Here is a 57,671-nt window from a genome sequence, read left to right as displayed (position 1 = left end):
GAGGTTTTCTTCCAGACGCGAAGTCTTTGGATCGATGATATTGGCCACCCACCCTGCCAACTGCAAACCGTCCTGAGCAATCGCCTCGGCCGTCAGCAGCGCATGATTGATGCAACCCAGGCGCACGCCCACCACCAGGATCACCGGCAGATCCAGCGCCATCGCCAGGTCCGACAAATTGTCCTGATCCGCCAAAGGCACCCGCCAGCCTCCAGCACCTTCGATCAAGGTGAAGTCCGCTTGCATATCGAGAATCTCCCGCATGGGCGTCAACAGTGATTGCACCGTCAATGCCACGCCGGCCTCCCTCGCTGCCAGATGCGGTGCGATCGGCGGTTCGAACGCCATAGGGTTGACCTGTGCATAAGTCAAAGGCACTGAGCACTGCGCCAACAACGCCAATGCATCAGCGTTGCGCAAGCCCTTGGGCGTCACATCGCAACCGGAGGCGACCGGCTTGCCCGCCGCCGTGCTCAAACCGGCCGACCGCGCGGCATGCAGCAAAGCTGCGGCAATGGTGGTCTTGCCGACATCGGTGTCAGTGCCGGTGATGAAATAGGCTGCGCTCATAAGGGTTTCTCCAACACGGCGTAGACCACTTGATAAGTCGCCGGCAATCCTTTGGCCTGACGAAACCGCTCATATGCCTCGATCAAACCGAGGATCCGCGCCCTGCCGGTCAAACCACCCGGCCGACCGGGGTTCAGGTTGTGTGCGCCCAGCGCCTTCAGCTCATGGGTCAGGCTGCGCACATCCGGGTAATGCAACACGTGCGGTCGGGTTTCCAGACTCGCGACGCTCAACCCACTGTCCGCGCAAAGCTGTTGATAAACCCCGAACTCGCGGAAGCTGTTGACGTGCACCATGCCATCCACCTGACGCCAGCTGTCACGCAGCTCGAACAGTGTGCCTACGCACAGACTAGCAAACGCGAAAATTCCGCCTGGTTTCAGCACCCGATTGGCTTCACTGAGTACCGAAGCGAAGTCCGCACACCACTGCACCGCCAGGCTGGAGAAGATCAGATCGCAGGTCGAATCCTGCAACGGCAACTGCTCGGCATCGCCAGCGATGAAATGCGTTGCACCACCCAACGGCCGAGCGTGATTGAGCATGCCTTCGGCGATGTCCAGTGCCAGGCCGTGACTGGCAGGAAATCGCTCGCCCAATGCACGACTGAAATGCCCGGTGCCGCAGCCCAGATCCAGCCACACACCCGGCACGAAGTCCTCAGGCAAACGACTCGACAATTCACTGCCAACGTCGCGCTGAAATTCGGCCACGCTGTCGTAGCTTGCCGCCGCACGGGAAAAAGATGCCGCCACCTGGCGTTTGTCGGGCAAGCCGCCGGGCAGGTTGGGAAGAGATAAATCAGTCATCACCGGACTCATGCAAAAAGGCCTGAATCGCCCCCGCCACACCGTGAGGGTCTTCCAGAAGAAACGCGTGACTGGCCTGCTCGATCAGACCGATTTCAACATCCGGCAGCAATGTCAGCAGGTCGCCCGCCGCTTCGGCTGGAACCAGTCCATCGAGGCCGGCGAACAAGTGCAGTTGCGGGCCGCGAAACGCCTGCAAAGCCTGGCGGGTATCCAGTTGTGCGAGCAACTCCAGGCCGCTCATCAATACCTCTGCCGAAGTATGTGGCGCGCCACCGAGCAACAGCCGAGACAACCCGCGCGGGTCTTCGGCCCCCTGAGCGCAGAGCAGCGAAAAACGCTTCAACGTCATGCGCGGATCAGCCTTGCAACCGGCCAGAAACGCATCGAAGGTTTCGGCAGGCATCGCACTCGGCCATTGCTCATGGGCGACAAAAGAAGGATTGCTCGCCAGGGTCAACAAGCCGCAGCAGCGATCGCCGCGCCGGGCCGCCAACTCTGAAGCGAGCATGCCGCCGAGCGACCAGCCGCCGAGCCAGGCGTCCTGAGGCAACGTCGAGTCCAGCTCATCGAGCCACTCCTCAAAATCGCTTGATTCCAGTTCCGGCAACGGCTCGATCTCGACCCGCAAGTGTTCATCCAGTCCTTGCAACGCTGCCGCCAAGGGCTCCAGCGGAGAAATTCCGAGGCCCCAGCCGGGCAGCAGAATCAGACGATCACGCATGGCTTGGCTCCGGTCCCAGTTGTTGAAAACAATCGGCCAGTCCATTTAACAATAGCTGTACCTGCGCCTCGCTGTGCGCAGCGGTCAGGGTCACCCGCAGTCGGGCGCTGCCAGCGGGCACGGTCGGAGGACGGATCGCAGTGACCATCAGACCGCGCTCACGCAGCATCTGCGACAGTCGAACCGCACGTCCGGCATCACCGATCATGATCGGCTGGATCGGCGTGAAGCTGTCCATCAACTCCAGGCCGATTTGTTCGGCACCGTGGCGGAACTGGGCAATGAGCGTCTTCAGATGCTCACGACGCCAGTGTTCGGTGCGCAGCAACTCGAGGCTTTTCAGCGTCGCGCAGGCCAGCGCCGGCGGCTGGCTGGTGGTGTAAATGTAGGGGCGGGCGAACTGGATCAGGCTCTCGATCAGCTCTTCGCTGCCAGCCACGAAAGCCCCGGCCGTACCGAATGCCTTGCCGAGGGTGCCGACCAAAACCGGCACATCTTCCTGGCTCAGGCCGAAGTGCTCGACGATCCCGCCACCATTAGCGCCCAGCGGACCAAACCCGTGAGCGTCATCGACCATCAACCATGCACCTTTGGCCCTGGCTTCCCGAGCCAGCGTCGGCAGGTCGGCGATGTCGCCGTCCATGCTGAACACGCCGTCGGTGACCACCAGGGTATTGCCGGTCGCCTTCTCAAGACGCTTGGCCAGACTCGCTGCGTCGTTGTGCAGATAGCGATTGAAGCGCGCACCGGACAACAGACCTGCATCCAGCAGGGACGCGTGATTGAGCCGGTCTTCCAGCACCGTATCGCCCTGCCCGACCAGCGCAGTGACTGCGCCGAGGTTGGCCATGTAACCGGTGGTGAACAACAACGCGCGCGGTCGACCGGTGAAATCGGCCAGGGCCTCTTCCAGCGCATGATGCGGGCTGCTGTGGCCGATAACCAAATGCGACGCGCCGCCGCCGACACCCCAACGGGCCGCACCGGCGCGCCAGGCTTCGATCACTTGCGGGTGATTGGCCAGACCCAGGTAGTCGTTGTTACAGAACGCCAGCAACGGCTGACCATCGACCACCACTTCCGGGCCTTGAGGGCTTTCGAGCAATGGACGTTGGCGGTAGAGATTTTCGGCACGACGGGCAGCAAGGCGCGCGCTGAGATCGAAAGACATGCAGGCCTCGGGCAGTCAGATTACATAATCCAAGGTTGGGTACAATCAATGTGGGAGCGGGCTTGCTCGCGAAGACGGACTGACATTCAACGTTGATGTCGACTGTGCCGCCGCTTTCGCGAGCAAGCCCGCTCCCACACTCGATTTGTGTCGAATCAGATTGCGGCGTTATAGAACTGCTCGCTGCTCTTCTGCTCAACCAGCGCTTGTTCGATCGCGGCCTGATGCACTTCGTCAGCGTGCTCTTCGCGCGCTTCCGGCAGGATGCCCAGACGCGAAAACAGTTGCATGTCCTTGTCAGCCTGCGGGTTGGCGGTAGTCAGCAGTTTTTCGCCGTAGAAAATCGAGTTGGCACCGGCGAAGAACGCCAGGGCCTGCATCTGCTCGTTCATCGCTTCGCGGCCGGCGGACAGGCGCACGTGGGATTGCGGCATCAGAATGCGTGCGACAGCGAGCATGCGGATGAAGTCGAACGGGTCGATATCGTCAGCATTTTCCAGCGGCGTACCGGCGACTTTTACCAGCATGTTGATCGGCACCGATTCCGGGTGTTCCGGCAGGTTGGCCAACTGGATCAGCAGATTGGCGCGATCATCAAGCGACTCGCCCATGCCGAGGATGCCGCCGGAGCAGATCTTCATCCCCGATTCACGCACGTAAGCCAGGGTTTGCAGGCGCTCGCTGTAGGTGCGGGTGGTGATGATGCTGCCGTAGAACTCCGGCGAGGTATCGAGGTTGTGGTTGTAGTAGTCGAGGCCGGCGTCGGCCAGTGCAACGGTCTGGTCCTGATCCAGACGACCGAGGGTCATGCAGGTTTCCAGGCCCATGGCTTTCACGCCTTTGACCATTTCCAGCACGTAAGGCATGTCTTTGGCCGACGGATGTTTCCACGCCGCGCCCATGCAGAAACGGGTCGAACCGATGGCCTTGGCGCGCGCGGCCTCTTCGAGGACCTTCTGCACTTCCATCAGCTTTTCTTTTTCCAGGCCGGTGTTGTAGTGACCGGACTGCGGACAATATTTGCAATCTTCCGGGCAGGCACCGGTCTTGATCGACAGCAGCGTCGACACCTGGACCCGATTGGCGTCGAAATGCGCGCGGTGCACCGTCTGCGCCTGAAACAACAGGTCATTGAATGGCTGAACGAAGAGTGCTTTGACTTCGGCCAAAGACCAGTCATGACGCAGGGTTGCAGTGGTGCTGGCGCTCATGGGCGTTTCCTTTGTTTTATGCTTGGCAAGCGACTGGGGAATGGAATACCCACAGACGCGACACGGATGTTCGGCATATTTAAGGAAGACTCATGCGCTGTCAACCACGATACGAAGGACAGGTTTACATCTGGTTAAAAAATGAACAATTCTGTTTGCTCTGTTCAGAACCCGCCGATGAATGCACACCCATCTGCATGGCCTGTGAAACGGAGTTGCCCTGGCTGGGCGATAAATGCCAAACCTGCGCCCTGCCGTTGCCCACCGCTGGTCTGACCTGCGGCCAATGCCTGAAACAACCGCCAGCGTTTGAACGGGTCGCTACGCCCTGGACTTACAGTTTTCCGGTGGACACGCTGATCACACGCTTCAAACACTCTGCGAAGTGGCCGTTTGGTCGCCTGCTCGCCGAACTTCTCGCTCAGTTCCTGCAACATCGCTTCGATGAAGACCTGAATCGACCCGACGCGCTCATCCCGGTTCCGCTGGCCACCAAACGCCTGCGCCAACGGGGTTTCAACCAGGCCGCGATGCTCGCCCGCTGGCTCGGCACCCGCCTCGACATTCCGTGCGATGAAACGCTGTTGCTGAGGATTCAGGACACCAGCGCCCAACAAGACCTGAATGCCGAGGCCCGCAAAAAGAACCTGCGCAACGCCTTCGCCCTGACGCCCGATGCGTGCATCAAGGGTCGTCATTTAGCATTGGTGGACGATGTGTTGACCACCGGCGCCACGGCGCAAGCCTTGGCTCGTCTGTTGATGGACGCCGGCGCCGCACGTGTCGACGTCTATTGCCTGGCCCGCACACCCAAACCCGGCGATGCGCCCTGACTTGACTCCCGGGCCCCAAGCCGCCAACGTCCTTCCCATCGCCACAGCCCAAAGCGTCTTGCCATGTCCTTGCCTACGTTGTTGTCCCAGCACATCGTCCGTCGTCCGCAGCGCATCGCGTTGCTGCAACACATCGCCGAACAGGGCTCGATCACCCGTGCCGCGAAAAGCGCGGGGCTGAGCTACAAAGCGGCCTGGGACGCCATCGACGAGTTGAACAACCTCGCGCAAAAACCGTTGGTGGAGCGCAGTGTCGGCGGCAAGGGCGGCGGCGGCGCCAAACTCTCCAGCGAAGGCGAGCGCGTCTTGCGCCTGTATCAAAAGCTGCAAGCTTTGCAGGCTCAGGTGCTGGAAGCCGCCGAAGATGCCAGCGATCTCGACCTGCTCGGCCGACTGATGCTCAGAACCAGCGCGCGCAATCAACTGCATGGCAAGGTCGTGGCGATTGATAACCAAGGGCACAACGACCGTATTCGTCTTGAATTGGCCGAAGGTTTGAACATCGATGCGCAGATCACTCACGACAGCACCCTGCGTCTGGAACTCGAAACCGGCACCGAAGTGGTCGCACTGATCAAGGCCGGCTGGCTGGAGTTGCTGGGCATCGATCAAGGGGCAACACCCGGCAATAATTGCCTGAAGGGGATCATCGAGGAAATTCTCGACGCCGAGGACGGCCCCAGCGAAGTGCGCATCGGCCTGCCCAATGGCCAGACACTCTGCGCACTGGCCGAACCGCTGCACTTGAGAACCCTCGGCCTCGCCGCCGATAAACCGGTGCGGGTGCAGTTCGCGCCATCCAACGTTTTACTCGGTACACCGCTTTGAAACACAAGTGTCATTAACGCTCATTAAGGTGACTGCAAAAACCCGCAGGGAGCCTGATGTGAGCCTATTAGAAGACAACCAATCCACCGACCTCGAGAAAATGGTCGGCCTCAGCCGCCGAGGTTTCATCAGCGCCGGCGCCCTTTGTGGTGCCGCGATGTTCCTGGGCGGCAACCTGCTGAGCCGCAGCGTGCTGGCCGCGAGCGTCAGCGCCGGCTCCAGCAAACTGTTGGGTTTTGACAGTATTCCCGCCGCCACCAGCGACGCCATCACTCTGCCGCCAGGCTACAAATCTTCGGTATTGATCAGCTGGGGCCAGCCCCTGCAGAAGAACGGCCCGGCGTTCGACCCAAGTGGCAACGGCACAGCCGAACATCAGGAAGCGCAGTTCGGCGACAACAACGACGGCATGAGCCTGTTCGAGTTTCCCGGTGACAAAAACCGGGCGCTGATGGCGATCAACAACGAATACACCAACTATCGCTACCTCTACGCCCACGGCGGCATGCCGCAGTCGGCTGCTGACGTGCGCAAGGCGTTGGCCTGCGAAGGCGTGTCGGTAATCGAAGTGCAGCGCAAGAAAGGCCAGTGGCATTTCGTCCAGGGCTCGCGCTACAACCGGCGCATTCACGGCAACGCGCCAATCAGCCTGAGCGGCCCGGCCGCCGGCCACGAACTGCTGAAAACCAGTGCCGACCCACACGGCAAGAACGTCCTTGGCACCTTCCAGAACTGCGCCAACGGCAAGACGCCGTGGGGCACGTACCTGACCTGCGAAGAAAACTTCACTGACTGCTTCGGCAGCAGCAATGCCGAACAAAAGTTCGACGCCGCGCAGAAACGCTACGGCGCGGTGGCGGCGAGCAAAGAGATCAACTGGCACCCACACGACGAGCGTTTCGACCTGGCGAAAAACCCCAACGAACTCAACCGTCACGGTTGGGTCGTGGAGATCGACCCGTTCGACCCGCAATCGACGCCGGTCAAACGCACCGCGCTGGGCCGCTTCAAACATGAAAACGCCGCCCTGGCCGAAACCAGTGACGGTCACGCCGTGGTGTACATGGGCGACGATGAGCGCGGCGAGTTCATCTACAAATTCGTCAGCCGCGACAAGATCAACCACAAAAAACCCAAGGCCAACCGCGACCTGCTGGACCACGGCACCTTGTACGTGGCGCGTTTCGACGCGGGCGACGGCAATGCCGATCACCCGAAAGGCCAGGGCGAATGGATCGAACTGACCCACGGCAAAAACGGCATCGACGCCAGCAGCGGTTTCGCCGACCAGGCCGAAGTGTTGATTCACGCGCGCCTCGCGGCCAGCGTGGTGAAAGCCACGCGCATGGACCGTCCGGAATGGATCGTCGTCAGCCCCAAGGATGGCCAGGTCTATTGCACGCTGACCAACAACGCCAAGCGAGGAGAGGATGGCCAGCCGGTGGGCGGACCAAACCCTCGCGAGAAGAACGTCTACGGACAGATTCTGCGTTGGCGCACCGACCGTGACGATCACGGTGCCAAAAGCTTTTCCTGGGACCTGTTTGTGGTCGCCGGCAACCCCGGTGTTCACGCCGGCACGCCGAAGGGCGGTTCGTCGAACATCACGCCGCAGAACATGTTCAACAGCCCGGACGGCTTGGGTTTCGACAAGGACGGAAGGTTGTGGATTCTCACCGATGGCGATTCGAGCAATGCCGGCGACTTCGCGGGCATGGGCAACAATCAGATGCTCTGCGCTGATCCGGTCACCGGGGAGATACGTCGCTTCATGGTCGGGCCGGTGGGTTGCGAAGTGACGGGGATCAGCTTCTCGCCGGATCAGAAGACCTTGTTTGTCGGGATTCAGCATCCGGGGGAAAACGGCGGGTCGACGTTCCCTGAGCATCTGCCGAATGGCAAGCCGCGGTCTTCGGTGATGGCGATTTCCCGCGAGGATGGCGGGATCGTCGGCGCCTGATAAGGCCTCTTCGCGAGCAAGCCCGCTCCCACAGTGGATCTTCAGTGTGAATGCAAATTGCGGCACACCTTAGATCTAATGTGGGAGCGGCGGTGCGACGATTCGACTTGCTCGCGAAGGCGTCAGCCCAGACAACACTCATCTCAAGCCCAACCCCCTAAAGAAGCCCCGTCTGCGCTACCATGCTTGGCCGGACGCGGCAGCCTGCTGCGCGCAGGAGTCAGCATGGCCCACCCGTTTGCAACCCTCACCCCAGACCTCGTGCTCGATGCCGTCGAAAGCATCGGCTTTCTCAGCGACGCGCGCATTCTGGCGCTCAACAGCTACGAGAACCGTGTCTATCAGGTCGGTATCGAAGACTCCGAGCCGCTGATCGCCAAGTTCTACCGTCCGCAGCGCTGGACCAATGAAGCGATTCTCGAAGAACACCAATTCACCTTCGAACTCGCCGAGTGCGACGTGCCGGTGGTCGCGCCGATGATTCACAACGGCGCCAGCCTGCACGAACACAACGGTTTCCGATTCACCCTGTTTCCCCGTCGTGGGGGCCGAGCGCCGGAGCCCGGCAATCTCGATCAGCTGTATCGCTTGGGGCAACTGCTCGGTCGTCTGCACGCCGTCGGCACTACAAAACCGTTCGAATACCGCGAAGCGCTGGGCGTGAAGAACTTTGGGCATGACTCGCTGACGACATTGCTCGAAGGCAATTTCGTACCTAAAAGCCTGCTGCCCGCCTACGAGTCCGTGGCCCGAGACCTGCTGAAACGGGTGGAAGAGGTCTACAACGTTACGCCGCACAAGAACATCCGCATGCACGGCGACTGCCACCCCGGCAACATGATGTGCCGCGACGAGATGTTCCACATCGTCGACCTCGACGACTGCCGCATGGGCCCGGCGGTGCAGGACATCTGGATGATGCTGGCGGGGGATCGTCAGGAATGTCTCGGTCAGTTGTCGGAATTGATGGACGGCTACAGTGAGTTCCACGACTTCGATCCGCGGGAACTGGCGTTGATCGAACCGCTGCGCGCCTTGCGCCTGATGCACTACAGCGCCTGGCTCGCCCGCCGCTGGGACGACCCGGCGTTCCCGCACAGTTTTCCGTGGTTTGGTAGTGAACGGTATTGGGGCGACCAAGTGTTGGCCTTGCGCGAACAGTTGGCTGCCCTGAATGAAGAACCCCTAAAGCTCTTCTAACCACCACAGATCCCCTGTGGGAGCGGGCTTGCTCGCGAAGACGGACTGCCATTCACCGATGATGTCGACTTTACTGACGCCTTCGCGAGCAAGTCGAATCGTCGCACCGCCGCCCCCACATTGGTCCGCGACCATTCCTGCAAATCTCCTTACAATCCCCTCTTTGTTAGCTGCCTAAGCAAGGATTCTGCATGCAAGCCGCCAACCCGCGTCGCGGGTACATCCTGGGCCTGAGTGCCTACATCATCTGGGGACTTTTCCCGCTCTACTTCAAAGCCATCGCCAGCGTGCCCGCCGTGGAGATCATCATCCACCGAGTGCTCTGGTCCGCGCTGTTCGGCGCCTTGCTGCTGATGGTGTGGAAACATCCGGGCTGGTGGCGCGAGTTGCGTGATAACCCGAAACGCCTGGCGATCCTGGCCCTGAGCGGCACGTTGATCGCGGCCAACTGGCTGACCTACGTCTGGTCGGTGAACAACGGGCGCATGCTCGAAGCCAGTCTCGGTTACTACATCAACCCGCTGGTGAACGTGCTGTTGGGCATGCTGATCCTTGGCGAACGACTGCGGCGCATGCAATGGCTGGCGGTTGGCCTGGCGGCGGTCGGCGTCGCGCAGCAGGTCTGGCAAGTCGGCAGTCTGCCGTGGGTGTCCCTGGTGCTGGCGCTGACGTTCGGTTTCTACGGACTGATCCGCAAGCAGGCACCGGTCAAGGCGTTGCCGGGTCTGGTGGTGGAAACCTGGATGCTGGTGCCGATTGCCGTCGCGTGGTTGTTGTTCAACCCCACTGCAAGCAGTGCTCAAGCCGAATTCTGGACCACGTCCGAAGCCTGGTGGCTGGTGGCCGCTGGTCCGGTGACGCTGGTGCCGCTGGTGTGTTTCAACGCCGCAGCAAGGCATTTGCCCTACACGACGTTGGGATTTCTCCAGTACCTGGCGCCGACGCTGGTGCTGTTGCAAGCCGTTCTGCTGTTTGGCGAACAGTTGTCGTCGAGCACACTGGTGGCATTCATCTTTATCTGGGCGGGCCTGGCGGTTTACAGCGTCGACGCGTGGATAAGTCTGCGACGCCGCCGCTGATCAAAAAACGTACAAACCTCTGCAGGCCACGGCTACCTTGGCCTGGCGGGCTGTCTCTACAGGTTATCCACAGGCAGGTGCACGTATAACTTGGATAACCTGCTCAGGGTTCACTGCGCAGCACCAATTCGACCATCAAATCATCCGCCAGGGTTTCCAGGCGCGATTGCAGCACGTCCAGAGACAGCGTCAGCGGCACCGCCAGAATCGCTTCAGCGTGAAATAAAGGCTCGCTGCTCATCGGCGCCGGACGTACTTCGGTCACCAGACGCTCCAGGTTCACCCCCTGCTCACTCAGCAGACGCGTGATGTCACGTACGATCCCCGGGCGGTCATTGCCCACCAATTCCATGGCTATCGGTTTCCAGGTGCAGGATTGCTCGATGCCGCTTTCGGCAATCAGCACGCGAATGCCATGGGCCGACAGCGCCTGTAGGGCATCCACCAGTTCGTCGTAGGCCTCGGCCGGCACGCCCACACGAAGAATCCCGGCGAACTGCCCGGCCATGCGCGACATGCGGCTCTCCAGCCAATTGCCGCCGTGCTCGGCGATGCATTGGGCTATGCGCTCGACCTGCCCTGGCTTGTCCGGAGCGAATACAGTGAGTACGAGGTGGTCCATGGCGCAGCCCTCTTGTCATGACTTTTGTTATAGAAGACCAAGTATAGGCAAGGGCCGGGAATCGGCTCGGCGTCTCAGAAAACCAAACCCCCATAGCTGGGCAATGAAGATTATGTGTACAAGTTTTTATATTTAACTGGAACAATCCAATGGTTTTTTGAGAACATCCCGTACCCCGACGTGACCGCAATGCGTCATAGCGTCGCAGAACGACGTAATTAGTCTAATTTTCACAAGCGCAATTCATCATGTAGTATGCCGCAGCGCGCACTACATAACGCCGGATCGATGTCTGCCGCAGATGCAGCCACAACCCTGAAAGCCCCGTCAGCAAGGCCTAAACGCCGTTGATTGGTCATAACCCAGCCGCCCGCAATGGCATGTACTGGTCAAAAGGTTTGTGGTTTAAATGCCAAAGGCTTCATTGTTAAATTGAAGAGCTGAAAAGCGAAATAGCTGAGCAGAGTGAGGCAAGCAATGACTGAACACGTTCAAGTCGGTGGCCTGCAGGTCGCCAAAGTCCTGTTCGACTTCGTGAACAACGAAGCCATTCCCGGTACCGGCCTCACCGCCGATAAGTTCTGGGCCGGTGCCGACAAGGTCATTCATGACCTGGCGCCGAAGAACAAAGCCCTACTCGCCAAACGCGATGATATCCAGGCTCGTATCGATGGCTGGCACCAATCCCATACCGGTCAGGCGCACGACGCCGTGGCTTATAAGGCCTTCTTGCAAGACATCGGTTATCTGCTGCCAGAAGCGGCTGATTTCCAGGCAACGACGCAAAACGTCGATGACGAAATCGCCCGCATGGCCGGTCCACAGCTTGTGGTTCCGGTGATGAACGCCCGTTTCGCGCTCAATGCCTCGAACGCCCGTTGGGGTTCGCTGTATGACGCGCTCTACGGCACCGATGCCATCAGCGAAGCTGACGGCGCGGAAAAAGGCAAAGGCTACAACAAGGTTCGCGGCGACAAGGTCATCGCCTTCGCCCGCGCCTTCCTCGACGAAGCGGCGCCATTGGCTGCCGGCACTCACGTCGATTCCACCGGCTACAAGATCGTTGACGGCAAACTGGTGGTCGCCCTTAAAGGCGGCAGCAATACCGGCCTGCGCAACGATGCACAGCTGATCGGTTTCCACGGCGATGCAGCCGCACCGACCGCGATCCTGCTGAAAAACAACGGCCTGCACTTTGAAATCCAGGTCGATGCCAGCACCCCGGTCGGCCAGACCGATGCTGCCGGCCTCAAAGACATCCTGATGGAAGCCGCGCTGACCACCATCATGGACTGCGAAGACTCGGTCGCCGCCGTCGATGCCGATGACAAAGTGGTGATCTACCGCAACTGGCTCGGCCTGATGAAGGGCGATCTGTCGGAAGAAGTCTCCAAGGGCGGTCAGACCTTTACCCGCACCATGAACGCCGACCGCACCTACACCGCCCTCGATGGCAGCGAGTTGAGCCTGCATGGTCGTTCGCTGCTGTTCGTGCGCAACGTCGGTCACCTGATGACCATCGACGCGATCCTCGATAAGGATGGCAACGAAGTGCCGGAAGGCATCCTCGACGGCCTGGTCACCAGCCTCGCGGCAATCCACAGCCTCAACGGTAACAATTCGCGCAAGAACAGCCGCACCGGCTCGGTCTACATCGTGAAACCGAAGATGCATGGCCCGGAAGAAGCGGCGTTCACCAACGAGCTGTTCGGTCGCATCGAAGAAGTACTCGGTCTGCCGCGCAACACGCTGAAAGTCGGGATCATGGACGAGGAACGCCGTACCACGGTCAACCTCAAGGCCTGCATCAAGGCTGCCAGCGAGCGTGTAGTGTTCATCAACACCGGGTTCCTCGACCGTACCGGTGATGAAATTCACACCTCCATGGAAGCCGGCCCGATGGTGCGCAAGGCGGACATGAAGGCTGAGAAGTGGATCGGCGCCTACGAGAACTGGAACGTCGATATCGGTTTGAGCACCGGCCTGCAAGGTCGCGCCCAGATCGGTAAAGGCATGTGGGCCATGCCGGACCTGATGGCAGCGATGCTCGAACAGAAAATCGCTCACCCGCTGGCCGGTGCCAACACTGCCTGGGTTCCATCGCCGACCGCTGCTGCGCTGCACGCGCTGCACTATCACAAGGTCAATGTGTTCGCCCGTCAGGCTGAACTGGCCAATCGTGCGCGCGCTTCGGTGGATGACATCCTGACCATCCCGTTGGCCGTCAATCCAGACTGGACTGCAGAGCAGATCAAGAACGAACTGGACAACAACGCCCAGGGCATTCTCGGTTACGTGGTGCGCTGGATCGACCAGGGCGTGGGTTGTTCGAAAGTGCCGGACATCAACGACGTCGGCCTGATGGAAGACCGTGCGACGCTACGGATTTCCAGCCAGCACATCGCCAACTGGCTGCGTCACGGCATCGTCACCGAAGATCAGGTCATGGAAAGCCTCAAGCGCATGGCGCCAGTGGTTGACCGTCAGAACGCCAATGATCCGCTGTATCGTCCGCTGGCACCTGACTTCGACAGCAACATCGCCTTCCAGGCGGCGGTCGAACTGGTGGTCGAAGGCACCAAACAGCCGAACGGCTACACCGAGCCGGTTCTGCACCGTCGCCGCCGCGAGTTCAAGGCTGCCAATGGCCTGTAACTAAGCGATGACGCCGGACAAAAAAAGCCCTGATCGAAAGATCAGGGCTTTTTTATTTGAAGCAAAATCAAAAGCGGTTTACACATCCATTCCCAGCTCATGCTTGACCAGCTCCAACAGCTTGCCGGTATCGACAGGCTTGAGCAGGAAGTCGACCACGCTCAAGTGCATCGCAGCGATCGCATCTTTCACGTCGGCGTCACCGGAAACGATGATGAACGGCATTGCCGCCCGAACCGATTCACGGACCTGCCGGATCAGGTCCAGACCACCGACATTTCTCATCCGCAGATCAGTAATCACCAGGCCAATCGATGGCATCGTCTCCAACATCCTGAGTGCAGTTTCGCCACTGGCGGCAGTCATGCAGCGCACTCCGTCCAGCGCCAGAATCTCCGACAGCAACTCGCGCGCGTCTTTATCGTCGTCGACGATCAGCACCCGCTGCGGCGGCAGGTCAGGTTCCAGCATGACGTCACTCAGCGCCTTGCGCTCGGCGTCACTCAAAATATCGTGGTCGGACATGGCTTTCTCTGCTTTTCCAATTCAATTGCCTATCACTTCCGTGTGACATCACCCGGCAGACCTTCAGGGTGCACTTCGTCGGAAAGCTTTCCTATAGCCAATGTAGGAGGTTTTTCCCACAGTTGCGTAAGACATTTCCCAAATACCTACAGGTTCACTGCCTACCTAGACTTACGTCCAATGGGCACCCCGCGCGCAGGGGCCGACCATGGCCAGGTCATCCGACAACAACAATTCAAAATAGACTGCGGTAATGGTTATGAGTAAAGCGGACGCCTTCACACAGGCAGGGAAAACCGCGGTGTTGCAGAACATCCAGGGCACTTTGCAATTCCTTCAGCGCTTCCCGCCCTTCAATCAAATGGAACACGCCCACCTGGCGTACCTGGTCGAGCAGTGTCAGCTGCGTTTTTATGCGCCCGGCGAGAGCATCCTCAAGCCCGCCGACGGCCCGGTTGAGCATTTCTACATCGTCAAGCAAGGCCGGGTCGTGGGTGAACGCCCCCATACGGCCAAGGGCGGCACCGAAACCACCTTCGAGATCACCACCGGCGAGTGTTTCCCCCTCGCCGCGCTGCTGGGTGAGCGCGCGACGCGTACCGAGCATCTGGCCTCCGAAGACACCTTTTGCCTACAGCTGAACAAGCTGGCGTTCATCAAACTGTTCGCACTTTCCAACGCGTTTCGCGACTTTTCCCTACGCGGCGTGAGCAGCCTGCTGGATCAGGTCAACCAACAAGTCCAGCAAAAAGCCGTGGAAACCCTCGGCACCCAGTACTCGCTCAATACCCGCCTGGGCGAATTGGCCATGCGCCACCCGGTGACCTGCAGCCCGACCACGCCACTGCGTGAAGCCGTGACCCTGATGCATGGGCAGCAGGTCGGCAGCATTGTGGTGGTCGACGAACATAAATCGCCGCTGGGCATTTTCACCCTGCGCGACCTGCGCCATGTGGTGGCCGACGGCACTGACGATTTCAACGAAGCCATCGAACGCCACATGACCCGGGCGCCGTTTTACCTGTCGCCGGACCACAGCGCCTTCGATGCGGCGATTGCCATGACCGAGCGGCACATCGCCCACGTCTGCCTGGTGAAGGATCATCGCCTGTGTGGCGTGGTCTCGGAACGTGATCTGTTTTCCCTGCAACGGGTCGATCTGGTGCATCTGGCGCGGACTATCCGCAGCGCCCAGAAGGTGGAAAATCTGGTCGCGATGCGCGGCGAGATCGGCCAACTGGTGGAACGCATGCTGGCCCACGGCGCCTCTTCAACCCAGATCACGCACATCATTACCCTGCTTAACGACCACACCGTCTGCAGGGTGATCGAACTGACCCTCGCCGAGAAAGGTGATCCCGGCATTCCGTTCAGTTGGCTGTGCTTCGGTAGCGAAGGCCGCCGCGAACAGACGCTGCACACCGATCAGGACAATGGCATTTTGTTCGAAGCCCGGGACGCGGCCCACGCCGCCGAGATTCGCGGCAAATTGCTGCCCATTGCCCAGCAGATCAACCAGAGCCTGGCGCTCTGCGGTTTCACCCTGTGCAAGGGCAATATCATGGCCGGCAACCCGGAGCTGTGTTTGTCCCGGGCCGAATGGTCGCGACGTTTTGCGGCGTTTATCCGCGAAGCAACGCCGGAGAACCTGTTGGGTTCGAGCATTTATTTCGACTTGCGGGTGGTCTGGGGCGACGAGCAAGGCTGCGAGCAGCTGCGTAAGGGCATTCTCGATCAGGTGAATGACAACCGACTGTTCCAACGGATGATGGCCGAGAACGCCCTGCGTAACCGTCCGCCCGTAGGACGTTTCCGTGAGTTCGTACTGGCTCGCAAGAATGGCGAGAAAGCCACTCTGGACTTGAAAATCCAGGGGCTGACGCCTTTTGTCGACGGTGCCCGACTGCTCGCGTTGGCCCATGGGGTCGAGGCGAACAACACGCTGGAGCGCTTTCGCCAACTGGTGGACAAAGAAGTCATCGAACGGCTGGACGGTGCGGCGTACGAAGAGGCCTATCACTTCATCCAGCAAGCGCGCATGCAGCAACATCAGCTACAGACCCGGGAGAACTTGCCCTACTCCAACCGGGTCGATCCAGACAGCCTCAATCATCTGGATCGACGGATCCTGCGTGAATCCCTGCGCCAGGCACAACGCCTGCAAAGCAGCCTCGCCCTGCGGTATCAGCTATGAGCCTGTTTTCATGGTTGCGCCCGGCAGGTCCGAGCCTTCCCGGCGAACTCCAACAACGTCTGCAACGCTTGCCCCCGGCGGCAGAGCTCGGCGAATGCAGCCTGCGCGAACAGCGCTGGGTGGTGCTCGACCTGGAAACCACCGGGCTGAACCTGAACAAGGACCGAGTGTTGTCCATCGGCGCGGTAGTGATCGAGGACGGCGCGATCGATTTCAGCCAGCAGTTCGAGCGCACGTTGCAATGCACCGACATGAAGTTGGCTCCCAGCGTGTTGATCCATGGCCTGGGGCCGAGTGCGATTGCCGCGGGCAGCGATCCGGCTCAGGCCCTGGTCGAATTCATGGAATTTGTTGGCGACAGCCCGGTGCTGGCGTTTCACGCGCCGTTCGATCAGCACATGCTCGGGCGCGCCTTGAAAGACCATCTGGGCTACAAGTTGCAGCATCCGTTTCTGGATGTGGCTGATATCGCACCGTTGCTTTGCCCTCAGGCGCACATTCGCGATGCCGGTCTGGATCAGTGGATCGACTGGTTCAAACTGGAAGTGTTCGAGCGCCACAATGCCAGTGCCGATGCGTTGGCCACCGCTGAACTGGCGTTGATTTTATTCAGCCGGGCGCGGCAGATGCAGATTCATAGTCCGTTGAATTTGCAGCAGCGGTTGAGTCAGTGGAAGCGCAGACAGCGAGCGCCTTCTTTCTGACAGCCACCGCAATCCTTTGTAGCAGCTGCCGAAGGCTGCGTTCGGCAGCTGCTACAAAATCCGTGCGGGTCCTAAAAATCTGGTTATCCCAACCCGACCAGCGCCAATTGCTTACCTCCCCCGCCTCTGACACAATCGCGAACAATTCTCGTTAGTTAATACTTCCCAATCGGTGATGCTACGTGTCGTCAGTCCAAAGCCCTCAAAGTGAGCTCGTTGGTGCGTTGTATCGCGACCATCGCGGTTGGCTATTGGCCTGGCTGCGACGCAATGTAGCCTGTCCGCAACGGGCCGAAGACCTGAGTCAGGACACTTTCGTGCGTTTGCTGGGCCGTGAAGAACTGAAGGAGCCACGCGAACCGCGCGCGTTTCTGGTGGCGATTGCCAAGGGTCTGCTGTTCGACTATTTCCGCCGCGCTGCGCTAGAGCAGGCCTACCTCACCGAACTGATGCTGATCCCCGCAGGTGAACAACCGTCGGTGGAGGAACAGCAACTGATCCTCGAAGACCTCAAAGCCATCGACCGCCTGCTCGGCAAGCTTTCAAGCAAGGCCCGGGCGGCGTTTCTCTATAACCGCCTCGACGGCCTCGGCCACGCCGAAATCGCCCAGCGACTGGGCGTGTCAGTGCCGCGGGTGCGTCAGTACCTGGCCCAGGGCATTCGTCAGTGCTACATCGCGTTGTACGGTGAGCCGGTATGAGTCCGGTCAGCTCCAAACCCGTCTCGGCGCAGGTGCTGGATGCCGCGATTGCCTGGCAATTGTCCCTGGACTCCGGCAACCCGGTGGAGCGCGAAGAGTTCGCCAAATGGCACGCCGCCCACGAAGAACATGCGCGGGCCTGGCGCCAACTGGGCATGCTCGACCAGCGCTTCAGCGTCGCCAGCGGCCCGGCTCGCACCGCGTTACTGCAATCGCGCGAAAGCATTCGCCGGCGTGTGCGCAAACTCGGCAGCGGCGTGGCCAGCATCGTCGCGGTGATCGGGTTGGCGTTGTTCGCCGGTGATCGTTATTTGCCGATCGACTATTGGCTGGCCGACCAGCGCACCGCCACCGGTGAGCAACGCACCCTGCGCCTGACCGACGGCACGCTGATCAACCTCAACACCCACAGTGCCGTGGATGTGCGTTTCGATGAAAAACAACGGCTGATCATCCTCCAGGAAGGGGAAATCCTCGTCGAAACCGGCCATGGCGACGCCCGGCCGTTTATCGTCGAAACCCGCGAAGGCAGCATGCGCGCGTTGGGGACAAGGTTCCTGGTCAAGCGCGAAGAAGAAGGCACGCGCCTGAGCGTGCTGAAGTCGGCAGTGGCGGCCCATCCCCAGTCGAGTCCCGAAGAGCAGATTCTGCGTGAAGGCCAGCAAGTCCTGATGCGCAGCAATGGCCTTGGGCCGATTGTCGCGCTCAACCTCGGCGCCGACGCCTGGACCCGCGGCATGCTGGTGGTGGACAACACACGGCTGGAGGACCTGGTTCATGAACTCGGTCGTTATCGCCGCGGGTATTTGGGGGTTGCACCTGAAATCGCCGATCTGCGGATCACCGGCAGCTTCCCGCTGCACGACACCGATCTGGCCCTGAGCGCCCTGCTGCCGACCCTGCCGGTGCAGATCGAACAGCACACGCCGTGGTGGGTGACGGTGGCGGCAAAAACTGAGGCCAAGCCCTGAGAGGGATTGCGTCTGATAGACCGCTTTCGCGAGCAAGCCCGCTCCCACATTCGACCGTATCCTCATGGAAGAACTCGGTGAAATGTGGGAGCGGGCTTGCTCGCGAAGGGGCCATCAGCCTCGCCACATCAAAACGACTTGTTTACTGAATCGAAATTATTTTCAATCAACCCTATCACTTTTGAACTCTCGTTCGGCACCTGAGCAATTGAGAAATATTTCCATTCAGGAGCCGCTGTATGTCCCGTTCGCTCGACACCTTGTTGCGCCCCAGTTTGCTGGCGATTGCCATTGCCCTTTGTGCCCCTCTGGCCAGCAGTCAGCTGATGGCCGCTGAACAGGCGTCCAGCGTTCGCGCTTACAACCTGCCGGCCGCGCCATTGGCCAGCACCCTGAACCAGATCGCCAGCCAGGCCGGTCTGGCGCTGTCGTTGAATCCTTCACTGGCAGCGGGCAAGACCTCGGCGCCGGTCAAAGGCCAGTTCGATGCAGCCGGCGCCCTGCGCGAAGCCTTGCGCGGCAGCGAACTGCAACTGGAACAGAGCAGCGCAGGCACTTATAGCCTGGTGGCCGTGCCTGAAGGCGTGATGGCCCTGCCGGAAACCGCCGTCATTGGCGTGGAAAACACCGAAAGTGCCTGGGGACCGGTGCAAGGTTACCTGGCGACCCGCACCGCCGCCGGCACCAAGACCGATACCGCGCTGGTCGAAGTACCGCGCTCGATTTCGATCGCCACCCGCGAGCAAATGGACGACCGCAATGTGCATAGCCTCGATGACGCGGTGCGCTACATGCCCGGCATCACCGCCAGCAGCTACGGCAGCGACACCCGTGCCGACTGGTTGCGCGTGCGGGGTTTCGAACCGACGCAGTTCCTCGATGGCCTGCCACTGCCAAAAGGCGTGTACGCCAACCCGAAACAGGAGACCTGGAACCTCGACCGCCTCGCCCTGCTGCGCGGCCCGGCCTCATCGGTTTACGGCCAGACCCCGCCAGGCGGTTTGCTGGACATGGTCAGCCGTCGCCCCAGCGCCGTGTCGAGCAGCGAAATCCAGGTGCAATATGGCAGCGATAATCATCGCCAGATCAACTTTGCCAGCACCGGCAGGATCGATGACGAAGGCCAGTTCCTCTACGGTTTGAGCGGTGTGGTGCGCGACAGCGGCACGCAGATCGACCACGTCGACAACAAGCGCTACAACATCGCGCCGAGCCTGACCTGGAACATCGACGAAGACACCAAGTTCACCCTGCTGACGCAATTCACCCGTGACGATACCGGCATCACCAGCCAGTTCCTGCCGGTGCAGGGCACCAGGATCCATTCGCCGCTCGGCAAGATTTCCCATCACAAGAACCTCGGCGACCCGGACTGGGAATTCTACGACCGCACCTACTACGCACTGGGCTACACCTTTGAACATCGCTTGAACGATGTCTGGCAGTTCAAGCAGAACCTGCGCTACACCAAATCGGACCTGTCCTTCCAGGCCCTCACCCCCGGCGCCTACCCGTACACCCAGGTCGATGCGGATGGCAACGTTGGCCGCTCGAGCACCAGTGTCGACGAGGACATCAGCCAGTTCGCCGTGGACAACAACTTCCAGGGCGACTTCGCGACCGGCGACATCCGTCACACCCTGTTGATCGGCCTCGATCACCAGCGCACCAACACCAACTACACCTCGATCTTCGGCGACGGGCTGACCACTAACGTCAACAACCCGATCTATGGCCAGCCCATCGTTCGTCCGCCACGTTCGGCGGCGTTTTACGACTACAACCAGAAGACCTACCAGACCGGTTTGTACGTCCAGGACCAAATGGCCCTCGACCAATGGCGCCTGACGTTGGGTGGTCGTGAAGACTGGGTCCACACCGGCACCAAATTCTTCAACAAAGGCGATGCCACCAACACCGAGCGCGACAAGAACTTCAGCGGCAACGCGGCGATCAGCTACGTGTTCGACTCGGGCTTCGTGCCCTACCTGTCCTACTCCGAATCGTTCCAGCCGACCAGCAACGCCACGGCATCGCCGACCGATTCGCTCAAGCCGACCGAAGGCAAACAGTGGGAACTGGGCATCAAGTACCAACCGCCTGGCAGCAGCACCCTGCTGACCGCGGCGGTCTACGACCTGACCCAGAAAAACGTCTCCGTCACCACGACCAACTCGGACAACGTTTCGGTCACCAGCCAGACCGGTGAAGTGAAAGTCAAAGGCCTGGAACTGGAAGCCGTCTCCGACGTGACCGAGAACCTCAAGGTCATCGCCGCTTACACCCTGGCCAAATCCGAAGTGCAGAAAGGCGACTTCAAAGGCAATCGCCTGCAACTGATGCCCAACCAACAGGCTTCGCTGTGGGCCGATTACACCTGGCACAACGGTGTGCTGGACGGTTTCGGCATCGGCGCCGGCGCTCGCTACACCGGCAACACTTACGGCGACCAGGGCAACACCTCGCTCGGCAAGGCTGACGCCTACACAGTGTTCGACGCCGCGGTTCATTACGACCTGGGCCGTCTGGACAACAGCCTGAAAGGCGCCTCCCTGGCACTGAACGCCACCAACCTGTTCGACAAGGACTACATCTCCACGTGCGACAGCTTCTATTGCTACTACGGCGACCAACGCAGCGTCGTCGCCAGTGCCACTTACAAGTGGTAATGGCCTGACCTGACACGCCCAAGACCCGAGTCGTCCGACATGGACGGCTTGGGTATTTCTGAAGGCCATGAAATGAAAAGCAAAACAATTCGCCGCTGGTCCTTCGTCCACACCTGGGCCAGCCTGATCTGCACCGTGTTCCTGCTGATGCTCGCGCTGACCGGCCTGCCATTGATCTTCCATCACGAGATCGACCACCTGCTGGGCGATGCCGCTGAATTGAAGGCAATGCCGGCGGACACTCCGCTGCTGAATTTGCAGCAGTTGGTGCAGGCGGCTGAAAAGCATCGTCCCGGTGAGGTCATGCAGTATTTCGGCTTCGATGAAGACGAGCCCAACGCCGCGATTACGATCATGGCGGCCACCGCCGGCACTGAACCGAATTCGTCTCACACCTTCATGCTCGACGCCCGCACCGGTGAAGCGCTGGAAATGCCATCGGCCAATGGCGGCTTCATGATGATCATGTTGCGCCTGCACGTGGACATGTTCGCCGGTCTGCCGGGCAAGTTGCTGCTGGCGCTCATGGGGATTCTGTTCGTGGTGGCGATTGTCTCCGGCACGGTGCTGTACCTGCCGTTCATGCGGCGCTTGAAATTCGCCACCGTGCGCCAGGACAAATCCACCCGCCTGCGCTGGCTCGATCTGCATAACCTGATCGGCGTGGTGACGCTGACCTGGGCCTTGGTGGTCGGCGTCACCGGCGTCATCAGCGCCTGCGCCGACCTGTTGATTGCCGCGTGGCGCAACGACAGCCTGAGCGCGATGGTCGCGCCGTATCGCGACGCACCGCCACTGACACAACTGGCGCCCGCGACCCGCTTGCTCGACATCGCCAAGGAAGTCGCACCGGGCATGCAGCCGGACTTCATTGCCTTCCCCGGCACACGCTTCTCCAGCGAACACCATTATGCGGTGTTCATGAAAGGCAGCACCCACCTGACCTCGCACCTGCTGACACCGGTGCTGATCGACGCCAGTACCCTGCAAGTCACCGCCGTGGCCGAACGCCCGTGGTACATGGACGCCATGGGCATGTCTCAACCGCTGCACTTCGGTGATTACGGCGGCATGCCGATGAAGATCCTCTGGGCGACGCTGGATGGGCTGACCATCATCGTCCTCGGTAGCGGGGTTTATCTTTGGGTGGTGCGACGCAAGGCTGCGAAACCGGTGCTCGATAACGCGGAGAGTCCAGCATGAGGCCGCGGCAGTCGAATTTCTGGAAGGTCTTTTCCACCCCCACGGTTATCGCCCTGCTCAGCGCCGCGGGGTTGTTTTCCGCGTTACTGGGGGATGGCGTGTGGGATGCCCTGAGCTGGCTTGGCCTGGGCATTCCCGCAATCCTCGCCCTGCGCGGCCTGCTGCAACGCCGCTAACAACAGCGAACCTGTTGCGTGAAACACGCGCTATGCTGCCCAGCACTGTCCCACACCGAGACGCTGCCATGTCCGCACCCAGCATGACCCTGTTCCATAACCCGTTGTCGCCCTTCGTTCGCAAAGTCATGGTGCTGCTGCACGAAACCGGTCAACAGGACCGCGTGGCGTTGCAAGACTGCGTGCTCACACCGGTCAGCCCGGACCTGATACTCAACGAAGACAACCCACTGGGTAAAATCCCGGCCTTGCGCCTGGCCGATGGCAACGTCATCCATGACAGCCGGGTGATCCTCGATTACCTCGATCACCAGCACGTCGGCAACCCGCTGATACCGCGCGACGGCTCAGCCCGCTGGCGGCGCCTGACCCTGGCCTCCCTGGCCGACGGGATCATGGACGCTGCGGTGCTGATTCGTTATGAAGTCGCCCTGCGTGCCCCGGAAAAACACTGGGACGAGTGGCTCGATGGCCAGCGCGAGAAGATTCGTCGCGGCCTGGCATTGCTGGAAGTGGACGCGATCGCCGAGCTGACCAGCCATTTCGATGTGGCGGCGATCAGTGTTGCCTGTGCGTTGGGTTACCTGGATTTGCGCCATCCGGATCTGGAGTGGCGCACGACGAATCCGAAGCTGGCGAACTGGTACTTCGAGGTGAGTCAGCGGGCTTCGATGCTGGCGACGATGCCGAAGGTTTAGAACTTCGCTGGCTGTCAGGGCCTCTTCGCGAGCAAGCCCGCTCCCACAGTTGATCGGTTGTGTGCACGAATTTTGTGTTCACTGAAGATCCCTTGTGGGAGCGGGCTTGCTCGCGAATGCACCACACCGGATCTAACGGAAACAACCCGAATATCAGCGTCGCCAACACCTCCCCCTCCCGCTGATCCTCACGCAACCCCAACGACCGGCTCATTCCACCGCTCCCATATCAAACACCAGCGGCTTGGCCGACTTCTGCCCAATCCCATACCAGTCCAGCTTGCGGGTCAGCACCATAAACACGCCCAACAACCCGAACAACAGCAGCGAACCCATCAATAACGCGTAATCCTCTGCACTCAGCAAGCCATAGAGCAAGCCATACAACGCCGCCAATCCCGCCGAAAAACTCAAGCCGTGACGCACGCTACGCAGCACATGGCAGACATAAAAACCGATCAACAACACACAGCCGCCCGCCGACAGCAGGTACGCCAGGGCAAAGCCGATGTGCTCGGACAGCGACAGCAACAGCAGGTAGAAAAACGCCAGGGCCACGCCCACCAGCGCGTATTGCACCGGGTGTACCGCCAGGCTTTTCAGCACTTCGAAGAGGAAGAAACCGGCGAAGGTCAGGACGATAAACAGCAATGCATATTTGATGGCCCGATCGCTTTTCAGGTACTGATCCACCGGGTCGATGAAGCTCACACCGAAACTGCGGCTCTTGAACTCGTCACAACGGTCGCTGGTCAGGCAGTTGGTCAAGGCTTCTTCCAGGTTGGTGGAAAAGAACGAAGTCTGCCAATTCGCGGTAAAACCTGTCCCGGTGACTTCACGCTGAGCCGGCAAATAGTTGCCGATAAAGCTCGGGTGAGGCCAGTTGGCCGCCAGTTGCACCTTGTTGGTTTTGCCGACCGGAGTGACCTGCAACTGGCCGGTGCCCTGCAGGCGCAGGTCAAAGGCGAACGCCAGTTCCGCGCCTTTGTGCCTGTCCAGCGCGGGCAACATGACGTGTGCCCCCTCGCCTAGCCAGCCCAGCTGCGTGCCCGGTTCAAAGTCCAGACTCTGACCATTGAGGTCCAGTTTCAGGGCATTTTCGATCCCGCGGATATCGCTGATGCCTATCGTCAGAAACGCTTGATCAAACTGATAATCGGCGAAATCTTCCTTGATACCCAGCTGCGCGGGAATCGAAAACAGGCCGCTGATGTGGTTGTCGGCGTGGTACAGCCGCGCCTCGTAAATACCCCGCGAGCGCAACTCGGTCTGCACCTTGCCGTCGAGCTCGAAACGCTCCGGCAGAAAATACAGATGGCCGCGTTCTTCGCCGGTTTCCTGGTAGCGCTTGTTGGTTTTCTCATTGGTCTTCCAGATCCGCACCACTTTGCGATACGGCACCACCATGATCGGACCGCTCAGTTGCTGGCTGTAGCTGGAGCTGCGGGCGATGTCTTCGAGCACGCCGTCGCGCAGTCGCTGGCGGTCATTGATGATCCCGTTGATCAGCAGCAGAGGAATCATCAACAGCAGAATCAAAAGGGCAATCGCCCCCAGTTTTAGGGTCAGGCTACGGTTCATGGGACTCTCCCTGTTTGGATGGGGGGAGTCTGGGATGGGTGTGTGGGGGATTTATGGGCGGAATGTGGAGAGTGTGTGAGAAGTTCAAGAACCACCCCTCACCCTAACCCTCTCCCCAAGGGGTAGAGGGGACTGATTGATGTGATACGTAGAAAATTGGCGACTTGAAATATTGAGTCGAACTCAGAATTTGAAAGACTTGAAGATCGGCTCCCTTTCCCCCTCTCCCCCGTGGGGAGAGGGCTGGGGTGGATTTAAGCAGGCATACGCAATTTGACTTCAACACCGCCGTCAACATTGCCGATGTTCAATGACCCACCATGCAACTTGACCACCTCTTCAACGAAGTTGAGCCCCAACCCCGTGCTCTTGCGCCCGCTGTCCGGGCGCGGCAGCGAATAGAAGCGCTCGCTCAGTCGCGGCAACGCATAGTCGGGAATCGCCTCGGCCTGGTTAAAAAGTTTGAATTCGATTTGCTCGCCGACCTTCGCGGCACTGAATCGCAACACGCCCGTTGCAGGCGTGAAATCCAACGCATTCTCCAGCAAATTACCCAATGCCTGACGCAACAGGAACGGTTCACCGGTCAGAGCCAGATCCGCTGCAATGGTTTGTTCCACGCGCAACTGCTTGCCTTCGATGCGCGCCGCCTGAGCGTTCAGTAATTCATCTACCAACTTCGCCAGCGGCACTGTCACCCGCGCTTCCAGCCCTTGGCGTTGCTCGACCAGGGCCAGATTCAACAGGCGTTCGATCAACTGCTGCATCCGCGCGCTTTCGCTGTCGATGTTGCTGACAAAACGCTGCTGCTGAGCCAGCGGCATCTCGCCTTGCAGCAACTCTGCTGCGCCGCGAATCGCCGCCAGCGGGCTTTTCAGTTCGTGGGTCAATGTGTGCACGTAACGCTCGACATAGGCTTTGCCTTCGAGCTGCGTGCGCATCTGCTCCACCGCCGTCGCCAGCTGTTCCAGTTCGCCGCCACGGTAGTGCGGAACCTCGACCCGCCGGCCTTCACTGACTGCCTGTGCATAAGCCGTCAATCGCCGCAGCGCCGCGCTCAACCACCACGACAACAACGCGCCGAACAGCAGACCGAGGCCGATCAGCCCGGCCCCCCAGGCAAGCAATCGCCGTTCGGTGCGATCAACGTACGGCTGCAACGAGCTGTTGGGTTTGGCGACGGTAACCACGCCGATGATCTGGCCGTTGTCGCGAATCGGGGCGCCGACGTGCATCACTGAGGAATTCGGATCGTTTGGATCGCTGCGGCTGGAACGAGCGCCGTATTCGCCTCGCAGGGTCAGTAAAACGTCGTTCCAGCGTGAGTAATCCTGCCCCACTGCCACACCGCTGGAGTCCAGCACCACGACGCCTTTGGCATCAGTGACGTAAATGCGGTGGTTGACCTGATTCTTCGGCAATCCCCAGATGCTCGCCTTCGGTTGCCGTTCGCCATAAGCCTTGAGCAGTTCGGGCCAGCGGTTCTGGTTCAGGGTGCCGGCCTTGAAGTCGTCGCGCAGGATTTCGGCCATGAGATTGGCGGTGTCGACCAGCGTTTCTTCGGTGGACTGGCGCACGCCGGGACGGATTTCTTCCATCACGGTGTTCAACACGAAGTAACCGGTCAGGCCGATGAACAGCACGTAGACCAGAAAAATCCGGATCCCCAGAGGCATCAGCTACGCCCCGGGCTATAGCTGTAGCCGAGGCCACGATGGGTCTGGATCGGTTCTGCGTCGGCTTTCACCTGGCGCAGTTTGGCGCGCACGCTCTTGATGTGGCTGTCGATGCTGCGCTCGTACCCGGCATCGGCGGCGACACCCAGCGCATCGAGCAATTGCTCGCGACTGAAGACGCGTTCGGGTTGGTCCAGCAGGCATTGCAACAGACGAAACTCATGGCGGGTCAGGGTTAGAAGCTGACCGCGATAGCTGATCTGCACCCGTTCGCTGTCAATGCGAAACAGCGCCGATGCCACCTCGGCGGTCGCTCGCGGCGCCACGCGTTTGAGAATCGCCCGGACCCGCGCCGCCACTTCCCGAGGGCTGAACGGCTTGACCACGTAATCGTCGGCACCGATTTCCAGCCCCACGACGCGATCGATTTCGGCATCACGGGCGCTAAGGAAGATCACCGGCACTTCGCTGAAACGCCGCAATTGCTTGCAGGTCTCGAAGCCGCTGATGTCCGGCAGACCAATGTCGAGAATGATCAGGTCAGCCGGGGTCTGGCGCTGATGGTCAAGCGCAGCCGCGCCAAGGCTCAGCCAGGTGGTGGTGAAGCCCTCGCCCTGCAAGGCGAAAACCAGGGTGTCGGCAATCGCCGCTTCGTCTTCGACAATCAGGATATGGGGCATGGCGTCCGAGCCCGGCAGTTAAGTGGGCGAACGGTGCCCCAAGGCTCACGTCACGTCAATGAGACCACTTGAAATCAGCAGTCTGGCTTGTCCGCCGTAAAGCGCCGTGCCGGGTTCACCGCCGCGCCGAACTCACGCAAGGCTTTGGCACCGATCAACAAAGGGTAGTTGAAGCTGCTGCGGTCGGTGAGGTTGACCTCCACGGTGCGCTTGACGTTGCCCAGGCACAGTTCCAGATCGACCACCGGACGCTTGGTGGGTTCGACCGCTTCGTTATCGTCCTCGTCTTCCTCGGAGCGGGTCTTGATCTTGCTGATCCGCGCGACCTTGTGTTCGTAGACCTTGTTGCTCGCGCCTTTGGTGGCGAGGCGGAAACGCACCCACTCGTCGCCATCGCGGGTAAAGGTTTCGATGTCTTTGGCCGACAGCGACGCGGTCAGGGCGCCGGTGTCCATCTTGGCCTTGAGGACTTCACCACCGATTTCCGGCAGCGCGATGTATTCGTAGCGCCCGTACAAGGTCGGCTCAGCGGCCAGGACCGGCAGGGCCACTAGGGAAAGCAGTGCAAGGAGGGATTTCACGTAATGGGCTTCCTTGAGGAAATTGGGGCGCAGATGCCAAATTCTAGACCGCAAAAAACAACGATAGTTGGATCAGTACAACCTTTGTGGCGAGGGAGCTTGCTCCCGTTCGGCTGCGCAGCAGTCGTGGTACGGCTCACAGGGTGTACCTGAAAAATTGAAGTGCATGATTGGGGGCCGCTTCGCAGCCCAGCGGGAGCAAGCTCCCTCGCCACAGAGATCTCATAACTCTGGGAGGTTAACGGTCCAAAGGTGAAACATTCGTCGTCACCGATTTGGCCTGCCGTCCGAAGCTGCTTATCATTGCGCGCCCAAAGGCTTTCAAGAGTTATTTATGCGCCGCCTGCTCACCGGCTGTTTCGTTACCCTGCTGCTGTTGCTCAACACCCTGGTCCTGTTCGGGCCGCTGATGGTGTTCGCCTTGCTCAAACTGGTCCTGCCCGGTCGCTTGCGTGATTACGCCTCATGGACGGTGATGGGGATTGCCGAGACCTGGGCCGAAATCGACAAGCTGATTTTCCGCCTGTGCATCCCCACGCAATGGGACATCCGTGGCGGTGATGACCTGCGGGTCGACACGTCGTATCTGGTGATCAGCAACCATCAATCCTGGGTCGATATCCCGGCGCTGATCCAGACGCTGAATCGCCGCACGCCGTTCTTCAAGTTCTTCCTCAAGAAAGAGCTGATCTGGGTGCCGTTCCTGGGGTTGGCGTGGTGGGCGCTGGATTACCCGTTCATGAAACGCTACACCAAGGCATTCCTGGCGAAGCACCCTGAGCTGGCCGGCAAGGATCTGGAGATCACCCAAGCAGCGTGCGAGTTGTACAAACGTCAGCCGGTGACGGTGGTCAATTACCTGGAAGGCACTCGCTTTACCGCTGCGAAACGTGCCCGGCAGCAATCACCCTTCACCCACCTGCTCAGGCCCAAGGCTGGCGGCGTGGCGTTTGTTCTGGCGGCAATGGGCGAACAGCTGGACGCCGTCCTTGATGTGACGGTGGTGTATCCGCAGCAGACGATTCCGGGTTTCTGGGATTTGCTCAGCGGCAACGTGCCGAAGGTCATCATCGACATCAAGACCCGCGAACTCGACCCGGCGCTGTGGCAAGGCGATTACGAAAACGATCCGCAGTTTCGCGAAACCATCCAGAACTGGGTCAACCAGCTCTGGATCGAGAAGGACCAGCGTATCGACGCATTGCGCGCCGAGCGCCGCTGAATCAGGTACCGGTGCCTGCGCCCCAGATCCCGCCCAGGTTTGTCAGCAGTGAGCCGCCGACGCCCTGCTGACCGAAAAATTGCAGAAGCACGGGGGCAAACAGGCCGATCATGCCAGTGTCCATGCCCAATGCGTTGAAGGCACTGTTCAGGTCGTTGGTGTTATTCAGGTTGCCCAAGACGTTGCCCAGACCTGCCGCTTGACCGGACGAGCCAAGCAAGCCGCTGAGGACACCCAGTTCACCGCCACCGGACAGTAAGTCGATTCCGGGCACGCTTTTGGACAACGCCGAGTAGTCGGTCGAACTCAATTGATTCTTCGCCAGACCGAGCATCGCCCCGGCACCGCCAATGGCTTGTTCTGGCGTCACGTTTAACTGGCTGAGGGCACTCAGCAGACCGGCCGCCTGCGCGGTCGTCGCAGTCGGCGCGGCTGCGGCGGCGTCATCGTCCTGCGTGCCGGAGAGGGCATTGGCCGCATCGAACAGGCTGAACTGAGCAAAGACCGGACTGGCCGCCAGACACATCAGCGAAGCCAGTGCAAAACCGCGTGAAATCTTCATTCAGACATCCTCATGTGCCATGAAAACCGCCCGGCAATGGGCAGCGAAAAACCGTGTGTTGGACTGGCATCCCAGGGGATTGTTCCGAGTCTTGGCGAGCCCCCGACGAACAGTCGAAAAAGAATTGACCGGTGCTGCATCCAGTCTGGCCCCGCCCGCGTATATCAAGCACGGACAGACATTCCTGGCCGATTCCCTGCACGAGGATCATCACCATGAAACGCACTTCGATCAAAACGCCGTTGATTGCCAGCCTGCTGACCCTGGCCCTTGGCGGCGGATTCGTCCTGAACACCGTGCAAGCGGCAGACACGAGCCACGCGGTCATCGTCGGCGGCCAAAGCATGATGCCGAGCAAGGACATCATCGATAACGCGGTGAACTCCGCCGACCACACCACCCTGGTCGCCGCCGTGAAAGCCGCTGGCCTGGTGGATACCCTCAAGGGCAAAGGCCCGTTCACCGTGTTCGCCCCGGTCAACTCGGCCTTCGCTGCGCTGCCGGCCGGCACTGTCGATACCCTGCTCAAACCCGCCAACAAGGCGACCCTGACTCACGTCCTCACCTACCACGTGGTCGCCGGGAAACTCGACATGATGACCCTGGCCGAGAAGATCAAGGCCGGTGGCGGCAAAGCCGAACTGACCACCGTCGCAGGCGGCAAGCTGTGGGCGATGATGAACGGCCCGCACAACATCACCATCAAGGATGAAAAAGGTGACGTCGCCGACATCACCACCTATGACGTGTACCAGTCCAACGGTGTGATTCAGGTCATCGACAAAGTACTGATGCCGAAAAGCTGAGGGGTGCCGCCGACCCCGCCCATCGGGGTCGGCGGTTGTCCGAGGTGGCCACCCGTGAATGGAACAACGACGCACCGTGAACTAACCTCTGCCTGCAACCGGCACCTCACCCAGCCCACTTCGACTGCCCGGAGAACTGCCATTCCCACCGCCGACGCCGATCAGCTCAGGCAGCTTTTGGCCCAGTGTTCACTGGGCGACCGCCGCGCTTTCGAGACGCTTTACCGCAGCGTCGGCCCACGGCTGCATGGCGTAGCGCTGCGGTTCATGGGGCGGCCGGATCTGGCTGAAGAAGTGTTGCAGGAAAGCTTCGTGCGCATCTGGAACAACGCCTCGCGCTACGACGCCCATCTGTCGGCGCCGCTGACCTGGATGATTAACATCACCCGTCATCAGGCCATCGATCAGTTGCGCAAACACCGCGACCGGCCGTTGAGCGACCTTGAAGAACAGGCGCTGGTGGATGAAAGCCCATCGGCCCACGAACAACTCAGCCGTGCCCGTGAGGCCACCGCGCTGAACCGCTGCCTGGAAAGCCTCGACGGCATGCAGCGTCAATCGATCACTGTGGCTTACTTTCAGGGGTTGTCCTGCTCTGAGCTCGCCGAACACCTGGCCGCGCCGCTGGGCTCGGTGAAATCCTGGATCCGTCGCGGTATGGAGCGACTGCGCAGGTGCCTTGAATCATGAACTATCAAACCCCCACCCTGCGCCGCGCCCTCGCCGCCGATTACGCCATCGGTTTGATGCCTTCTGCCGCTCGTCGGCGTTTCGAACAGCTGTTGCTGGAAGACGCGGCGCTTCGTGCGGAATTGGCGCAGTGGCAGGAAAGCCTCGCGAGTCTGACCGAAGCCCTGCCGGAGCAGCCGGTGCCGGATCGGGTGTGGCAGGGAATTACGGCGCGGATTGAGCCGCAAGTGCTGCACATGCCGGAAAAACGTCGGTTCTGGAGCTGGTTACGAGTGACGGCTGCGGTTTGCTCACTGGTGATCGCCGTGACGTTGGGTGTGATCTATAACCGCGACAGCGCGCGTTACAGCGCTACATTGCTGACCGCCGACGCGCAGCCTGCGTTGAAGGTTGAAGCGCATGAGGATTATTTGAACGTTGAGCCGCTGACGCTGGCAGCGGTTGATCCCGGGCGCAGTCTGGAGTTGTGGGCGATTCCGGCGGATGGCAAGCCGATTTCACTTGGGGTGATTCCGGCGGGCGGCAAGGGGCGCGTAGAGCTGAGCGATGTGCAGAAAGCGCTGATTGGCAAACCGATTGCGTTGGCAGTCAGTCTTGAACCGAAGGGCGGCTCGCCGACAGGGCAACCGACGGGACCGGTGTTGTATCAAGGGGCGTTGGCGGCCTTGTAAACCACCCCTCACCCTAGCCCTCCCGAAACGTCGGACCGCCCGGAGGTAGAGGGGACTGACCGAGTTGTTCTTCGAGCTACATCGACCTGAAATATCGAGTCGAACTCAGGATCTGAAAGGCCCCCAATCTGCTCCCTTTCCCCTCTCCCCTATGGGGAGAGGGCTGGGGTGAGGGGTGGCTCTCAGACTCACCAACAATTTTAGCCAAAAAAAAACGGCGACCCTGGGGTCGCCGTTTTGTCTTGCGTGAAGCCTTACGCCGCACTAAACAACTTATGCGGATCGATCACAAACTTCTTCGGCACGCCCGCATCGAACTCGCCATAACCACGTGGCGCGTCATCCAGGCTGATGACTTCCACACCCACGATGTCGGCAATGTGGATACGGTCCCACATGATCGCCTGCATCAGCTGGCGGTTGTACTTCATCACTGGCGTCTGGCCGGTGTGGAAGCTGTGGGATTTGGCCCAGCCCAGACCGAAGCGGATGCTCAGGCTGCCCATTTTCGCGGCTGCATCGACTGCACCCGGATCTTCAGTCACGTACAGGCCTGGGATACCGATTTTGCCGGCAACCCGAACCACACCCATCAGCGAGTTGAGCACGGTGGCCGGAGCCTCGTGTTTCACGCCGTCATGGCCGTGACCGCGCGCTTCGAAGCCCACGGCGTCGACGGCGCAATCCACTTCTGGCTCGCCCAGCAGTGCAGCGATCTGTTCGTGCAGCGGGGTGTCCAGGGACAGGTCGGCGATTTCGAAACCCTGAGCCTTGGCGTGTGCCAGGCGGACGGTATTGACGTCACCGATGATCACCACCGCTGCGCCCAACAGGCGAGCGGAAGCGGCGGCGGCCAGACCGACAGGACCAGCACCGGCGATGTACACGGTGCTGCCAGGGCCAACGCCGGCCGTCACTGCGCCGTGGTAACCGGTCGGCAGGATGTCGGAGAGGCAGGTCAGGTCACGGATTTTTTCCATCGCGCGATCGCGATCCGGGAGTTTCAGCAGGTTGAAGTCGGCATACGGCACCATCGCGTATTCAGCCTGGCCGCCGGTCCAGTCGCCCATGTCGACATAACCGTACGCACCGCCCGGACGCGCCGGGTTAACGCTCAGGCAAACACCGGTGTGCATTTCCTTGCAGGAACGGCAGCGCCCGCAAGCCACGTTGAACGGTACGGACACCAGATCGCCGATTTGCAGGTTTTCGACGTCGCTGCCCTTCTCGATCACTTCACCAGTGATCTCGTGGCCCAGTACCAGGCCGGTTTGAGCGGTAGTACGGCCACGCACCATGTGCTGGTCGGAACCACAGATGTTGGTGGAAACCACACGCAGGATGACAGCGTGATTAATCTTCCTGCCGCGCGGGTCCTGCATTTTCGGATAGTCGATTTTCTGTATTTCGACTTTGCCATTGCCGAGATACACCACACCACGATTGCCAGACATGCTTTCACCTCGCTGTTGTTTTTATGTAGCGGTCGCGTCGCCAAGGATCGGCGGCGCGTTGATTGCTCGGGTAGATCACTCGGCAGTTAAAGAACAACCGTTCTGTTCGCGTTCAAAAACACTCGTCTTTCAATGTGATAACCAACAGCCCGCGCCAACGTCAGCCCTTCGATATCCCGCCCCTTGGCGATCAAATCTTCCGGGTAATGACTGTGGTCCACGGCCTCTACGCCCTGGGCGATGATCGGGCCTTCGTCCAGGTCGTTGTTGATGTAGTGCGCCGTGGCACCCACCAGTTTCACGCCCTTGTTGTAGGCCTGGTGATAAGGCTTGGCGCCCTTGAAACCGGGCAGCAGGGAGTGATGGATATTGATCGCCTTGCCGTCGAGTTTCCGGCACAGCTCGGGCGACAGGACTTGCATGTAGCGGGCGAGAATCACCAGTTCGGCGCCGGACTCTTCGATCACCTGCCAGACCTGACGCTCCTGGGACGGTTTGTCGTTCGGGTCCAGCGGGAAGTGGTGGTACGGAATCTGGTGCCAGTCCGCCAACGGCTTGAGGTCCGGGTGGTTGGAGACCACAGCGGCCACGTCCATCGACAACTGGCCGATGCGCTGGCGGTAGAGCAAATCGTTGAGGCAGTGATCGGCCTTGGAAACCATGATCACCACTTTCGGGCGGTAGTTCGGCGCCGTGAGTTCGAAGATCATGCCGAAGGCTTGGCCGCGTTCTTCGAGCCCTGCGCGGAAGGCTTGTTCGTCAAAGCCGTCGGGCTGACGGAATTCCACACGAATGAAGAAACGGCCCGAAAGCCGGTCATCAAAGGAATGGTGTTCGGTGACGTAGCAGCCCTGCTCGAACAGAAAGCGGGTCACCGCGTCCACGGTGCCGAGAACGCTTGGGCAGTCGGCGGTCAGAATCCATGTGTCTGGGGCGCGGCTCATAGTGCGGTGACTCCTGTTCATTGTGCTGGGTGTCAGGGAAATCCACCCCTCACCCTAGCCCTCTCCCAGAGGTAGAGGGGACTGACCGAGTTGTTCTTAGAGCTACATCGACCTGAAATACCGAGTCGAACTCAGGCTCTGAAAAACATGCAAATCGGCTCCCTTCCCCCCTCTCCCCTCTGGGGAGAGGGTTGGGGTGAGGGGTGGCTTTTAAGCCTGAACACTCAAGCCGTATTCAGCCGCAGCATCCTGCAACCACAACCACCAGTAATCCGAGAAGCTGCGACGAATCAGCAGTTCCCAGGTGTCTTCGGCGGTATGGCGGATCATCAGTTGCGACTTGGCAAACACGGTGCCCACAGCCTTGCCCACCGGGAAGCTGTTCGGGTGCACGTCGTAGCTGGTGGACTTCATCAGCACCTGGCGCACGTTCGGGCCGCTCAGTTCGAGGAGCTGCTGGCCGCCGCTGACGTTGGTGATCGCAATATGCAGGTCGCCCAGCGCTTCACGCAGTTTCTTCTCGGCGGCGAATTCTTCACCGGTCGGCACGATCAGCAGCCATTCATCCGGCCCCATCCATTGCAGGCTGGTTTCGCCTTTGACGACGACGGTCAGCGCGCCCGGCAATTCGATACCGAGGGCTTTGTGCACCCCGGCAGCGAACGCAGCATCATGGCCATCGCCACGAATGGTCAGGTGGCCGAGGAGTTTTTTCTCACGCACGATCACGCCGGCGCTTTTGCGGCCCTTGCCCACCAGGCTGGCGAGGTCGGCATGATGCAGCGACGACTCGGCCTTGGCCCCAGTGGTTGGGCGTTGTTGGTAAACATTGGCTGCGGTCATAAAGCACCTGTCCTGAATTCTTTTTGTACTCCCTGTGGAAGCAGCGTTGCCGCCATCGCGAGCAAGCTCGCTCCCACAGGGAATCGCTGTGTCAGACGTTCTGGCGATCGCCTTTCGGATCGAAGAACACCGAAGAAACGATTTCCGCTTCGATCACGCTGCCATCGGCCAGCGGTGCGAACACGCGCTCACCGATACGCTTCAAGCCGCCCTTCACAACACCCATGGCAAACGAATAACCGAGGGAGTTGTGCAAGTAGCTGGAGGTCACGTGGCCGACCATGGTCATCGGGATCGCCTGCTTGGTGTTGAACACCAGTTGCGCACCTTCTGGCAGCCATTTGGTCGGATCGATCGGCTTCAGGCCCACCAACTGTTTGCGCTGATCACGCACGCAGTCTTCACGGTTCATGCCACGCTGGCCGATCCACGAGAACGGTTTGGTGCGACCGACACACCAGCCCATGTTCAGGTCATCCGGGGTCATCGAGCTGTCAGTGTCCTGACCGACGATGATGAAGCCCTTCTCCGCACGCAGTACGTGCATGGTTTCGGTGCCATATGGCGTCAGGTTGTACTGCTTGCCGGCCTCGACGATTTTCTCGAGCACGCCCATGGCGTAGTCGGCCTGCACGTTGACTTCGTACGACAGTTCACCGGTAAACGAAATCCGGAACACCCGCGCTGGTACGCCGCCGACCAGACCTTCTTTCCAGGTCATGAACGGGAACGCTTCGTTGCTCAGGTCAATGTCGGTGACTTCGCTGAGCAGCTTGCGGCTGTTCGGCCCGGACAGGGTCATGGTCGCCCAGTGATCCGTCACGGAAGTGAAGTACACCTTCAGGTCTGGCCATTCGGTCTGGTGATAGATTTCCAGCCATTGCAGCACGCGTGCAGCGCCGCCGGTGGTGGTGGTCATCACGAAGTGGTTGTCGGCGAGGCAGGCGGTTACGCCGTCGTCGAAGACCATGCCGTCTTCTTTGCACATCAGGCCGTAACGGGCCTTGCCCACGTCGAGCTTGGTCCAGGCGTTGGTGTAGATGCGGTTGAGGAACTCACGGCAATCCGGGCCCTGGATGTCGATTTTGCCCAGGGTCGAAGCGTCCAGCAGGCCAACGCTGTCGCGCACGGCTTTGCATTCGCGCTTCACGGCGGTATGCAGGTCTTCACCGTTTTTCGGGAAGTACCAAGGACGTTTCCACTGACCGACGTCTTCGAACTCGGCGCCGTTCTTCACGTGCCAGTGATGCAGCGCGGTGAAACGCACAGGCTCGAAGATGTGCCCACAGTGACGGCCGGCTACAGCACCGAAAGTGACCGGCGTGTAGTTCGGACGGAACATGGTGGTGCCCATCTGCGGGATGGTCACGTTCAGCGAACGGGCGGCGATGGCCAGACCGTTGACGTTGCCGAGCTTGCCCTGGTCAGTACCGAAGCCCAGTGCGGTGTAGCGTTTGACGTGCTCGACCGACTCGAAGCCTTCGCGGGTCGCCAGTTCGATGGCGGCCGCGGTGACGTCGTTTTGCAGGTCGACGAATTGCTTCGGCGCCCGTGCGGTGGCTTTTTCGTGGGGCACCTGGAACAGCGCCAGTGTTGGCTCTTCCAGACGGCTCAGGGCTTTCGGCAAGGTGCCTTCGACCACGCTGAAACCGGCTTCGCTGGCTGCGCGAGCGCCGCCTTCAAAACCATCGGCCAGGGAATCGCCGAGACCGTAGACGCCGTTGATGCCACCGACGCACACGCGTTTCTGCGGTGCTTCGCCCGGTACGAAACCGAGGATGTCTTCACGCCAGATCGGCTTGCCACCCAAGTGCGACGCCAGGTGAACCACCGGGCTGTAACCGCCGGAGCTGGCAACCAGGTCGCATTCAAGCCACTCACCTGGGCTGGTCACGGTGTGCGCTTTGACATCGATCGCGGCAACGCGAGCGGCGGTCACGTGCTTGCTGCCACGGGCCTCGATCACGGCGCTGCCGGTCAGGATGCGGATGCCTTTGGCGCGCGCTTCTTCAACCAGCGCACCGCGCGGATTGCTGCGGGCATCGGCAATGGCGACAACTTGCAGGCTGGCGTCGAGCCAATCCAGAGCAACGCGATAGGCGTGATCGTTGTTGGTCGACAGCACCAGTTTTTTGCCCGGAGCCACGCCGTAACGACGCACGTAAGTCGACACAGCGCCGGCGAGCATGTTGCCCGGCACGTCGTTGTTGCCGTAAACCAGCGGACGCTCGTGAGTACCGGTCGCCAGCACTACACGCTTGGCGCGAACGCGGTGGATGCGCTGACGTACCTGGCCAATCGGGGCGCGGTCGCCGAGGTGATCGGTCAGACGCTCGTGAATGGTCAGGAAGTTATGGTCGTGGTAACCGTTGACCGTGGCGCGCGGCAACAGCAGCACGTCCGGGGTGTCTTTCAGTTCAGCGATGACGCTGGCGACCCATTCGGCGGCCGGTTTGCCGTCGAGGCTTTCGCGGGAATCGAGCAGGCTGCCGCCGAACTCTTCCTGTTCATCGGCGAGGATTACGCGCGCACCGCTGCGGGCAGCCGCCAGTGCAGCGGCCAGGCCAGCAGGGCCACCGCCGACGATCAGCACGTCGCAGTGCTGGTTCATGTAGTCGTAGGTGTCCGGATCGTTCTCGGTCGGCGAGCGGCCAAGACCGGCGGCCTTACGAATGTACTTCTCGTAAGTCATCCAGAACGATTGCGGGTACATGAAAGTTTTGTAGTAGAAGCCCGGCGGCATCAGCTTGCCGCCGACCTTGCCGAGAATCCCCATCATGTCGTTGTTCACGCTCGGCCAGCCGTTGGTGCTGGTGGCGACCAAACCTTGATACAGCGCTTGTTGCGTGGCGCGTACGTTCGGGATCTGCGTGGCTTCGGTCGCGCCGATCTGCAGCACGGCGTTCGGCTCTTCGGCACCGGCGGCAAAGATGCCGCGCGGACGGGAATACTTGAAGCTGCGACCGATGATGTCCACACCGTTGGCCAGCAAGGCAGCGGCCAGGGAGTCGCCTTCAAAGCCTTTGTAGGTCTGGCCGTTGAAGGTGAAGTTCAGCACTTTGTTGCGGTCGATCCGTCCGCCGTTGGACAGGCGATTGATCTGGCTCATACCTTCTCTCCCAGAGCCGTGGCGGCCGCTTTCGGGCTATCGGTCTTGTCGGTGAACTGCGGCTTGGCGCCGATCTTGTAAGTCTCGAGAATCTCGTAGGTCACGGTGTCACGGGTGGCGTTGAAGTACTGACGGCAACCGGCGACGTGATCCCACAGCTCGTGGTGCAGACCGCGAGGGTTATCGCGGAAGAACATGTAGTCGCCCCACTCCTCGTCGGTGCAGTTGGTCGGATCCAGTGGACGCGGGATGTGCGCCTGGCCGGATGCGTGGAATTCCTCTTCGGAGCGCAGTTCGCCGCAGTGAGGACAGAAGATATGCAACATGGGGATTTCTCCTGTTAGTGGGCAACCGCAGCAGCGCCGTGTTCATCGATCAACGCACCGTTGTGGAAACGGTCGATGGAGAAAGGTGCAGCCAATGGGTGCATTTCACCCTTGGCCAGACTCGCGGCAAACACGTTGCCCGAGCCAGGTGTTGCCTTGAAGCCACCGGTGCCCCAACCGCAGTTGAAGAACATGTTCGGCACCGGGGTTTTCGAGATGATCGGGCATGCGTCCGGCGTGGTGTCGACGATGCCGCCCCACTGACGGTTCATGCGCACGCGGGACAACACCGGGAACATCTCGACGATGGCCTGGATGGTGTGCTCGATCACCGGGTACGAACCACGCTGGCCGTAGCCGTTGTAGCCGTCGATGCCGGCGCCGATCACCAGGTCGCCCTTGTCGGACTGGCTGATGTAACCGTGTACGGCGTTGGACATGATCACGCTGTCGATAATCGGCTTGATCGGCTCGGACACCAGCGCTTGCAGCGGGTGCGATTCGATCGGCAGACGGAAACCGGCGAGCTTGGCCATGTGCCCGGAGTTACCGGCAGTGACCACACCAACGCGCTTGGCGCCGATGAAGCCTTTGTTGGTTTCAACACCGATGCACACGCCGTTTTCCTTGCGGAAGCCGATCACTTCGGTCTGTTGAATCAGGTCAACGCCCAAGGCGTCGGCGGCACGGGCAAAGCCCCAGGCCACGGCATCGTGACGAGCCACGCCGCCGCGACGCTGGACGGTAGCGCCCATCACCGGGTAGCGAGTGTTCTTGGAGCAGTCGAGGTAAGGAATCTCGTCGGCAACCTGTTTGGCATCGAGCAGTTCGCCGTCCACGCCGTTGAGGCGGTTGGCGCTGACACGACGCTCGGAATCACGGATGTCTTGAAGCGTGTGGCACAGGTTGTAAACGCCGCGCTGGGAGAACATCACGTTGTAGTTCAGGTCCTGGGACAGACCTTCCCACAATTTCATTGCGTGTTCATACAGGTGCGCCGACTCGTCCCACAGGTAGTTGGAGCGAACGATGGTGGTGTTGCGCGCAGTGTTACCGCCGCCCAGCCAGCCTTTCTCGACCACGGCCACGTTAGTGATGCCGTGCTCTTTGGCGAGGTAGTAGGCGGTCGCCAGACCATGCCCGCCACCGCCGACGATGACCACGTCATAGACCTTTTTAGGGGTCGGCGTGCGCCACATCTTCTGCCAGTTTTCGTGATGGCTGAGGGAGTGTTTGAAGAGGCCGAAGCCCGAGTAGCGTTGCATAGTCATTTACTCCAAAACCGCGCTCAGCGATAAACCGGGAAGTCCGCGCACAGGGCCGAAACTTGCTGCGCAACATTGGCCTCGACGTCGGCGTCGCCGAGGTTGTCGAGGATGTCGCAGATCCAGCCGGCCAGCGTGACGCACTGGGTAACCTTGAAGCCGCGAGTGGTCACCGCCGGGGTGCCGATGCGCAGGCCGGAGGTCACGAACGGCGACTGTGGATCGTTCGGGACAGCGTTCTTGTTCACGGTGATGTGGGCGCGACCGAGTGCTGCATCCGCCTCTTTGCCGGTGAGGCCCTGACGGATCAGGCTGACCAGGAACAGGTGGTTATCGGTACCGCCGGACACTACATCGTAGCCGCGTTTGATAAATACGCCGGCCATGGCCTGGGCGTTGTCGATCACTTGTTGCTGGTAAACCTTGAAACCTGGCTCCAGCGCTTCCTTGAAGCACACCGCTTTACCAGCGATGACGTGCATCAGCGGGCCGCCCTGTGCACCCGGGAACACTGCGGCGTTGAGCTTTTTCTCGATTTCTTCGTTGGCCTTGCACAGGATCAGGCCGCCACGTGGACCGCGCAGGGTCTTGTGGGTGGTGGTGGTCACCACGTCGGCGTACGGCAGCGGATTCGGGTACAGGCCGGCAGCGACCAGACCTGCAACGTGAGCCATGTCGACGAACAGCAGGGCACCGACCTTGTCGGCGATCTGACGGAAGCGTGGGAAGTCGAGGGTCTTGGAGTAAGCAGAGAAGCCGGCGACGATCATCTTCGGCTTGCACTCGACGGCCAGGCGCTCGACTTCGTCGTAGTCGATCAGACCGGTTTTGGTGTCGATGCCGTACTGCACGGCGTTGTACAGCTTGCCCGAGGACGACACTTTGGCGCCGTGGGTCAGGTGACCGCCGTGGGCCAGGCTCATGCCGAGGATGGTGTCGCCGGCCTGCAGCAGAGCCAGGTAAACGGCGCTGTTGGCCGAGGAACCGGAATGCGGCTGCACGTTGGCGTAATCAGCACCGAACAGCTGCTTGGCGCGTTCGATGGCCAGTGCTTCAACTTTATCGACGTGTTCGCAGCCACCGTAGTAGCGCTTGCCCGGATAGCCTTCGGCGTATTTGTTGGTCAGGCCACTGCCTTGCGCTTCCATGACGCGTTTGCTGGTGTAGTTCTCTGACGCGATCAGCTCGATGTGATCTTCCTGGCGTTGCTCCTCGGCATTCATCGCCGCCAGCAGTGCATCGTCGTAACCCTTGATCTGGTCTTGCTTGCTGAACATCGCGTCTCTCCCAGCGGCATCTATGCGCCATTCGTCTCGGTAAGGCACGCGTTTCGGCAGTGCCCTTTGATAGCGATGGTATGACCGGCGCAGACAGGCCAAATGCCTACGGACGCCACGCAAAGGTGCGTTTACGACATGGGCCGAAATGCTTGACCGGACACGATCCCCGAACCAGCAGAGATCCCTGTGGGAGCGGGCTTGCTCGCGAATGCGGTGTGCCAGTCGACAACAATGCTGAATGACACACCGCATTCGCGAGCAAGCCCGCTCCCACAGGGTTATGAGGCGACTTGGCGGACAAGTAGCAACAGTAAAAAATGCAGCGGATACAGCGCGTACGCCCAGCGACGCATCGGTGGTGGAGGTTTGAACTGGCCGGCGTGGCGCAGCAAAAGCAGGCCGGCCAGTGGCGCGATCAGACAAGCGGCGATGCCGAGGATAGCTTCACTGTTGTGAAACCACGCGGAGGAATACAGCACTTGCCATTGATTGGCTGCCAGACAGACCAATCCCGGCAACAGGCTGAAATACCAGGGCCGCCCGATCACCAGCAACATCGCCAGCGGCAACAGCACGCCGAAAAAGCCGAACATCAGTCGCTCCGGGAACAGCGCCGCCAGCAGCAAGGCGCCTGCCGCCAACAGTCGCGCTTGCAGGGTTCGGTCCTGCCAGCCACGGGCCACCAGCAACCCCAGCGCCAACGTGGGCAGCACGTTCAAGGTGTCGGGATCAGGAATGTACATCCGATACGGAATTTCGCTGATGGCGCTAAACAGCAGCAACCAGCCCAGGTAACGCCACTGGCCGTCCGTCGTCACCGCACGGGCCCGCGCCAGGTTTGCGGCCATTGCCAGACAGAACCAGGGGAACGCCAGTCGCCCCGGCACATACAGCAGATCGACGGAATAACCGACATATCGCAGGTGATCGAGCACCATGCTCAACAGCGCCAGCCACTTGAGCAGATCCAGTGCCCCATCCCTTTGCGTCATGTGCATAATCGCCTGTCGTCTTTGTATTTTTCTGACAGCATCATCCCGTGTGCGCTCCTGACGATCTTGGGTAAAGTGCGCACCATCATTGACCACGGAACTCTTCACCATAAGAGCCCCGAACACGGAAGCCGGCCATGACCGATAAGAGCCAACAATTCGCCAGCGACAACTATTCCGGTATCTGCCCTGAAGCCTGGGCGGCCATGGAACAGGCCAACCACGGCCACCAACGCGCCTACGGCGACGACGAATGGACCGCACGCGCGTCCGACGATTTCCGCAAACTGTTCGAAACCGACTGCGAAGTGTTCTTCGCCTTCAACGGTACCGCGGCCAACTCCCTGGCCCTGTCGTCGCTGTGCCAGAGTTACCACAGCGTGATCTGCTCGGAAACCGCCCACGTCGAAACCGACGAATGCGGCGCACCGGAATTCTTTTCCAACGGTTCCAAGCTGCTCATCGCCCGCACTGAAAACGGCAAGCTGACCCCGGAATCGATCCGCGAAATCGCGCTCAAGCGCCAGGACATCCACTACCCGAAACCGCGCGTCGTGACCCTGACCCAGGCCACCGAAGTCGGCAGCGTCTACACCCCGGAAGAAATCCGCGCCATCAGCGCCACGTGCAAAGAACTGGGCCTGAACCTGCACATGGACGGTGCGCGCTTCTCCAACGCCTGTGCGTTCCTTGGCTGCACGCCGGCCGACCTGACCTGGAAGGCCGGCGTCGACGTGTTGTGCTTCGGCGGCACGAAAAACGGCATGGCGGTGGGTGAGGCGATTCTGTTCTTCAACCACAAGCTGGCCGAAGACTTCGATTACCGCTGCAAACAGGCCGGGCAACTGGCGTCGAAAATGCGCTTCCTCTCGGCACCATGGGTCGGGATTCTGGAAAACGACGCCTGGCTCAAATACGCCCGCCACGCCAACCACTGCGCGCAGCTGCTGGCGGAACTGGTGAGCGACATTCCAGGTGTGGAACTGATGTTCCCGGTACAGGCCAACGGCGTGTTCCTGCAACTCTCGGAACCGGCTATCGCCGCACTGACGGCCAAGGGCTGGCGCTTCTACACCTTCATCGGCAACGGCGGCGCACGCTTCATGTGCTCGTGGGACACCGAAGAAGAACGCGTACGGGAATTGGCGGCGGATATTCGCGAAGTCATGTCCCGCTAAGCAGCAACCCGATCCCCTGTGGTGAGGGGATTCATCCCCTCGCCACAAGGTTCACGTCCACCCCACCCTCCTGCGCTTGCTCCATCGTCTACATTGTTTGTCGAGCCTTCGCTCACATAACAATAATCAGGAGCGCACGCATGGCATTGAAAGGCAAAACCCTGTTCATCACCGGCGCCAGCCGTGGGATTGGTCGTGAGATCGCGCTGCGGGCGGCGCGGGATGGGGCCAACATTGTGATTGCAGCCAAAAGCGCCGAGCCGCACCCCAAGTTGCCGGGCACGATTTTCAGCGTGGCCAAGGAAGTCGAAGCCGCGGGCGGCAAGGCGTTGGCCTTGCAGGTGGATGTGCGTGATGAAGTCGCGGTGCGTGAGGCACTGGCCAAGGCCAACGAGCATTTCGGCGGCATTGATGCGCTGATCAACAATGCCGGGGCGATCAAGCTGACCGGGGTTCAACACATCGAACTCAAGCGCTTCGACCTGATGCACCAAATCAACACCCGCGCCGTGCTCCTGTGCAGCCAGGCCGCCCTGCCCTATCTGAAGAAGTCCGGCGGGCACATCCTCAGCCTGTCGCCACCGCTAAACCTGGCCACCAAGTGGTTCGCCCAATACAGCCCGTACACCGTGACGAAATACGGCATGAGCATGCTGACGCTGGGCATGAGCGAGGAATTCAAGAACTATGGCATCAGCGTCAACTCCCTGTGGCCGCAGACGATGATAGCCACCGCCGCCATCGAGTTTCAGCTGGGGTCACGCGAGTCGTTCAAGCATGCGCGCACGCCCGCGATCATGGCCGATGCCGCCCATGTGATTCTGAGCAGCAGCGGTCGCAGCATTACTGGGCGATTGCTGATTGATGAGGAAATTCTTGGTGAACACGGGGTGACGGATTTTGAACCGTATCGGTTTGCGCCTGACACAACCGACCCGCTGATGCCGGATTTGTTTGTTGGTTGAGTGATTTAGGGTGTCAGTTAGATCCGCCCCTCACCCTAACCCTCCCGAAACGTCGGACCGCCCCAAGGGGCGAGGGGACTGACTGTGGATTTCTTTAGAAAATTTGCGACCTGAGATATCGAGGTGAGCTCAGGTTTTGAACAGCATGAAGATCTGCTCCCTTTCCCCCTCTCCCCTGTGGGGAGAGGGCTGGGGTGAGGGGTGGATCTTGAAGTTGACTACCCTTCCAGACTTCCATCAGAACTCGATCCGCACATCCCCTTTCGGCACGCTGCAGCACGAAAGAATGAACCCTTCCGCTTCGTCTTCCTCAGTGATCCCGCCGTTGTGTTCCATGTCGACTTCACCACCGAGCTTCATCACCTTGCACGTCCCGCAAATCCCCATCCCGCACGCCTTCGGAATCAACAGGCCCAACTTGGCCGCCGCAGCGTGAACGGTTTCCCCCGGTGCCACACGAATACTCTTGCCAGACGCCGTGAACTCCACCTGATGCAGATCCGCCACATCGATTTCCGGGGCGTCGGCCGCTTGTTCAGCGTGTTCCACGGCGTCGGCGCGGGCCTCTGGCGGGGTCGCGCCGAAGGATTCTTCGTGGTAACGCGACATGTCGAAGCCAGCGGCTTCCAGCAAGCGCTTGACCGCATTCATATACGGCGTCGGGCCGCAGCAGAACACTTCGCGCTCAAGGAAGTCCGGCGCCATCAATTCAAGCATTCTGTGGTTCAGGTAACCGCGATAACCGGCCCAGGGCTCGCCCATGCCATGCTTCTCGCAGATCAGGTGCAGGCTGAAGTTATCGATCCGCGACGCCATGTGTTCCAGTTCACGGTGGTAAATGATGTCTTTGGGCGAGCGGGCGCTGTGGATAAACACCATGTCGACGTTGCCGTTGGTGTCGTAGAACCAGCGAGCCATCGACATGACCGGCGTGATACCGACACCGCCGCTGAGGTACAACACCTTCGGCGCAGTGAAGTCCATGGCGTTGAACAGCCCGACCGGCCCGTGCACCGCCAGCTCCTGGCCTTCGTGCAGGGTGTCGTGCAGCCAGTTGGAGACTTTGCCGCCCGGCACGCGCTTGATCGTCACCGAAAAGCTGTATGGCACCGACGGTGAGCTGGAAATGGTGTAGGAGCGCATGATCGGCACCCCTTCGATTTCCAGCTCCAGGGTGACAAACTGCCCCGGTTTAAAGAAGAACAGGATTGGCTGGTCAGCCATAAAACAGAAGGTGCGCACATCCCAGGTTTCCTGGATGACTTTGACGCAACGGACGATGTGTCGACCATTGGCCCAGGTCTGGGTGGTTACCGGATTCAGGAAGCTGTTGGACATGCTGTTCTCCACCGCCGATGGTCGGCCTTATGTTGGCGATTCTGCGTAACGTGCGAACCACCCATTTACCTATCTGCGACATTCACATACTTATCGCGACCAGCCTGCATCTACCGGGGGTTGCGCGTCGGGAACAGATTGGGCCATGTCGCCCATGGATAAGGTTCTGCCCAGCGCCGGCCCCACACTCGCCCCATACCAAGACACAACCTTTACACCTTGCGTAGCAAACCTGATTAGCCACTTTCGCCGGCCACACAGAATGGCCTTGAGGATTAAATGATGGACGTCACCACTACCCTGAGCCTGGGCGATCCACTGGAACCCGCACGCAAGGCCACCGCGCAGATGCTGCAAGAGCGCGAGCGTACTTTCTCGCTGCCGCAGCCGTTTTACTCTGACGAGCGGCTGTTTGATATCGACATGCAGGAAATCTTCCAGAAAGAGTGGTTGATTGCCGGCATGGCCTGCGAAATCCCGACCAAGGGCAACTACCTGACCCTGCAAGTCGGCAAGAACCCGATCATCGTGATTCGCGGAGCCGAAGGCGTGATCCATGCGTTCCACAACGTCTGCCGTCACCGTGGTTCGCGGCTGTGCACCAGTGAAAAAGGCAAAGTCGCCAAACTGGTCTGCCACTACCACCAGTGGACCTACGAACTGGACGGTCGCCTGCTGTTCGCCGGCACCGAAATGGGCGCCGACTTCGACATGAAGGAGTACGGCCTCAAACCGGTAAACGTGAAGACTGCCGGCGGCTACATCTTCATCAGCCTGTCGGAAAATCCGCCAGCCATTGATGACTTCCTGTCGACGCTGAACCATTACATGGAACCGTACGACATGGAGAACACCAAGGTGGCGATCCAGACCACCTTGTTCGAAAAAGCCAACTGGAAACTGGTGCTGGAAAACAACCGCGAGTGCTACCACTGCAACGCGTCGCACCCGGAACTGCTGAAAACCCTGCTGGAATGGGACGACGTCACCGACCCGCGTGCCGATCAGGCCTTCAAGGACCACGTCGCCGCCTCCGCCGCTGCCTGGGAAGCCGAGAAGATCCCTTACGCCCACGCCAGCTTCGGCCTGCGTAACCGCATCGTGCGCATGCCGCTGCTCAAGGGCACCGTGTCGATGACCCTGGACGGCAAACAAGGCTGCGCCAAACTCATGGGCCGGATCAAAAACCCGGACCTGGGCTCGATGCGTATCCTGCACTTGCCGCACTCGTGGAACCACTGCATGGGCGACCACATCATCGTGTTCACCGTGTGGCCGATCAGCGCGCAGGAAACCATGGTCACCACCAAGTGGATCGTCCACAAGGACGCCGTCGAAGGCGTGGACTACGACGTGGAGCGCATGCGCCAGGTCTGGGATGCGACCAACGACCAGGACCGTCGCCTGGCCGAAGAGAACCAGCGCGGCATCAACTCCACGGCTTACCAGCCAGGCCCTTACTCCAAGACCTATGAGTTTGGCGTGGTGAACTTCGTGGACTGGTACAGCGAGCGTTTGCTGAACAACCTGGGCGCGGAACCTGCGCCTTACCTCAAAGGGGTTCCGGTTCAAGGCTGACCGATCCCGCTGAGACAAAAAACCGCGAACATGTTTCGCGGTTTTTTATTGTTCAAATTTCGATCAATCGCTTTAGAGCTGCCGCTGGCATGGGGCTGTAGAGGTTCGCGAACAAGTTATCCACACCTTCGCCCACAGCTAATGGGGACAACTCGGCTTACCGCACAAATTCTCTCCACAGAAACTGAAGAAAATCCGTGACTTATCCAGAAACAGGGTTTTTAACAACGATTGGTTGTTTTTTGATCTAAAGCCTGGAAGGCACGTTATACGTGGCTTGCAGAGGATGGCGAACACCTTATCCACAGAAGCGCCAACAGACTTTGGGGGCAACTTGGGCGGATCTGTGGAAAACCGTTGGAAGCCGCGATAAATCAGGGTTTGCGCGAGGTTTATCGGCTTAAAACGTTGATTTGATCGTTTTTTGATCAACCGCCTGATAAGCCCGTTTTATATAGCCTGTAGAGGACAGCGAACATCTTATCCACAGATGCGCTAACAGAGATTGGGGGCAAGTATTGGTTCGCGTACAAAGTTATCCTCTGGAAAAAGCCTGAAAAAACCGCGAGTTAGGTTGGTTGTTTTTTGTACGAAGGGTTGCAGGGCTTGATTTGTATGGGGTGTAGCGATGGGCGAACACGTTATCCACAGAAGCGCTAACAGGGATTGTGGGTAACCGCGATCAGGTCCTGTTGAAACACGACCGACCCGAGTCGATATCAAGATTCAACTCATGGTCATTGAATGCACCCCACCCAAGCAAAAGCGAAGGCACGTACTGACCCAGCAACAACGACGGAGGAATCGTAAAGTCCGGGTAGTAGTTGTAGGTGATCCGTTGGATATGTCCCGCCAGGCTCAATTCACCCTTGAAGGTTTGGGAACGCGGCTTATCGGTGACATGAATGGGCGAGTTGCCCGGCGAGGACGAAGTCAGGTAATCAACATTGCCAGTGTCGATAATCGCCGGCGTGGCCCGACGATCCAGGCGTGCGGCAATGGTCAGTCGTTGATTGATGTCGATACGCGCATAGGTAATTGGCGAATCACATCGCGCGGGAGGTTCGGCGTTAAGCTCCAGGGTCTTTTGGGTGACCTTCAAACGCCCCAACTTACCGATCAGATCAAGCCCCAACAGGTTTTCCCGGTCACTGACAAACACCAGGACGTTTCTGAACTCGCTTGAGCCTATCTTTAAAGACTCAAAGATCCCGAGTTTGGCGGACAGGTCACGTTCACCATAAAACGTGCTGTAGCCATAGTGAGAGTCGGTTAATAACCTGATCCCCATCAGCTTCGCGGTTTCGTGGTTGACCCGTGTTTGCGGTGCGCCGGTGTCCAGAATGAAGCGTGACGAGACACCATTGGCCGCTTTGACATCGAGGTAGGCCAGCACCTCGCCTGTGACGTGACCGTCACTGGCGTAAGGATGAATCGCCAGCACCTCGTGCCGCTTCGCTCTTGTCACCGAGAAATCGCCGACCGCCCGCAGGGTCGCGAGGGATTCGCTGCCGAACATGGAAAACATCGCGCTGAGTTCAGGGTCATTCGCGATTGCCTGAGCGTGACGTCGCTTGATCGCCAGATAGTATTCGGGAATCTGGTTTGCGGTTTTGGCCTCGAACATTCGGGCGAGAACGGAGACTGAACAATTCAGGTTGTCTTCAGCATCCAACACCTTGGCGCATTGCTGTTTCAGTTGCACCAAGGACGCTTTTTGTCCCTGTTCGGACGCTAACCATGTGTAAAAATCAGGAGCTGCCGGCCGGGTATCAGCCATCGAACTTGATGCTGCACAGATAAAAAATGCAAGCAGCACCAGAGACGACTTTAAATTCACGCCGCCGATCAGACATGTCTCACGCCGACTGACCGCTTTCATGTTCAACCCATTCTTGAAAACGAGTTTTATGAATTAGCGCTGCGGCAACCCTGAGCAGCTCATAGAGAAATGTAGCTCACTAGGGCCGATACATCAGATAGGCCTCACCCGTGACCCGAATCATCGGATGGGGAGTGATCTGGCAGGTATCGACGATACGAAAGCCATGTCGCTCGTAAAACCGACGAGCACCGGTGTTCACGGCGTAGTCGATCAGGCTCAAGCCATTGAGCCCCAGCTGGCTGGCACGGTCGTAAGCGTAGGCGAGGAATTGCTTGCCCAGGCCCTGGTTTCGCCAGCCTTCATGCAGCGCCAGGCTGGATATATAGAGGGTGTCGGGGATTTCCATCCTGGCGTACGGCGCCAGGACTGGATCGGTCACTGGGGGCGCCAGCGGATCGTGACGCATCACGTAGCTGTGCATCATGCCAATGACGTTTCCATCAACCTCGGCGATGAGGCAGTTCTGATAAGAAAAATCGACGTCGTCACGGGCGTAACGACTGGCGCCCACGTCCAGTAAATCCTGACCGGGTTGCGCCAGTTGGCTCCAGATGTAATCCGCAGCGCCTTCTGACGAAATCTGGAACAAGCGAGCAATCTCCCGCGCATCCGCGCGCAGGGCAGAACGAAATTCAACAGCCATTTACCTGCCCCCACAAGACCGCTAGCGGACCACGCCTTCTTCGATCAGTAACTTGAGAATTGCCTCGGCCCCCGCCTCGGCACTCAACCCTTTAAGCACTTGTCCGCCGCCACCGCTGGCCTTGGCCGTCGCGGCTTTCATCCGGTCCGCGCCGCTCTTGGCCTTGATCACCTTCAAGCGCTTAGGCCGTGGCTTGGCCGGTTGCAGCGTGGCGACTGCCAGCAGTTCATCGTCGATCACTTCGACTTCATCCGCCTGCAACACCCCGCGTCGGGCCGGGCCGTAGGCGCTTTGCCGAGGCTTCGGCGCGGCGTTATCCACAGTCGCGAGAAACGGCAGCCGTACTTTCAGGCGACGGCGCTGACCGCGCGGCAAAGCTTGCAGCACCAGTGCTGAATTACCATCGATGGATTCAACTTGAGCCAGCCCGACGACCAGCGGCCAGCCCAGACTTTCCGCCAGCAGGAACGGCAACATGCCCGAGCCTTCACCGGTTTCCGCCTGGCTACCGGTCAGCACAACCTGAGCCCCTGCGTCACGCAAATACGCAGTCAATGCCGGCAGTGCATCGGCGCCTTCCGGCTGCTCAAGCACATGCAGCTGTTCAAGGCCCATGCCCAGATACGCACGCAAGGCCGGTTCCGCGACGTCGCCGGCATGCAGCACTTGCAAGTTATCCCCAGCGAGTTGCAGGCCCAGCTCCACCGCCCGCGCATCCTGCTCCGCGCGACGTGGCCGGCCAGAGGTCGGGTGGGCGCCGATGGACACCAGGCTGATGATTTTCGTGCTCATAACCCTTTCCCTTCCTTAAGCCGCATCGCGCTTGGCTTCGTTGCGGTAAGCCTCTACCGCATCGATCAAGGCTTGAAGAATCTCGGCGCTTTCGCCGATCACCGACAGGTCGGCCCGTTTGATCATGTCGCAGCCAGGATCGAGGTTGATCGCCACCACCTTGTCGCAGGCACCGATGCCTTGCAGGTGCTGGATCGCCCCGGAAATCCCCACCGCCACGTAAACCCGCGCGGTGACCCAGGTGCCGGATGCACCGACCTGACGGTCGCGCGCCATAAAGCCATCGTCCACCGCCACTCGGGACGCGCCTTCGGTAGCGCCCAACGCTTCGGCCGTCCTGTGGAAAAGTCCCCAGTCCTTGACCCCGTTGCCGCCGGAGAAGATGAATTCGGCTTCGGCCATCGGAATCGCCGCTGGATCCACTGCCACGGCGCCCAAATCCTCGATGCGCGAGAGACTGCGGGCCACCGCTGTGGATAACTCCACCGGCAACGCTTCGTGACGGGTTTCGCTGACCGGTTCTGCGCATTCGACGGCGGCCAAGATCAAGCGTGCCACCGGGCGCGCCAGGTCTTGCAAGCCAGCACCGGCGCGGCCGATGCATTCCTGATCCTTGACCTGCCAGACCCGCGTGGCCGGGCGTTCGCCCAGTGCGGCGGCAAAGCGTCGCCCCAATTCACCACCGCCGCTGCGGCTGTCCGGCAGCAACCAGTGGCGAGGGCTGAACTGGTTATCCACAGCCCGCAAGCCCTGGACCCGTTGTTCCGGTGCATAACCACTGAATTCGTCGCCTTCCAGCACCAGCAAGCGATCGACGCCAGCGGTGGCGAAGGCGTTTTCTTTGTGTTCGCCGAAGACCACGGCCAACACCGCGCCGTCCGTACCGGCCAACTGATGAGCCAGACCCAGCAAGTCGCGGTCGTGGCTGCTCAAGCGGCCGCCGACCATGTCCGGCACCACGCTGATGTAAAACGCAGGTGCCGGCACTTGATGCAGCGGTAATTGCACTTCAACGGCGGCCGAGCGTTTGCTCGCCCCGCCCTGTTGAGCGCCGCTGCGGTCAATCCGTTTGATGCCGTTGGGACCGATAAAACCGATGCCATGGGGATTCTTGCGGATGACGCCGTTAGGCCCCATCCAGCTGTGTTGCGCCGGTTGCATGGCCGCGTGCAGCGGGTGCAAACGGTTACGGGCGATCCATTCGGCGCGTGGGTCGCGGCGGATAATGTCGCTCATCAGTGGGCCTCCGCAGGTTCACGTTGGGCCGGTTTGGTCGGCTTGCTCGGGGCAGCGTCTTCGAGCAACGCATCCGCCACCAGTTCGGCGATGTCCTTGATCAGCGGCCGGGGTTCGACCACGCCTTCGAGCATCGCGGTGCACTGTGGACAACCCACGGCCACCAGTTCGGCGCCGGTTTCGCGGATATCTTCCATGCGCATGTCGGGGATCCGTTGCTTGCCCGGAATGTCGGTGATCGGCGCACCGCCGCCTCCGCCGCAGCAGCGCGAGCGGAAACCGGAGCGTTGCATTTCCTTGATCTCGATACCCAGGGCGCGCAGCACTTCACGCGGAGCCTCGTATTCGCCGTTATAGCGGCCGAGGTAGCACGGATCGTGATAAGTCACGCTGCTGCCTTTGTGCTGGCCGAGGTTCAGGGCGCCAGCGCCGATGATTTCGGCCATGTAGGTGCTGTGGTGCTGCACGAGGTAGTTGCCGTCGAAGGCGCCGTACTCGTTTTTCAGCACGTGGAAGCTGTGCGGGTCGCAGGTGACGATGCGGTTGAAGCTGTACTTGGCCAAGGTCTGGATGTTGCGTTTGGCCAACAACTGGAAGGTGGCTTCGTCGCCCAGACGTCGGGCCACGTCACCGCTGTCGCGCTCTTCAAGCCCCAGCACTGCAAAGTCGACCTTCGCCGCTTTCAGCACTTTGACGAAGGCGCGCAGGGTGCGCTGGTTGCGCATGTCGAAGGCACCGTCGCCGACCCAGAACAGCACGTCGACCGATTTCTTCTCGCTCATCAGATTGAGGTTCAAATCCGCCGCCCAGTTCATCCGCCCACCGGGGGCGAAGCCGCCAGGGTTGTCGGTGGCGATCAGGTTTTCCAGGACTTCAGCGCCCTTGTTTGGGGTCGCGCCTTTTTCCAGGGTCAGATGGCGGCGCATGTCGACGATGGCGTCAACGTGCTCGATCATCATCGGGCACTCCTCGACGCAAGCGCGGCAGGTGGTGCAGGACCACAGGGTTTCAGCGTCCACCAGACCGTTGACGATTGGTTGATGCGGGTTGCCTGCGTGTTCGCCGATGGCTTTGCCTGGATACGGGCTGCCGGCGAACTTGGCGTCGGTGCCACCGGCCAGGCCGACGACCATGTCTTGAATCAGTTTTTTCGGGTTCAACGGCTGGCCGGCGGCGAACGCCGGGCACGCGGCTTCGCATTTACCGCACTGCACGCAGGCGTCGAAGCCGAGCAGTTGGTTCCAGGTGAAATCCTTGGGTTTTTCCACGCCCAGTGGCGCGGTCGGGTCGTTCAGGTCCAACGGTTTCAAACCGGTGGAACGGCCGCCACCAAAGCGTTCGGCGCGACGGTGCCAGGCCAGATGCAAAGCACCGGCGAAGGCGTGCTTCATCGGCCCGCCCCAGGTCATACCGAAGAACAGTTCGCTAACGCCCCACAGCACACCGACGCCAAGGATCGCAGCCACCACCCAACCGCCGAAGTTTTCCGGGAGGATGCCAGCGACCGGCAGGGTCAACAGGAAGAAACTCGCAGAGAACGCCAACAGGCTTTTCGGCAGACGCATCCATGGCCCTTTGGAAAGGCGAGCCGGTGGGTTGCGACGACGCAGGAACATGAAAATCGCACCGACGAACATCACCGCCGAGGCAATCAACAGGGCAACACCGAGAATGCGATTGTGCAGGCCGAAACCGTGAACCAGGATCGCCAGCACAATGGAGGCCACCGCACCGCCAGCCGTGGCAACGTGAGTGTTGGCGATGTATTTGTCCCGCGCGACCACATGGTGCAAATCGACCATGTAACGCTTGGGCATGGCGAACAGGCCGCCGATCAGGTCGACTTTCGAAGCCCGGCCTCGGCGCCACATAGCCACCCGCCGCAACGCGCCAAGGACAGCGAGGCCCAGGGCTGCGAACAACAGGATTGGAAGAAGGGTGTTCAACATGGTGAAGCTCCCAAAGACCGCAGGGTCTTGCAGGCCAAACTACCTGGATACCTTGCCCGATTCCTGTGGGAGCGGGCTTGCTCGCGAAAGCGGTGGGTCAGTCGACATCAATGTCGGCTGACAGATTGCATTCGCGAGCAAGCCCGCTCCCACAGGGTTATCCACAAGCTCTTAGAAATCCTTGCACAACCGCAACGCGTCGTAGATCGCCGCGTGGGTGTTGCGCTGCGCCACGCAGTCGCCGATGCGGAACAGCAAGTAGCCGTCGCCCGCCTGGCTCAGCGAAGGTTGCGGCTTGATCGCGAACAGGGCCTCGATGTCCATCTGGCCTTTGTTGCGCGAGCCTTCCTTCAGGGCGTAGTAGATTTCTTCGTCCGGACGCACGCCGTTTTCGACGACGACCTGGTCCACCACCCGCTCCTCTTTGGCGCCGGTGTATTCGTTTTCCAGCACCGCCACCAGCTTGTCGCCTTCGCGGTAGACCTTCTCCAGCATCATGTCGCCGGTCATGATCACTTCTTTCGGATACATGCTGCGGTAGTACGTCGGGAACGAGGTGCCGCCAATCGCCACGCCTGGTTTGATGTCGTCGGTGACGATCTCGACCTGGCTGCCCTTGTCGGCGAGGAAGTCCGCGGTGGACATCCCGGTGAACTCGCAAATGGTGTCGTAGACCAGCACGTTTTTGCCCGGTGCAACCTTGCCATCGAGGATGTCCCAGCTGCTGACCACCAGGCCTTCAGCCGCACCCCAGTGTTCGTTCTGCTCCAGGAACGGATGACCGCCGACGGCGAGTACCACCACGTCCGGACGCAGGTCGAGAATGGTTGCCGCATCCGCCGCCACGCCTAGGCGCAGGTCGACTTTCAAACGCGCCAATTCCAGTTGGAACCAGCGGGTGATACCGGCGATCTGGTCCCGTTGCGGGGCTTTCGAGGCAGTGGTGATCTGCCCGCCGATGAATTCTTTCTTCTCGAACAGGGTCACGTCGTGGCCACGTTCGGCCGACACGCGAGCGGCTTCCATCCCGGCAGGACCGGCACCGACCACCACAACCTTGCGCTTCACACCGGTCGACTTCTCGATGATGTGCGGCACGCCCATGTATTCACGGGAGGTCGCGGCGTTCTGGATGCACAACACGTCCAGACCCTGGTACTGACGGTCGATACAATAGTTGGCACCGACGCATTGTTTGATCTGGTCAACCTGACCCATTTTGATCTTGGCGATCAGGTGCGGGTCGGCGATGTGGGCGCGGGTCATACCGACCATGTCCACGTAGCCGCCTTCCAGAATCCGGGTCGCCTGGTTCGGGTCCTTGATGTTCTGCGCGTGCAAAACCGGAGCCTTCACCACTTCCTTGATACCGGCCGCCAAGTGCAGGAACGGCTCCGGTGGATAACTCATGTTCGGGATAACGTTGGCCAGGGTGTTGTGGGTGTCGCAACCCGAACCCACGACGCCGATGAAGTCGATCATGCCGGTGTCGTCGTAGTACTTGGCGATCTGCTTCATGTCCTCGTGGGACAAGCCATCCGGGTGGAATTCATCACCGCACAGACGAATGCCGACGCAGAAATCCGGGCCGACTTCAGCCCGTACAGCCTTGATCACTTCCAGGCCGAAACGCATGCGGTTCTCGAAGCTGCCGCCCCATTCGTCGGTACGTTTGTTGACGCGTGGGCTCCAGAACTGGTCGATCATGTGCTGGTGCACGGCGGACAGCTCGACGCCATCCAGGCCACCGGCCTTGGCCCGCGCGGCGGCGCTGGCGTAGTTGCCGATCACCCGCCAGATTTCTTCCGGCTCGATAGTTTTGCAGGTCGCACGGTGCACCGGCTCACGGATGCCCGACGGCGACAGCAGGGTTGGCCAATGCTCGCCGTCCCAGCGGGAACGACGACCCATGTGGGTAATCTGGATCATGATCTTGGCGCCATGCTTGTGCATGGCATCGGCCAGGTTCTGGAAGTGCGGAATGATCCGGTCATCGGCCAGGTTGACCGACTTCCACCAGCCTTGCGGGCTGTCGATGGCCACACTGGAGGAACCGCCGCAAATCGCCAGGCCGATCCCGCCCTTGGCTTTCTCTTCGTAATACTTGACGTACCGGTCGGTGGTCATGCCGCCGTCGGTGGCATAAACCTCGGCGTGCGCGGTGCTGAGCACGCGGTTGCGGATGGTCAGTTTGCCGATCTGGATCGGCTGGAACATTGCTTCGAAAGCCATGGCGGGTTCCTCGACTTACAACGGCTTGACGGTGAACAGGCCGTCGTCGTGGCCTTCTTCGGAGCCACCGTAAACCTGTTCGGCAACGGTGCGGATCTTGCTGCCACGGGCTTGCAGAATCTGGTCCATGGCACCGGCAAACCAGCCAGTGAACATGTAGTCGACCTTGCGCCCGACCTTGCCGTACACGTAGACGAACGCCGAGTGTTCGAGCTTGACGCTGGCAGTGCCTTTGTCGAGGTCGATGTCCTGAATCTTGAACAGGCCCCAGCCGCGCTGCGACAGGCGCTTCATGTAGTGCTCGAACACCGCAACGCCTTCCAGACCGTGGCATTCGGCTTCTTTTTCACACCAGTGCCAGGCGGATTTGTAGCCGGCCTTGTAGAGGATTTCGGCGTAGGCGTCGGCGCCCAGCACTTCCTCGATGCCCATGTGGTTGTTGACGAAGAAATGACGCGGCACATACAGCATTGGCAGGGCGTCGGAGGTCCAGACACCGGTTTCGCTGTCGACTTCGATTGGCAATTGCGGGGCGATCTTGGCCATGGAAACTTAACTCCAGAAAAATTTTGGTGTTGCCCCCGGCACGGACGGCCGGGGGAAAGGATTCAGAGGTGCTGTGGCTTACTCGCCCCAGACGTCCTTCAAGACGTTGACCCAGTTCTCGCCCATGATCTTGCGGACCACGCGCTCGGAATGGCCGCGCTTGAGCAGGGTTTCGGTCAGGTTCGGGAACTCGCCGACGGTGCGGATGCCCAGCGGGTTGATGATCTTGCCGAAACTGGTCAGACGGCGGGCGTAGCCCTTGTCATGGGTCAGGTATTCGAAGAAGTCCTGGCCATGGCCCTGGGTGAAGTCGGTGCCGATGCCAATGGCGTCTTCGCCGACGATGTTCATGGTGTATTCGATGGCTTCGGCGTAATCGTCGATGGTCGAATCGATGCCCTTGGCCAGGAATGGCGCAAACATGGTCACGCCGACGAAACCGCCGTGATCGGCGATGAACTTCAGTTCTTCATCGGATTTGTTGCGCGGGTGAATTTTCAGACCCGACGGCAGGCAATGGGAGTAGCAGACCGGTTTCTTGGATTCGAGAATGACTTCTTCGGAAGTTTTCGAACCTACGTGGGACAGGTCGCACATGATGCCGACGCGGTTCATCTCGGCGACGATTTCGCGACCGAAACCCGACAGGCCGCCATCACGCTCATAGCAACCGGTACCGACCAGGTTCTGGGTGTTGTAGCACATCTGCACGATACCGACGCCCAGCTGCTTGAACACCTCGACGTAGCCAATCTGGTCTTCAAAGGCGTGAGCATTCTGGAAGCCGAAGAGGATGCCGGTCTTGCCCTGCTCCTTGGCCTTGCGGATATCGGCGGTGGTGCGCACTGGAATCACCAGGTCGCTGTTTTCGCGGATCAGCTTCTGGCTGGCGGCGATATTGTTGACGGTGGCCTGAAAGCCCTCCCACACCGACACGGTGCAGTTGGCCGCGGTCAGACCGCCCTTGCGCATGTCTTCGAACAGCTCACGGTTCCACTTGGCAATAATCAGACCGTCGATAACGATGCTGTCGGCGTGCAATTCGGCTGGGCTCATCAGGCTGTCCCCTATTAGCGATTCATGCGCCGAATCGTGTGCCGGCGCTTTGGGGCCAGCATATGCCTGAGGGAGGGGGCAGCCGGGT

50 protein-coding genes (1 of these 50 only partly in view) are annotated in these 57,671 nt (G+C 60.2%); 21 read left to right on the top strand and 29 right to left on the bottom strand.

The annotated features are described in order from the left end of the window. The 5 genes from bioD to bioB all read right to left on the bottom strand — a co-directional run. Positions 1-570, bottom strand: partial view of a dethiobiotin synthase gene (bioD, locus tag ACSQ87_RS03230; RefSeq protein WP_223431261.1) — the 5' portion only. It extends 111 nt beyond the left edge of the window; 570 of the gene's 681 nt are visible here — the first part of the coding sequence; it begins with the start codon at positions 568-570; its stop codon lies off the left edge, out of view. Further along, entirely contained in the window at positions 567-1,379 is an 813-nt protein-coding gene (gene bioC, locus ACSQ87_RS03225; protein WP_436273352.1) for a malonyl-ACP O-methyltransferase BioC, read from the bottom strand. Before bioC ends, bioD begins: the two co-directional genes overlap by 4 nt. Further along, positions 1,372-2,103, bottom strand: a complete 732-nt coding sequence (locus tag ACSQ87_RS03220; protein ID WP_223431259.1) for an alpha/beta fold hydrolase — start codon at positions 2,101-2,103, stop codon at positions 1,372-1,374. Before ACSQ87_RS03220 ends, bioC begins: the two co-directional genes overlap by 8 nt. After that, positions 2,096-3,274 (bottom strand): 8-amino-7-oxononanoate synthase, encoded by a 1,179-nt coding sequence (bioF, locus tag ACSQ87_RS03215; protein WP_223431258.1) that lies wholly within the window; start codon positions 3,272-3,274, stop codon positions 2,096-2,098. Before bioF ends, ACSQ87_RS03220 begins: the two co-directional genes overlap by 8 nt. Positions 3,275-3,429: 155 nt before the next feature. Further along, the gene (bioB, locus tag ACSQ87_RS03210; protein WP_223431257.1) at positions 3,430-4,485 is read right to left on the bottom strand and encodes a biotin synthase BioB; all 1,056 of its coding nucleotides are present in this window, start codon (positions 4,483-4,485) and stop codon (positions 3,430-3,432) included. A 92-nt stretch (positions 4,486-4,577) separates the two neighbouring features. On the opposite strand from bioB, the gene ACSQ87_RS03205 reads away from it, so the two are divergent. From ACSQ87_RS03205 to rarD, 5 genes are all read left to right on the top strand, one after another. Next, positions 4,578-5,318, top strand: a complete 741-nt coding sequence (locus ACSQ87_RS03205; protein ID WP_436273351.1) for a ComF family protein — start codon at positions 4,578-4,580, stop codon at positions 5,316-5,318. Positions 5,319-5,381: 63 nt separating this feature from the next. Continuing rightward, positions 5,382-6,146, top strand: coding sequence for a TOBE domain-containing protein (locus ACSQ87_RS03200; protein ID WP_223431255.1), 765 nt, complete (start codon positions 5,382-5,384; stop codon positions 6,144-6,146). Between the two features lie 58 nt (positions 6,147-6,204). Further along, on the top strand, positions 6,205-8,106 hold the full coding sequence (locus ACSQ87_RS03195; protein ID WP_436273350.1) for a PhoX family protein: 1,902 nt from the start codon (positions 6,205-6,207) through the stop codon (positions 8,104-8,106). A 225-nt stretch (positions 8,107-8,331) separates the two neighbouring features. Next, positions 8,332-9,306 carry a serine/threonine protein kinase gene (locus ACSQ87_RS03190; RefSeq protein ID WP_436273349.1) on the top strand — a complete coding sequence of 325 codons (975 nt, stop codon included), beginning with the start codon at positions 8,332-8,334 and terminating at the stop codon, positions 9,304-9,306. A gap of 191 nt (positions 9,307-9,497) precedes the next feature. Further along, positions 9,498-10,385 carry an EamA family transporter RarD gene (rarD, locus tag ACSQ87_RS03185; RefSeq protein WP_436273348.1) on the top strand — a complete coding sequence of 296 codons (888 nt, stop codon included), beginning with the start codon at positions 9,498-9,500 and terminating at the stop codon, positions 10,383-10,385. A 103-nt stretch (positions 10,386-10,488) separates the two neighbouring features. Here the strand turns inward: rarD and ACSQ87_RS03180 are convergent, their stop codons facing one another. Next, on the bottom strand, positions 10,489-11,007 hold the full coding sequence (locus tag ACSQ87_RS03180) for a glycine cleavage system protein R (RefSeq protein ID WP_007947710.1): 519 nt from the start codon (positions 11,005-11,007) through the stop codon (positions 10,489-10,491). Between the two features lie 477 nt (positions 11,008-11,484). Here ACSQ87_RS03180 and ACSQ87_RS03175 point away from each other — a divergent pair, with 477 nt between their 5' ends. Continuing rightward, positions 11,485-13,662 carry a malate synthase G gene (locus ACSQ87_RS03175; RefSeq protein WP_436273347.1) on the top strand — a complete coding sequence of 726 codons (2,178 nt, stop codon included), beginning with the start codon at positions 11,485-11,487 and terminating at the stop codon, positions 13,660-13,662. A gap of 78 nt (positions 13,663-13,740) precedes the next feature. Here ACSQ87_RS03175 and ACSQ87_RS03170 read toward each other — a convergent pair whose 3' ends face one another. Continuing rightward, the gene (locus ACSQ87_RS03170; protein ID WP_223431251.1) at positions 13,741-14,187 is read right to left on the bottom strand and encodes a response regulator; all 447 of its coding nucleotides are present in this window, start codon (positions 14,185-14,187) and stop codon (positions 13,741-13,743) included. A 253-nt stretch (positions 14,188-14,440) separates the two neighbouring features. On the opposite strand from ACSQ87_RS03170, the gene ACSQ87_RS03165 reads away from it, so the two are divergent. The 8 genes from ACSQ87_RS03165 to ACSQ87_RS03130 all read left to right on the top strand — a co-directional run bounded on the left by ACSQ87_RS03165 (position 14,441) and on the right by ACSQ87_RS03130 (position 23,503). Next, entirely contained in the window at positions 14,441-16,381 is a 1,941-nt protein-coding gene (locus ACSQ87_RS03165) for a putative nucleotidyltransferase substrate binding domain-containing protein (protein WP_223431250.1), read from the top strand. Beyond that, positions 16,378-17,085 (top strand): 3'-5' exonuclease, encoded by a 708-nt coding sequence (locus tag ACSQ87_RS03160; RefSeq protein WP_056741265.1) that lies wholly within the window; start codon positions 16,378-16,380, stop codon positions 17,083-17,085. Before ACSQ87_RS03165 ends, ACSQ87_RS03160 begins: the two co-directional genes overlap by 4 nt. Positions 17,086-17,267: 182 nt before the next feature. Beyond that, positions 17,268-17,786, top strand: a complete 519-nt coding sequence (locus ACSQ87_RS03155; RefSeq protein ID WP_033053398.1) for an RNA polymerase sigma factor — start codon at positions 17,268-17,270, stop codon at positions 17,784-17,786. Continuing rightward, a complete protein-coding gene (locus tag ACSQ87_RS03150; RefSeq protein WP_223431249.1) occupies positions 17,783-18,757 on the top strand; it encodes a FecR domain-containing protein in 975 nt (324 codons plus the stop codon). Before ACSQ87_RS03155 ends, ACSQ87_RS03150 begins: the two co-directional genes overlap by 4 nt. Positions 18,758-18,996: 239 nt before the next feature. Continuing rightward, positions 18,997-21,426, top strand: coding sequence for a TonB-dependent siderophore receptor (locus ACSQ87_RS03145; RefSeq protein WP_436273346.1), 2,430 nt, complete (start codon positions 18,997-18,999; stop codon positions 21,424-21,426). 72 nt (positions 21,427-21,498) lie between these two features. Continuing rightward, positions 21,499-22,629, top strand: coding sequence for a PepSY-associated TM helix domain-containing protein (locus ACSQ87_RS03140; protein WP_436273345.1), 1,131 nt, complete (start codon positions 21,499-21,501; stop codon positions 22,627-22,629). Then, a complete protein-coding gene (locus ACSQ87_RS03135) occupies positions 22,626-22,805 on the top strand; it encodes a hypothetical protein (RefSeq protein ID WP_074871475.1) in 180 nt (59 codons plus the stop codon). Before ACSQ87_RS03140 ends, ACSQ87_RS03135 begins: the two co-directional genes overlap by 4 nt. Before the next feature lie 68 nt (positions 22,806-22,873). Beyond that, the gene (locus tag ACSQ87_RS03130; protein WP_436273344.1) at positions 22,874-23,503 is read left to right on the top strand and encodes a glutathione S-transferase; all 630 of its coding nucleotides are present in this window, start codon (positions 22,874-22,876) and stop codon (positions 23,501-23,503) included. A gap of 210 nt (positions 23,504-23,713) precedes the next feature. On the opposite strand, the gene creD is transcribed toward ACSQ87_RS03130, so the two are convergent. The 4 genes from creD to ACSQ87_RS03110 form a co-directional block, all read right to left on the bottom strand. Further along, positions 23,714-25,084 (bottom strand): cell envelope integrity protein CreD, encoded by a 1,371-nt coding sequence (gene creD / locus ACSQ87_RS03125; RefSeq protein WP_436273343.1) that lies wholly within the window; start codon positions 25,082-25,084, stop codon positions 23,714-23,716. 254 nt (positions 25,085-25,338) lie between these two features. Then, complete coding sequence (gene creC / locus ACSQ87_RS03120; protein ID WP_436273342.1) at positions 25,339-26,760, bottom strand: two-component system sensor histidine kinase CreC; 1,422 nt, start codon at positions 26,758-26,760, stop codon at positions 25,339-25,341. After that, a complete protein-coding gene (creB, locus tag ACSQ87_RS03115; RefSeq protein ID WP_436273341.1) occupies positions 26,760-27,440 on the bottom strand; it encodes a two-component system response regulator CreB in 681 nt (226 codons plus the stop codon). Before creB ends, creC begins: the two co-directional genes overlap by 1 nt. A 74-nt stretch (positions 27,441-27,514) precedes the next feature. Then, the gene (locus tag ACSQ87_RS03110; RefSeq protein WP_095127169.1) at positions 27,515-28,021 is read right to left on the bottom strand and encodes an ATP-dependent zinc protease family protein; all 507 of its coding nucleotides are present in this window, start codon (positions 28,019-28,021) and stop codon (positions 27,515-27,517) included. Positions 28,022-28,355: 334 nt separating this feature from the next. On the opposite strand from ACSQ87_RS03110, the gene ACSQ87_RS03105 reads away from it, so the two are divergent. Then, positions 28,356-29,243: an acyltransferase gene (locus ACSQ87_RS03105; RefSeq protein ID WP_223431242.1), complete on the top strand. Its 888-nt coding sequence runs from the start codon at positions 28,356-28,358 to the stop codon at positions 29,241-29,243. Between the two features lies 1 nt (position 29,244). On the opposite strand, the gene ACSQ87_RS03100 is transcribed toward ACSQ87_RS03105, so the two are convergent. Beyond that, the gene (locus ACSQ87_RS03100) at positions 29,245-29,805 is read right to left on the bottom strand and encodes a DUF2780 domain-containing protein (RefSeq protein WP_436273340.1); all 561 of its coding nucleotides are present in this window, start codon (positions 29,803-29,805) and stop codon (positions 29,245-29,247) included. A gap of 215 nt (positions 29,806-30,020) precedes the next feature. Here ACSQ87_RS03100 and ACSQ87_RS03095 point away from each other — a divergent pair, with 215 nt between their 5' ends. Genes ACSQ87_RS03095 through ACSQ87_RS03085 form a run of 3 tightly spaced genes read left to right on the top strand, consistent with a single transcriptional unit; the run spans position 30,021 to position 31,972 of the window. After that, positions 30,021-30,611: a fasciclin domain-containing protein gene (locus tag ACSQ87_RS03095; protein WP_436273339.1), complete on the top strand. Its 591-nt coding sequence runs from the start codon at positions 30,021-30,023 to the stop codon at positions 30,609-30,611. 54 nt (positions 30,612-30,665) lie between these two features. Next, positions 30,666-31,301 carry an RNA polymerase sigma factor gene (locus tag ACSQ87_RS03090; protein ID WP_436273338.1) on the top strand — a complete coding sequence of 212 codons (636 nt, stop codon included), beginning with the start codon at positions 30,666-30,668 and terminating at the stop codon, positions 31,299-31,301. Then, positions 31,298-31,972, top strand: a complete 675-nt coding sequence (locus ACSQ87_RS03085; RefSeq protein WP_436273337.1) for an anti-sigma factor — start codon at positions 31,298-31,300, stop codon at positions 31,970-31,972. The genes ACSQ87_RS03090 and ACSQ87_RS03085 overlap by 4 nt, the downstream gene beginning before the upstream one ends. A gap of 254 nt (positions 31,973-32,226) precedes the next feature. On the opposite strand, the gene fdhA is transcribed toward ACSQ87_RS03085, so the two are convergent. The 8 genes from fdhA to ACSQ87_RS03045 all read right to left on the bottom strand — a co-directional run bounded on the left by fdhA (position 32,227) and on the right by ACSQ87_RS03045 (position 42,191). Then, on the bottom strand, positions 32,227-33,426 hold the full coding sequence (gene fdhA / locus ACSQ87_RS03080; protein WP_007947729.1) for a formaldehyde dehydrogenase, glutathione-independent: 1,200 nt from the start codon (positions 33,424-33,426) through the stop codon (positions 32,227-32,229). A gap of 86 nt (positions 33,427-33,512) precedes the next feature. Continuing rightward, positions 33,513-34,370: a formyltetrahydrofolate deformylase gene (gene purU, locus ACSQ87_RS03075; protein WP_046045318.1), complete on the bottom strand. Its 858-nt coding sequence runs from the start codon at positions 34,368-34,370 to the stop codon at positions 33,513-33,515. A 210-nt stretch (positions 34,371-34,580) separates the two neighbouring features. Continuing rightward, a complete protein-coding gene (locus ACSQ87_RS03070) occupies positions 34,581-35,213 on the bottom strand; it encodes a sarcosine oxidase subunit gamma (protein ID WP_436273336.1) in 633 nt (210 codons plus the stop codon). A gap of 91 nt (positions 35,214-35,304) precedes the next feature. After that, positions 35,305-38,322 (bottom strand): sarcosine oxidase subunit alpha, encoded by a 3,018-nt coding sequence (locus ACSQ87_RS03065; protein WP_436273335.1) that lies wholly within the window; start codon positions 38,320-38,322, stop codon positions 35,305-35,307. Next, positions 38,319-38,648, bottom strand: a complete 330-nt coding sequence (locus ACSQ87_RS03060; protein WP_123368610.1) for a sarcosine oxidase subunit delta — start codon at positions 38,646-38,648, stop codon at positions 38,319-38,321. The genes ACSQ87_RS03065 and ACSQ87_RS03060 overlap by 4 nt, the downstream gene beginning before the upstream one ends. A gap of 14 nt (positions 38,649-38,662) precedes the next feature. Beyond that, complete coding sequence (locus ACSQ87_RS03055; protein WP_007947735.1) at positions 38,663-39,913, bottom strand: sarcosine oxidase subunit beta; 1,251 nt, start codon at positions 39,911-39,913, stop codon at positions 38,663-38,665. Positions 39,914-39,936: 23 nt separating this feature from the next. Next, positions 39,937-41,190, bottom strand: a complete 1,254-nt coding sequence (glyA, locus tag ACSQ87_RS03050; protein WP_223431236.1) for a serine hydroxymethyltransferase — start codon at positions 41,188-41,190, stop codon at positions 39,937-39,939. A 281-nt stretch (positions 41,191-41,471) separates the two neighbouring features. Continuing rightward, a complete protein-coding gene (locus tag ACSQ87_RS03045) occupies positions 41,472-42,191 on the bottom strand; it encodes a TraX family protein (protein ID WP_436273334.1) in 720 nt (239 codons plus the stop codon). Positions 42,192-42,322: 131 nt separating this feature from the next. Between ACSQ87_RS03045 and ACSQ87_RS03040 the strand changes: the two genes are divergently transcribed. Continuing rightward, the gene (locus ACSQ87_RS03040; protein WP_033053959.1) at positions 42,323-43,363 is read left to right on the top strand and encodes a threonine aldolase family protein; all 1,041 of its coding nucleotides are present in this window, start codon (positions 42,323-42,325) and stop codon (positions 43,361-43,363) included. A gap of 140 nt (positions 43,364-43,503) precedes the next feature. Further along, positions 43,504-44,328 carry an SDR family oxidoreductase gene (locus ACSQ87_RS03035; RefSeq protein ID WP_436273333.1) on the top strand — a complete coding sequence of 275 codons (825 nt, stop codon included), beginning with the start codon at positions 43,504-43,506 and terminating at the stop codon, positions 44,326-44,328. Between the two features lie 237 nt (positions 44,329-44,565). On the opposite strand, the gene gbcB is transcribed toward ACSQ87_RS03035, so the two are convergent. Beyond that, positions 44,566-45,666 (bottom strand): glycine-betaine demethylase subunit GbcB, encoded by a 1,101-nt coding sequence (gene gbcB / locus ACSQ87_RS03030; RefSeq protein WP_223431231.1) that lies wholly within the window; start codon positions 45,664-45,666, stop codon positions 44,566-44,568. A 282-nt stretch (positions 45,667-45,948) separates the two neighbouring features. Between gbcB and gbcA the strand changes: the two genes are divergently transcribed. Continuing rightward, complete coding sequence (gene gbcA / locus ACSQ87_RS03025) at positions 45,949-47,244, top strand: glycine-betaine demethylase subunit GbcA (RefSeq protein WP_436273332.1); 1,296 nt, start codon at positions 45,949-45,951, stop codon at positions 47,242-47,244. Between the two features lie 682 nt (positions 47,245-47,926). Here gbcA and ACSQ87_RS03020 read toward each other — a convergent pair. From ACSQ87_RS03020 to ACSQ87_RS02985, 8 genes are all read right to left on the bottom strand, one after another. Then, the gene (locus tag ACSQ87_RS03020; protein WP_436273331.1) at positions 47,927-49,126 is read right to left on the bottom strand and encodes a retropepsin-like aspartic protease; all 1,200 of its coding nucleotides are present in this window, start codon (positions 49,124-49,126) and stop codon (positions 47,927-47,929) included. 79 nt (positions 49,127-49,205) lie between these two features. Beyond that, entirely contained in the window at positions 49,206-49,772 is a 567-nt protein-coding gene (locus ACSQ87_RS03015) for an N-acetyltransferase family protein (RefSeq protein ID WP_436273330.1), read from the bottom strand. Between the two features lie 21 nt (positions 49,773-49,793). Further along, positions 49,794-50,564: an electron transfer flavoprotein subunit beta gene (gene etfB / locus ACSQ87_RS03010; protein ID WP_056739081.1), complete on the bottom strand. Its 771-nt coding sequence runs from the start codon at positions 50,562-50,564 to the stop codon at positions 49,794-49,796. Positions 50,565-50,579: 15 nt separating this feature from the next. Continuing rightward, positions 50,580-51,800 (bottom strand): electron transfer flavoprotein subunit alpha, encoded by a 1,221-nt coding sequence (gene etfA / locus ACSQ87_RS03005; RefSeq protein ID WP_150658445.1) that lies wholly within the window; start codon positions 51,798-51,800, stop codon positions 50,580-50,582. Beyond that, positions 51,800-53,749, bottom strand: a complete 1,950-nt coding sequence (gene dgcB, locus ACSQ87_RS03000) for a dimethylglycine demethylation protein DgcB (protein ID WP_150658444.1) — start codon at positions 53,747-53,749, stop codon at positions 51,800-51,802. The genes etfA and dgcB overlap by 1 nt, the downstream gene beginning before the upstream one ends. A gap of 171 nt (positions 53,750-53,920) precedes the next feature. Next, complete coding sequence (dgcA, locus tag ACSQ87_RS02995; RefSeq protein ID WP_046052432.1) at positions 53,921-55,981, bottom strand: dimethylglycine demethylation protein DgcA; 2,061 nt, start codon at positions 55,979-55,981, stop codon at positions 53,921-53,923. 15 nt (positions 55,982-55,996) lie between these two features. After that, positions 55,997-56,527 carry a DUF5943 domain-containing protein gene (locus tag ACSQ87_RS02990; protein ID WP_008033249.1) on the bottom strand — a complete coding sequence of 177 codons (531 nt, stop codon included), beginning with the start codon at positions 56,525-56,527 and terminating at the stop codon, positions 55,997-55,999. A 78-nt stretch (positions 56,528-56,605) separates the two neighbouring features. Next, entirely contained in the window at positions 56,606-57,583 is a 978-nt protein-coding gene (locus tag ACSQ87_RS02985) for a dipeptidase (RefSeq protein ID WP_046052433.1), read from the bottom strand. Positions 57,584-57,671 lie beyond the last annotated feature (88 nt).

Origin of the sequence: Pseudomonas sp. LjRoot277 (assembly GCF_964253845.1) — a bacterium.
In the GTDB taxonomy this organism is placed as follows: domain Bacteria; phylum Pseudomonadota; class Gammaproteobacteria; order Pseudomonadales; family Pseudomonadaceae; genus Aquipseudomonas.
The sequence above is the reverse complement of the archived record's forward strand: the minus strand, read 5'-3'. Positions and strand labels throughout refer to the sequence as shown.

Excerpts from the sequence above, each read along its gene's own strand:
- bioC (WP_436273352.1), bottom strand. The coding sequence starts at position 1,379 with ATGACTGATTTATCTCTTCCCAACCTGCCCGGCGGCTTGCCCGACAAA.
- ACSQ87_RS03220 (WP_223431259.1), bottom strand. The coding sequence starts at position 2,103 with ATGCGTGATCGTCTGATTCTGCTGCCCGGCTGGGGCCTCGGAATTTCT.
- bioF (WP_223431258.1), bottom strand. The coding sequence starts at position 3,274 with ATGTCTTTCGATCTCAGCGCGCGCCTTGCTGCCCGTCGTGCCGAAAAT.
- bioB (WP_223431257.1), bottom strand. The coding sequence starts at position 4,485 with ATGAGCGCCAGCACCACTGCAACCCTGCGTCATGACTGGTCTTTGGCC.
- ACSQ87_RS03205 (WP_436273351.1), top strand. The coding sequence starts at position 4,578 with ATGCGCTGTCAACCACGATACGAAGGACAGGTTTACATCTGGTTAAAA.
- ACSQ87_RS03200 (WP_223431255.1), top strand. The coding sequence starts at position 5,382 with ATGTCCTTGCCTACGTTGTTGTCCCAGCACATCGTCCGTCGTCCGCAG.
- ACSQ87_RS03190 (WP_436273349.1), top strand. The coding sequence starts at position 8,332 with ATGGCCCACCCGTTTGCAACCCTCACCCCAGACCTCGTGCTCGATGCC.
- rarD (WP_436273348.1), top strand. The coding sequence starts at position 9,498 with ATGCAAGCCGCCAACCCGCGTCGCGGGTACATCCTGGGCCTGAGTGCC.
- ACSQ87_RS03180 (WP_007947710.1), bottom strand. The coding sequence starts at position 11,007 with ATGGACCACCTCGTACTCACTGTATTCGCTCCGGACAAGCCAGGGCAG.
- ACSQ87_RS03175 (WP_436273347.1), top strand. The coding sequence starts at position 11,485 with ATGACTGAACACGTTCAAGTCGGTGGCCTGCAGGTCGCCAAAGTCCTG.
- ACSQ87_RS03170 (WP_223431251.1), bottom strand. The coding sequence starts at position 14,187 with ATGTCCGACCACGATATTTTGAGTGACGCCGAGCGCAAGGCGCTGAGT.
- ACSQ87_RS03165 (WP_223431250.1), top strand. The coding sequence starts at position 14,441 with ATGGTTATGAGTAAAGCGGACGCCTTCACACAGGCAGGGAAAACCGCG.
- ACSQ87_RS03160 (WP_056741265.1), top strand. The coding sequence starts at position 16,378 with ATGAGCCTGTTTTCATGGTTGCGCCCGGCAGGTCCGAGCCTTCCCGGC.
- ACSQ87_RS03150 (WP_223431249.1), top strand. The coding sequence starts at position 17,783 with ATGAGTCCGGTCAGCTCCAAACCCGTCTCGGCGCAGGTGCTGGATGCC.
- ACSQ87_RS03145 (WP_436273346.1), top strand. The coding sequence starts at position 18,997 with ATGTCCCGTTCGCTCGACACCTTGTTGCGCCCCAGTTTGCTGGCGATT.
- ACSQ87_RS03140 (WP_436273345.1), top strand. The coding sequence starts at position 21,499 with ATGAAAAGCAAAACAATTCGCCGCTGGTCCTTCGTCCACACCTGGGCC.
- ACSQ87_RS03135 (WP_074871475.1), top strand. The coding sequence starts at position 22,626 with ATGAGGCCGCGGCAGTCGAATTTCTGGAAGGTCTTTTCCACCCCCACG.
- ACSQ87_RS03130 (WP_436273344.1), top strand. The coding sequence starts at position 22,874 with ATGTCCGCACCCAGCATGACCCTGTTCCATAACCCGTTGTCGCCCTTC.
- creD (WP_436273343.1), bottom strand. The coding sequence starts at position 25,084 with ATGAACCGTAGCCTGACCCTAAAACTGGGGGCGATTGCCCTTTTGATT.
- creC (WP_436273342.1), bottom strand. The coding sequence starts at position 26,760 with ATGCCTCTGGGGATCCGGATTTTTCTGGTCTACGTGCTGTTCATCGGC.
- creB (WP_436273341.1), bottom strand. The coding sequence starts at position 27,440 with ATGCCCCATATCCTGATTGTCGAAGACGAAGCGGCGATTGCCGACACC.
- ACSQ87_RS03105 (WP_223431242.1), top strand. The coding sequence starts at position 28,356 with ATGCGCCGCCTGCTCACCGGCTGTTTCGTTACCCTGCTGCTGTTGCTC.
- ACSQ87_RS03100 (WP_436273340.1), bottom strand. The coding sequence starts at position 29,805 with ATGAAGATTTCACGCGGTTTTGCACTGGCTTCGCTGATGTGTCTGGCG.
- ACSQ87_RS03095 (WP_436273339.1), top strand. The coding sequence starts at position 30,021 with ATGAAACGCACTTCGATCAAAACGCCGTTGATTGCCAGCCTGCTGACC.
- ACSQ87_RS03085 (WP_436273337.1), top strand. The coding sequence starts at position 31,298 with ATGAACTATCAAACCCCCACCCTGCGCCGCGCCCTCGCCGCCGATTAC.
- fdhA (WP_007947729.1), bottom strand. The coding sequence starts at position 33,426 with ATGTCTGGCAATCGTGGTGTGGTGTATCTCGGCAATGGCAAAGTCGAA.
- purU (WP_046045318.1), bottom strand. The coding sequence starts at position 34,370 with ATGAGCCGCGCCCCAGACACATGGATTCTGACCGCCGACTGCCCAAGC.
- ACSQ87_RS03070 (WP_436273336.1), bottom strand. The coding sequence starts at position 35,213 with ATGACCGCAGCCAATGTTTACCAACAACGCCCAACCACTGGGGCCAAG.
- ACSQ87_RS03065 (WP_436273335.1), bottom strand. The coding sequence starts at position 38,322 with ATGAGCCAGATCAATCGCCTGTCCAACGGCGGACGGATCGACCGCAAC.
- ACSQ87_RS03060 (WP_123368610.1), bottom strand. The coding sequence starts at position 38,648 with ATGTTGCATATCTTCTGTCCTCACTGCGGCGAACTGCGCTCCGAAGAG.
- ACSQ87_RS03055 (WP_007947735.1), bottom strand. The coding sequence starts at position 39,913 with ATGCAACGCTACTCGGGCTTCGGCCTCTTCAAACACTCCCTCAGCCAT.
- glyA (WP_223431236.1), bottom strand. The coding sequence starts at position 41,190 with ATGTTCAGCAAGCAAGACCAGATCAAGGGTTACGACGATGCACTGCTG.
- ACSQ87_RS03045 (WP_436273334.1), bottom strand. The coding sequence starts at position 42,191 with ATGCACATGACGCAAAGGGATGGGGCACTGGATCTGCTCAAGTGGCTG.
- ACSQ87_RS03040 (WP_033053959.1), top strand. The coding sequence starts at position 42,323 with ATGACCGATAAGAGCCAACAATTCGCCAGCGACAACTATTCCGGTATC.
- ACSQ87_RS03035 (WP_436273333.1), top strand. The coding sequence starts at position 43,504 with ATGGCATTGAAAGGCAAAACCCTGTTCATCACCGGCGCCAGCCGTGGG.
- gbcB (WP_223431231.1), bottom strand. The coding sequence starts at position 45,666 with ATGTCCAACAGCTTCCTGAATCCGGTAACCACCCAGACCTGGGCCAAT.
- gbcA (WP_436273332.1), top strand. The coding sequence starts at position 45,949 with ATGGACGTCACCACTACCCTGAGCCTGGGCGATCCACTGGAACCCGCA.
- ACSQ87_RS03020 (WP_436273331.1), bottom strand. The coding sequence starts at position 49,126 with ATGAAAGCGGTCAGTCGGCGTGAGACATGTCTGATCGGCGGCGTGAAT.
- ACSQ87_RS03015 (WP_436273330.1), bottom strand. The coding sequence starts at position 49,772 with ATGGCTGTTGAATTTCGTTCTGCCCTGCGCGCGGATGCGCGGGAGATT.
- etfB (WP_056739081.1), bottom strand. The coding sequence starts at position 50,564 with ATGAGCACGAAAATCATCAGCCTGGTGTCCATCGGCGCCCACCCGACC.
- etfA (WP_150658445.1), bottom strand. The coding sequence starts at position 51,800 with ATGAGCGACATTATCCGCCGCGACCCACGCGCCGAATGGATCGCCCGT.
- dgcB (WP_150658444.1), bottom strand. The coding sequence starts at position 53,749 with ATGTTGAACACCCTTCTTCCAATCCTGTTGTTCGCAGCCCTGGGCCTC.
- dgcA (WP_046052432.1), bottom strand. The coding sequence starts at position 55,981 with ATGGCTTTCGAAGCAATGTTCCAGCCGATCCAGATCGGCAAACTGACC.
- ACSQ87_RS02990 (WP_008033249.1), bottom strand. The coding sequence starts at position 56,527 with ATGGCCAAGATCGCCCCGCAATTGCCAATCGAAGTCGACAGCGAAACC.
- ACSQ87_RS02985 (WP_046052433.1), bottom strand. The coding sequence starts at position 57,583 with ATGAGCCCAGCCGAATTGCACGCCGACAGCATCGTTATCGACGGTCTG.